At 40.6% G+C, this 57,671-nt stretch carries 55 protein-coding genes and 2 tRNA genes (1 of these 57 running past the window's edge); 43 read left to right on the top strand and 14 right to left on the bottom strand.

What is annotated here, in order from left to right; genetic code table 11:
* From rnr to rplI, 6 genes are all read left to right on the top strand, one after another.
* On the top strand, positions 1-2,433 hold the 3' portion of the coding sequence (gene rnr, locus AACU95_RS03490) for a ribonuclease R (protein WP_004246285.1). 57 nt of this gene lie to the left of the window's left edge; only the last 2,433 of its 2,490 coding nucleotides appear in the window; its start codon lies off the left edge, out of view; the stop codon is at positions 2,431-2,433.
* Between the two features lie 115 nt (positions 2,434-2,548).
* Positions 2,549-3,280 carry a 23S rRNA (guanosine(2251)-2'-O)-methyltransferase RlmB gene (gene rlmB, locus AACU95_RS03485; protein ID WP_170827695.1) on the top strand — a complete coding sequence of 244 codons (732 nt, stop codon included), beginning with the start codon at positions 2,549-2,551 and terminating at the stop codon, positions 3,278-3,280.
* A 160-nt stretch (positions 3,281-3,440) separates the two neighbouring features.
* Entirely contained in the window at positions 3,441-3,836 is a 396-nt protein-coding gene (gene rpsF / locus AACU95_RS03480; RefSeq protein ID WP_004246283.1) for a 30S ribosomal protein S6, read from the top strand.
* Between the two features lie 8 nt (positions 3,837-3,844).
* Complete coding sequence (priB, locus tag AACU95_RS03475; protein WP_004246282.1) at positions 3,845-4,162, top strand: primosomal replication protein N; 318 nt, start codon at positions 3,845-3,847, stop codon at positions 4,160-4,162.
* A 4-nt stretch (positions 4,163-4,166) separates the two neighbouring features.
* Complete coding sequence (rpsR, locus tag AACU95_RS03470) at positions 4,167-4,394, top strand: 30S ribosomal protein S18 (protein ID WP_000135199.1); 228 nt, start codon at positions 4,167-4,169, stop codon at positions 4,392-4,394.
* Positions 4,395-4,437: 43 nt separating this feature from the next.
* Positions 4,438-4,887: a 50S ribosomal protein L9 gene (rplI, locus tag AACU95_RS03465; RefSeq protein WP_004246281.1), complete on the top strand. Its 450-nt coding sequence runs from the start codon at positions 4,438-4,440 to the stop codon at positions 4,885-4,887.
* A 98-nt stretch (positions 4,888-4,985) separates the two neighbouring features.
* Here rplI and AACU95_RS03460 read toward each other — a convergent pair whose 3' ends face one another.
* Complete coding sequence (locus tag AACU95_RS03460; RefSeq protein WP_004249623.1) at positions 4,986-5,645, bottom strand: OapA family protein; 660 nt, start codon at positions 5,643-5,645, stop codon at positions 4,986-4,988.
* 370 nt (positions 5,646-6,015) lie between these two features.
* On the opposite strand from AACU95_RS03460, the gene AACU95_RS03455 reads away from it, so the two are divergent.
* From AACU95_RS03455 to zinT, 3 genes are read left to right on the top strand one after another with little or no spacing between them, the layout of a single operon-like run.
* Positions 6,016-6,264 (top strand): type B 50S ribosomal protein L31, encoded by a 249-nt coding sequence (locus AACU95_RS03455; protein ID WP_004246279.1) that lies wholly within the window; start codon positions 6,016-6,018, stop codon positions 6,262-6,264.
* A gap of 11 nt (positions 6,265-6,275) precedes the next feature.
* Positions 6,276-6,401 (top strand): type B 50S ribosomal protein L36, encoded by a 126-nt coding sequence (ykgO, locus tag AACU95_RS03450; protein WP_004246277.1) that lies wholly within the window; start codon positions 6,276-6,278, stop codon positions 6,399-6,401.
* A gap of 3 nt (positions 6,402-6,404) precedes the next feature.
* The gene (gene zinT / locus AACU95_RS03445; protein ID WP_004246276.1) at positions 6,405-7,052 is read left to right on the top strand and encodes a metal-binding protein ZinT; all 648 of its coding nucleotides are present in this window, start codon (positions 6,405-6,407) and stop codon (positions 7,050-7,052) included.
* A gap of 616 nt (positions 7,053-7,668) precedes the next feature.
* Here zinT and AACU95_RS03440 read toward each other — a convergent pair.
* Both AACU95_RS03440 and AACU95_RS03435 read right to left on the bottom strand, forming a co-directional pair.
* Positions 7,669-8,334, bottom strand: coding sequence for a hypothetical protein (locus AACU95_RS03440; protein WP_141192012.1), 666 nt, complete (start codon positions 8,332-8,334; stop codon positions 7,669-7,671).
* 743 nt (positions 8,335-9,077) lie between these two features.
* Complete coding sequence (locus AACU95_RS03435) at positions 9,078-10,526, bottom strand: NAD-dependent succinate-semialdehyde dehydrogenase (protein ID WP_004249619.1); 1,449 nt, start codon at positions 10,524-10,526, stop codon at positions 9,078-9,080.
* Positions 10,527-10,785: 259 nt separating this feature from the next.
* On the opposite strand from AACU95_RS03435, the gene AACU95_RS03430 reads away from it, so the two are divergent.
* Together AACU95_RS03430 and cysQ are read left to right on the top strand one after the other, a co-directional pair.
* Positions 10,786-11,406: a peptidylprolyl isomerase gene (locus AACU95_RS03430; RefSeq protein ID WP_004246273.1), complete on the top strand. Its 621-nt coding sequence runs from the start codon at positions 10,786-10,788 to the stop codon at positions 11,404-11,406.
* Positions 11,407-11,544: 138 nt separating this feature from the next.
* Complete coding sequence (gene cysQ / locus AACU95_RS03425; RefSeq protein ID WP_004246272.1) at positions 11,545-12,285, top strand: 3'(2'),5'-bisphosphate nucleotidase CysQ; 741 nt, start codon at positions 11,545-11,547, stop codon at positions 12,283-12,285.
* A gap of 57 nt (positions 12,286-12,342) precedes the next feature.
* Here the strand turns inward: cysQ and AACU95_RS03420 are convergent, their stop codons facing one another.
* The gene (locus AACU95_RS03420; protein ID WP_004253029.1) at positions 12,343-12,903 is read right to left on the bottom strand and encodes a YtfJ family protein; all 561 of its coding nucleotides are present in this window, start codon (positions 12,901-12,903) and stop codon (positions 12,343-12,345) included.
* Positions 12,904-13,186: 283 nt separating this feature from the next.
* On the opposite strand from AACU95_RS03420, the gene AACU95_RS03415 reads away from it, so the two are divergent.
* Positions 13,187-13,393, top strand: a complete 207-nt coding sequence (locus tag AACU95_RS03415; protein ID WP_004246270.1) for a DUF1107 domain-containing protein — start codon at positions 13,187-13,189, stop codon at positions 13,391-13,393.
* Between the two features lie 84 nt (positions 13,394-13,477).
* On the opposite strand, the gene AACU95_RS03410 is transcribed toward AACU95_RS03415, so the two are convergent.
* Positions 13,478-14,851: a hemolysin family protein gene (locus AACU95_RS03410; protein WP_004253028.1), complete on the bottom strand. Its 1,374-nt coding sequence runs from the start codon at positions 14,849-14,851 to the stop codon at positions 13,478-13,480.
* Positions 14,852-15,013: 162 nt separating this feature from the next.
* Positions 15,014-15,640 carry a peptide-methionine (S)-S-oxide reductase MsrA gene (gene msrA / locus AACU95_RS03405; protein ID WP_004249614.1) on the bottom strand — a complete coding sequence of 209 codons (627 nt, stop codon included), beginning with the start codon at positions 15,638-15,640 and terminating at the stop codon, positions 15,014-15,016.
* Between the two features lie 137 nt (positions 15,641-15,777).
* Here msrA and tamA point away from each other — a divergent pair, with 137 nt between their 5' ends.
* The 6 genes from tamA to AACU95_RS03375 all read left to right on the top strand — a co-directional run bounded on the left by tamA (position 15,778) and on the right by AACU95_RS03375 (position 24,749).
* On the top strand, positions 15,778-17,520 hold the full coding sequence (tamA, locus tag AACU95_RS03400; protein WP_004246266.1) for an autotransporter assembly complex protein TamA: 1,743 nt from the start codon (positions 15,778-15,780) through the stop codon (positions 17,518-17,520).
* Entirely contained in the window at positions 17,517-21,338 is a 3,822-nt protein-coding gene (gene tamB / locus AACU95_RS03395) for an autotransporter assembly complex protein TamB (protein ID WP_110144552.1), read from the top strand. Before tamA ends, tamB begins: the two co-directional genes overlap by 4 nt.
* Before the next feature lie 5 nt (positions 21,339-21,343).
* Complete coding sequence (locus tag AACU95_RS03390; protein ID WP_004246264.1) at positions 21,344-21,691, top strand: gamma-glutamylcyclotransferase family protein; 348 nt, start codon at positions 21,344-21,346, stop codon at positions 21,689-21,691.
* A gap of 253 nt (positions 21,692-21,944) precedes the next feature.
* Positions 21,945-22,208 (top strand): hypothetical protein, encoded by a 264-nt coding sequence (locus AACU95_RS03385; protein ID WP_004246263.1) that lies wholly within the window; start codon positions 21,945-21,947, stop codon positions 22,206-22,208.
* 46 nt (positions 22,209-22,254) lie between these two features.
* Positions 22,255-23,547, top strand: a complete 1,293-nt coding sequence (locus AACU95_RS03380) for a dTDP-4-dehydrorhamnose 3,5-epimerase family protein (protein ID WP_049199860.1) — start codon at positions 22,255-22,257, stop codon at positions 23,545-23,547.
* Positions 23,548-23,555: 8 nt separating this feature from the next.
* Positions 23,556-24,749: an MFS transporter gene (locus tag AACU95_RS03375; protein WP_161737174.1), complete on the top strand. Its 1,194-nt coding sequence runs from the start codon at positions 23,556-23,558 to the stop codon at positions 24,747-24,749.
* 77 nt (positions 24,750-24,826) lie between these two features.
* On the opposite strand, the gene ppa is transcribed toward AACU95_RS03375, so the two are convergent.
* Together ppa and fbp are read right to left on the bottom strand one after the other, a co-directional pair.
* On the bottom strand, positions 24,827-25,354 hold the full coding sequence (gene ppa, locus AACU95_RS03370) for an inorganic diphosphatase (protein WP_004246260.1): 528 nt from the start codon (positions 25,352-25,354) through the stop codon (positions 24,827-24,829).
* A 199-nt stretch (positions 25,355-25,553) separates the two neighbouring features.
* Positions 25,554-26,561 (bottom strand): class 1 fructose-bisphosphatase, encoded by a 1,008-nt coding sequence (gene fbp, locus AACU95_RS03365; RefSeq protein WP_004249610.1) that lies wholly within the window; start codon positions 26,559-26,561, stop codon positions 25,554-25,556.
* 165 nt (positions 26,562-26,726) lie between these two features.
* On the opposite strand from fbp, the gene mpl reads away from it, so the two are divergent.
* Positions 26,727-28,106 carry a UDP-N-acetylmuramate:L-alanyl-gamma-D-glutamyl-meso-diaminopimelate ligase gene (gene mpl, locus AACU95_RS03360; protein WP_004246258.1) on the top strand — a complete coding sequence of 460 codons (1,380 nt, stop codon included), beginning with the start codon at positions 26,727-26,729 and terminating at the stop codon, positions 28,104-28,106.
* Positions 28,107-28,174: 68 nt separating this feature from the next.
* On the opposite strand, the gene argR is transcribed toward mpl, so the two are convergent.
* Positions 28,175-28,645 (bottom strand): transcriptional regulator ArgR, encoded by a 471-nt coding sequence (gene argR / locus AACU95_RS03355; protein WP_004246257.1) that lies wholly within the window; start codon positions 28,643-28,645, stop codon positions 28,175-28,177.
* A 449-nt stretch (positions 28,646-29,094) separates the two neighbouring features.
* Between argR and mdh the strand changes: the two genes are divergently transcribed.
* The gene (mdh, locus tag AACU95_RS03350) at positions 29,095-30,033 is read left to right on the top strand and encodes a malate dehydrogenase (RefSeq protein WP_004246256.1); all 939 of its coding nucleotides are present in this window, start codon (positions 29,095-29,097) and stop codon (positions 30,031-30,033) included.
* Positions 30,034-30,133: 100 nt separating this feature from the next.
* Here the strand turns inward: mdh and AACU95_RS03345 are convergent, their stop codons facing one another.
* Positions 30,134-30,400: a helix-turn-helix domain-containing protein gene (locus AACU95_RS03345; RefSeq protein ID WP_004246255.1), complete on the bottom strand. Its 267-nt coding sequence runs from the start codon at positions 30,398-30,400 to the stop codon at positions 30,134-30,136.
* Positions 30,401-30,585: 185 nt separating this feature from the next.
* On the opposite strand from AACU95_RS03345, the gene AACU95_RS03340 reads away from it, so the two are divergent.
* On the top strand, positions 30,586-30,933 hold the full coding sequence (locus AACU95_RS03340) for a DNA-binding protein (protein ID WP_004246254.1): 348 nt from the start codon (positions 30,586-30,588) through the stop codon (positions 30,931-30,933).
* Positions 30,934-31,011: 78 nt separating this feature from the next.
* Entirely contained in the window at positions 31,012-31,428 is a 417-nt protein-coding gene (locus tag AACU95_RS03335; protein ID WP_004246253.1) for a DNA-binding protein, read from the top strand.
* 46 nt (positions 31,429-31,474) lie between these two features.
* On the opposite strand, the gene ispB is transcribed toward AACU95_RS03335, so the two are convergent.
* Positions 31,475-32,446 (bottom strand): octaprenyl diphosphate synthase, encoded by a 972-nt coding sequence (ispB, locus tag AACU95_RS03330; protein ID WP_004246252.1) that lies wholly within the window; start codon positions 32,444-32,446, stop codon positions 31,475-31,477.
* A 262-nt stretch (positions 32,447-32,708) separates the two neighbouring features.
* Between ispB and rplU the strand changes: the two genes are divergently transcribed.
* The 3 genes from rplU (at position 32,709) to cgtA (ending at position 34,595) form a co-directional block, all read left to right on the top strand.
* Complete coding sequence (gene rplU / locus AACU95_RS03325) at positions 32,709-33,017, top strand: 50S ribosomal protein L21 (RefSeq protein WP_004246251.1); 309 nt, start codon at positions 32,709-32,711, stop codon at positions 33,015-33,017.
* A gap of 19 nt (positions 33,018-33,036) precedes the next feature.
* On the top strand, positions 33,037-33,294 hold the full coding sequence (gene rpmA / locus AACU95_RS03320; RefSeq protein ID WP_004246250.1) for a 50S ribosomal protein L27: 258 nt from the start codon (positions 33,037-33,039) through the stop codon (positions 33,292-33,294).
* 131 nt (positions 33,295-33,425) lie between these two features.
* Positions 33,426-34,595 (top strand): Obg family GTPase CgtA, encoded by a 1,170-nt coding sequence (gene cgtA / locus AACU95_RS03315; protein WP_004253016.1) that lies wholly within the window; start codon positions 33,426-33,428, stop codon positions 34,593-34,595.
* Between the two features lie 110 nt (positions 34,596-34,705).
* On the opposite strand, the gene dacB is transcribed toward cgtA, so the two are convergent.
* Positions 34,706-36,148, bottom strand: a complete 1,443-nt coding sequence (dacB, locus tag AACU95_RS03310) for a serine-type D-Ala-D-Ala carboxypeptidase (RefSeq protein ID WP_141191938.1) — start codon at positions 36,146-36,148, stop codon at positions 34,706-34,708.
* A gap of 413 nt (positions 36,149-36,561) precedes the next feature.
* On the opposite strand from dacB, the gene greA reads away from it, so the two are divergent.
* Positions 36,562-37,038, top strand: coding sequence for a transcription elongation factor GreA (gene greA / locus AACU95_RS03305; RefSeq protein ID WP_004249606.1), 477 nt, complete (start codon positions 36,562-36,564; stop codon positions 37,036-37,038).
* Between the two features lie 122 nt (positions 37,039-37,160).
* On the opposite strand, the gene yhbY is transcribed toward greA, so the two are convergent.
* Positions 37,161-37,454, bottom strand: a complete 294-nt coding sequence (gene yhbY, locus AACU95_RS03300; RefSeq protein WP_012368729.1) for a ribosome assembly RNA-binding protein YhbY — start codon at positions 37,452-37,454, stop codon at positions 37,161-37,163.
* 145 nt (positions 37,455-37,599) lie between these two features.
* On the opposite strand from yhbY, the gene rlmE reads away from it, so the two are divergent.
* The 16 genes from rlmE (at position 37,600) to AACU95_RS03220 (ending at position 55,705) form a co-directional block, all read left to right on the top strand.
* The gene (gene rlmE / locus AACU95_RS03295; protein ID WP_004246244.1) at positions 37,600-38,229 is read left to right on the top strand and encodes a 23S rRNA (uridine(2552)-2'-O)-methyltransferase RlmE; all 630 of its coding nucleotides are present in this window, start codon (positions 37,600-37,602) and stop codon (positions 38,227-38,229) included.
* 56 nt (positions 38,230-38,285) lie between these two features.
* Positions 38,286-40,226, top strand: a complete 1,941-nt coding sequence (gene ftsH, locus AACU95_RS03290; protein WP_004246243.1) for an ATP-dependent zinc metalloprotease FtsH — start codon at positions 38,286-38,288, stop codon at positions 40,224-40,226.
* An 81-nt stretch (positions 40,227-40,307) separates the two neighbouring features.
* Positions 40,308-41,150, top strand: a complete 843-nt coding sequence (gene folP, locus AACU95_RS03285) for a dihydropteroate synthase (protein ID WP_004246242.1) — start codon at positions 40,308-40,310, stop codon at positions 41,148-41,150.
* Positions 41,147-42,484, top strand: a complete 1,338-nt coding sequence (gene glmM, locus AACU95_RS03280) for a phosphoglucosamine mutase (RefSeq protein WP_004246241.1) — start codon at positions 41,147-41,149, stop codon at positions 42,482-42,484. The genes folP and glmM overlap by 4 nt, the downstream gene beginning before the upstream one ends.
* Positions 42,485-42,650: 166 nt before the next feature.
* A complete protein-coding gene (secG, locus tag AACU95_RS03275) occupies positions 42,651-42,995 on the top strand; it encodes a preprotein translocase subunit SecG (protein ID WP_004246240.1) in 345 nt (114 codons plus the stop codon).
* Positions 42,996-43,059: 64 nt separating this feature from the next.
* Positions 43,060-43,149 (top strand) — tRNA-Leu (locus AACU95_RS03270).
* 60 nt (positions 43,150-43,209) lie between these two features.
* Positions 43,210-43,286: transfer RNA gene (locus AACU95_RS03265), tRNA-Met, on the top strand.
* A 199-nt stretch (positions 43,287-43,485) separates the two neighbouring features.
* Positions 43,486-43,938: a ribosome maturation factor RimP gene (gene rimP, locus AACU95_RS03260; RefSeq protein ID WP_004253010.1), complete on the top strand. Its 453-nt coding sequence runs from the start codon at positions 43,486-43,488 to the stop codon at positions 43,936-43,938.
* A 20-nt stretch (positions 43,939-43,958) separates the two neighbouring features.
* Complete coding sequence (gene nusA / locus AACU95_RS03255) at positions 43,959-45,467, top strand: transcription termination factor NusA (protein ID WP_004246238.1); 1,509 nt, start codon at positions 43,959-43,961, stop codon at positions 45,465-45,467.
* Positions 45,468-45,489: 22 nt separating this feature from the next.
* Positions 45,490-48,240 (top strand): translation initiation factor IF-2, encoded by a 2,751-nt coding sequence (gene infB / locus AACU95_RS03250; protein ID WP_004246237.1) that lies wholly within the window; start codon positions 45,490-45,492, stop codon positions 48,238-48,240.
* A gap of 307 nt (positions 48,241-48,547) precedes the next feature.
* Positions 48,548-48,949, top strand: a complete 402-nt coding sequence (rbfA, locus tag AACU95_RS03245) for a 30S ribosome-binding factor RbfA (protein ID WP_004246236.1) — start codon at positions 48,548-48,550, stop codon at positions 48,947-48,949.
* Positions 48,949-49,905, top strand: a complete 957-nt coding sequence (gene truB, locus AACU95_RS03240) for a tRNA pseudouridine(55) synthase TruB (RefSeq protein WP_004253007.1) — start codon at positions 48,949-48,951, stop codon at positions 49,903-49,905. The genes rbfA and truB overlap by 1 nt, the downstream gene beginning before the upstream one ends.
* Before the next feature lie 122 nt (positions 49,906-50,027).
* A complete protein-coding gene (rpsO, locus tag AACU95_RS03235) occupies positions 50,028-50,297 on the top strand; it encodes a 30S ribosomal protein S15 (RefSeq protein ID WP_004253005.1) in 270 nt (89 codons plus the stop codon).
* 269 nt (positions 50,298-50,566) lie between these two features.
* Entirely contained in the window at positions 50,567-52,696 is a 2,130-nt protein-coding gene (gene pnp / locus AACU95_RS03230) for a polyribonucleotide nucleotidyltransferase (protein WP_004246234.1), read from the top strand.
* Positions 52,697-52,810: 114 nt separating this feature from the next.
* A complete protein-coding gene (gene nlpI / locus AACU95_RS03225) occupies positions 52,811-53,698 on the top strand; it encodes a lipoprotein NlpI (RefSeq protein WP_004249600.1) in 888 nt (295 codons plus the stop codon).
* Between the two features lie 171 nt (positions 53,699-53,869).
* Entirely contained in the window at positions 53,870-55,705 is a 1,836-nt protein-coding gene (locus AACU95_RS03220) for a DEAD/DEAH family ATP-dependent RNA helicase (RefSeq protein ID WP_026090516.1), read from the top strand.
* Positions 55,706-55,887: 182 nt separating this feature from the next.
* Here AACU95_RS03220 and AACU95_RS03215 read toward each other — a convergent pair whose 3' ends face one another.
* Positions 55,888-56,538 (bottom strand): helix-turn-helix transcriptional regulator, encoded by a 651-nt coding sequence (locus tag AACU95_RS03215; protein WP_004246231.1) that lies wholly within the window; start codon positions 56,536-56,538, stop codon positions 55,888-55,890.
* A 186-nt stretch (positions 56,539-56,724) separates the two neighbouring features.
* Here AACU95_RS03215 and AACU95_RS03210 point away from each other — a divergent pair.
* A partial coding sequence (locus AACU95_RS03210) for a sugar phosphate isomerase/epimerase family protein (RefSeq protein ID WP_161737173.1) occupies positions 56,725-57,671 on the top strand: 947 nt, incomplete at its 3' end.

Genomic DNA, 57,671 nt, shown 5'->3' with positions numbered 1-57,671 from the left:
AGTCGTGAATTTATTTTAGAAGAAATGAAGAAACGCCCGGCCCCGATGAGCCGTGAAGATATCGCGCAGGCATTGAAAATTTCAGGTGAAGAAAATCTGGAAGCATTACGTCGTCGTTTACGGGCTATGGAACGAGATGGTCAGTTAGTTTTTACTCGACGTCAGTGTTATGCCTTACCTGAACGCCTCGATCTTTGGAAAGGTAAAGTTATCGGTCACCGTGACGGCTATGGTTTTTTACGTGCGGAAGGCCAAAAGGATGATCTCTATCTTTCACAAGATGAAATGAAAAAAACCATGCATGGTGATGTGATTTTAGCGCAACCCCTAGGCATGGATAGAAAAGGGCGTCGAGAAGGTCGCGTCGTTCGTGTTCTTGAACCCAGAAACAGCCAAATTGTTGGGCGCTATTTTATTGAGTCAGGTATGGGATTTGTGGTACCTGACGATAGCCGTTTAAGTTTTGATATTCTTATCCCTAAAGAAGATATCATGGGCGCACGTATGGGGAATGTGGTGGTGGTTGAAGTTACCACAAGACCAACACGGCGTACTCAAGCGGTAGGACGCATTGTTGAAATTTTAGGTGAAACTATGGGGACGGGAATTGCGGTAGAAATTGCACTACGCACCCATGAAATTCCTCATACTTGGCCACCTAAAGTAGAAAAAGAAATCGCTGATTTAAAAGAGGATGTGCCAGAGTCAGCGAAACAAGGTCGCGTTGATTTGCGTGATCTCCCTTTAATTACCATTGATGGTGAAGATGCGCGAGACTTTGATGATGCCGTTTATTGCCAGCGTAAAAAAGGCGGGGGCTGGCGTTTATGGGTGGCAATTGCAGATGTGAGCTATTATGTACGCCCTCAAACTGCATTAGACACAGAAGCGCGTAGCCGAGGCAATTCGGTCTATTTTCCTTCTCAAGTTGTCCCTATGCTGCCAGAAGTACTGTCGAATGGATTATGTTCATTAAATCCACAAGTCGACCGTTTATGTATGGTTTGTGAAATGACCGTTTCTGAGCAGGGGCGCCTTTCATCTTATAAATTCTATGAAGCCGTAATGAGCTCTCATGCGCGAATGACTTACACCAAAGTATGGAAAATCATTCAAGGTGATGAAGAGTTACGTGAGCACTACCAACCGATCGTAAAAGATATTGAGCACCTTTATGAGCTATACCAAGCCCTCGATAAGGCGCGTGAACAGCGTGGTGCCATTGGTTTTGAATCGGAAGAAGCGAAATTTATTTTCAATGCAGAACGTCGTATCGATCGTATCGAACCGGTTGTACGTAATGATGCACATAAATTAATTGAAGAGTGCATGATTTTAGCCAATATTGCGGCGGCGCGTTTTGTTGAGAAAAATGAAGAGCCTGCGTTATATCGTGTGCATGATAAACCCAAAGAAGAGAGCGTAATGAATTTACGTTCGGTATTTAATGAACTGGGTTTAACGTTACCGGGAGGATTAACACCGGAGCCAGGCGATTATGCGCGAGTCATGAAAGAAGTCGAAGAGCGTCCAGATCACGAAATGCTACAAACCATGGTATTGCGCTCCATGAAACAGGCGATTTACGATCCTGAAAATCGAGGTCACTTTGGTTTAGCATTAAAATCTTATGCTCACTTTACTTCACCCATCCGTCGTTATCCTGACTTAGCATTACATCGTGCTATTAAATACCAGATAGCGAAACAGCAAGGCCATGGCTCACAACGCTGGACCCCAACGGGGGGCTATCATAGTGATATGGATACCATGCTTCAGTTAGGGGAACACTGCTCTTTAACTGAACGTCGGGCGGATGAAGCAACCCGTGATGTGGCTGATTGGCTGAAATGTGATTTCATGCTTGATCAAATAGGTCAGCAATTTACCGGTATTATTACCAGTGTCACTGGTTTCGGTTTCTTTGTGCGCTTAAACGATCTATTTATTGATGGTCTTGTTCATGTATCCACATTAAATAATGATTACTATCAATTTGATAATGTTGGACAACGTTTAATTGGTGAGTCATCCGGTCAGGTATATCGTCTGGGTGATGAAGTTGAAGTGAAAGTTGAAGCGGTCAGTATGGATGAACGTACTATTGACTTCTCATTGATTTCAACAACACGTAAAGCACGTAACCCCGGGAAAACAGCACGTGTTCGTGCGTTAAAAGGGGGAAAAGACAAGAAAAATGCGAGCAGTAGTAAGTCTCGTCGTCGTGATGCCAGCAAAGACAAAAACTTTGAACCTGATAGTGCCTTTAGAAAAGGTAAATCAAGTAAAGAAAAACAGAGCAAAGATAAAGTCATTAAAGAGAAAATTGCGAAGGACAAGGCGAGTACTAAACGTAAAAAAGCCTCTGCACAAACCAAAAAGATAGAGGCGAAATTAAAAGCCAAACGTGCGGCGAAACGTACTAAAGCGTAGTTATACAACGAAGTCATTCACTGTTTGACTCCTATTAAAAAGGCGGATTTTCCGCCTTTTATCTGTTATTGTGCCTTTTATTTTTTAATGAGTAACAACCGCTATGAGCGAAGATATTATTTATGGTATTCACGCAGTAAAAGCACTGCTTGAGCGTGATCCGACACGTTTTAAAGAAGTTTATGTGTTAAAAGGACGCGAAGATCGTCGTTTAATGCCGGTGATCCATGCGCTGGAAGAACAAGGGATCTTAGTTCAAGTTGCTAATCGCCAATGGTTAGATAATCAAACTGAAGGTGCGGTTCACCAAGGGATAATTGCTAAAGTAAAACCTAGCCGTCAGTACCAAGAACAAGATTTACCGGACTTATTAGCTGAAGTAGGTACACCTTTTCTATTAGTGTTAGATGGTGTGACTGATCCACACAACTTAGGGGCATGCTTACGTAGTGCTGATGCGGCTGGTGTTCACGCAGTCATTGTACCAAAAGATCGCTCAGCTCAATTAAATGCCACGGCGAAAAAAGTCGCTTGTGGTGCTGCAGAAAGCGTACCTTTGATCCGTGTAACCAATCTGGCACGTACTTTACGCTTACTACAAGAAGAGAACATCTGGATTGTTGGCACCGCGGGGGAAGCGGATCATACATTATATCAAAGCAAACTCACAGGGCCTTTAGCTTTGGTTATGGGGGCTGAAGGTGAAGGAATGCGCCGTTTAACCCGCGAACATTGTGATGAGTTAATCAGTATTCCTATGGCAGGCTCAGTCTCTTCATTAAATGTCTCCGTGGCAACCGGAGTTTGTTTATTTGAAGCAATGCGTCAGCGTATTTCTGTAAAATAACACTGCGCGTATTTTATTCTCTTCCTCCCTTGAGTTTTATTGCGTGGGGGGGTATAGTTACGCGTCAATTTTTTCAGTCACACTTAAACAAGTTCCTTGCCTCCATGGGTGGTGACTGACCCTGACAGGAGGCTGATAAATCCGTAAGGAGCAATATCAAATGCGTCATTACGAAATCGTTTTTATGGTTCACCCAGACCAGAGCGAACAAGTTCCTGGTATGATCGAACGTTATAAAACCGCTATCACTAATGCTAATGGTCAGATCCACCGTCTCGAAGACTGGGGTCGTCGTCAACTGGCTTATCCAATCAACAAACTGCACAAAGCACACTACGTTCTGATGAACGTTGAAGCTCCGCAAGAAGTGATTGATGAACTGGAAACTACTTTCCGCTTCAATGATGCCGTGCTCCGCAACATGATCATGCGTACTAAACACGCAGTGACTGAAGCTTCACCAATGGTTAAAGCAAAAGACGAACGTCGTCGCGATGTTGCTGAAGATCTTGATGAAGAAGAAGTTGATGATGTAGCAGAGGATTCTGAAGAGTAATTAGTGTTGTGACGGCTAATCGATTAGTGCTAACAGGCACTGTGTGCAAAGCATTGATACGAAAAGTTAGCCCTGCTGGGATCCCGCATTGCCAATTTGTGATTGAGCATCGTTCAACACAAGAAGAAGCGGGATTAAAAAGACAATCATGGTGCAGAATGCCCATTATTGCCAGTGGGAAAGCGTTACAAACTGATACTCACAGTATAACGGTCGGTAGCAAAGTTACCGTTTCAGGATTCATTAGTAGCCATCAGGCGAGAAATGGATTGTTTAAACTGGTATTGCATGCCGAACAGATTGAATTGATAGATTCTGGAGACTAGCCATATGGCACGTTATTTCCGTCGTCGTAAGTTCTGCCGTTTCACAGCGGAAGGCGTACAAGAGATTGATTATAAAGACATCGCTACGCTGAAAAACTATATCACTGAAAGTGGTAAAATTGTACCAAGCCGTATCACCGGTACTCGTGCAAAATACCAGCGTCAGCTGGCTCGTGCTATCAAGCGCGCGCGCTACCTGTCTTTATTACCTTATACTGATCGTCATCAGTAATAGGTATTATATAGTCCATTAATGACTTGTAGAGGATAAGGTAATGCAAATTATTCTGCTTGATAAAGTAGCGAATCTGGGTAGCCTGGGTGATCAGGTTAACGTAAAATCGGGCTATGCTCGTAACTATTTAATCCCACAGGGTAAAGCTGTTTCTGCGACTAAGAAAAACATCGAGTTTTTCGAAGCGCGTCGTGCTGAGTTAGAAGCTAAATTAGCTGAAACTTTAGCAGCAGCTGAAGCTCGTGCAGCGAAAATCACTGCGCTGGGTTCTGTCACTATCAGCTCTAAAGCGGGTGACGAAGGTAAACTGTTTGGTTCAATCGGTACACGTGACATCGCTGATGCAGTAACTGCAGCTGGCGTTGAAATTTGTAAGAGCGAAGTTCGCCTGCCAAACGGCGTTCTGCGTACAACTGGTGACCACGAAGTTCACTTCCAAGTTCACAGTGACGTATTCGCTGAACTGAATGTAATCATCGTTGCTGAATAATCATTAGATTAAACAGTTATGTTGATAGAAAAACGCCAGCTTAGCTGGCGTTTTTTATATAGGTTATTTGCTCTATTTCTCCACACCGCTTGTTGACACTATGGCGTACGATAATAACTACCATCACTTAGCCGAGTGAAGGTAATAACAGTACCGGTATTGTCAGTCACTTCAAGCATACTCACTTCACCTTGTGAACCTCGTTGTAAACGAATGGTTTGTCCGGCGCGTAACTGGCTTAACGGCTTTTGTGGGCCTTCTGATTTCGCCATAGTAAACGCATCATTGACAAGCAACTGATTATCTCTAAATAGTTGTGCAAGGGTTTGCCCCTCTTTAATGGTATAAGTTTGCCAATTTTCAGTCGCGGTTGACGGTGTTTGAGGCGTTGTGTTTACTGGCGTATTGTCATTGGTATTATTGGCTTCACCTTCTTCTGGTAAGTCTTCTGTCTCTTGCTCAGCATTTAGACTATCTTGTGCTGGTGGTAGTGTATTAGGGACATTTTGTGTTTCATTTGAGACAGAAGGTGCTACAGGCACAGGAAGATCTTGTGTCGAAGATGAGGGTTGAGGTGGGGTGGTATTTTCACTTGTTGGCCAGAAAAAAACGACTAACAAAATAATGGCAATAACAACGATTGCTCGACGATGTAAGCCTGGGAATTTGCCCATATTCACCTCATGATTGAACTGTGAATCACTATCACTAATTGTAACCTCTTTTTTATTTCTTGTTGCCATACTAGCACGAACCATGATCCTTACCTGCTCCCTGAATTCTTTTCAGAATTATCTCTTTAATTTGATTACGTCCTTGAAGGTGTTACCAAAAGCACCCGATGCTTAATCGTCTATAGTTGTGCGATTAAGCGAGACAGAAGAATACTGAGTGTTATCTATTCAACGGCATTATGTGGCGAATGTTTAGCATTTATTTGTTTAATAGACTTACTCTGCTTAATCAAATGTTCTATGTTGCCTCCCCCCTTGCAACATGTAGAGATGGCACTATCACTAATAGGTATATAAAAAAAATGATCAAAAAAACTAGCCATTAAAATAAAAAGGCGCTACATTATTGCAACTCAATATTGTTATATTATAACATTACATAAAGAGGGCGAGTATGAAAGAAAATATTCATCCACAATATCGTACTGTCATTTTCCATGACACTAGCGTAGATGCTTATTTTAAAGTGGGATCAACCATTCAAACTGATAAAACTATTGAGTATGAGGGGCAACGCTATCCTTATGTCACTTTAGATGTCTCTTCTCAGTCTCATCCATTTTATACCGGTAAACAAAAAACACATTCTCAAGAAGGTAATGTGGCACGCTTTAATAAGCGTTTTGGCCGATTTGTTAATTAGGGAAGAAAAAAATGCAAGTATTAAGTTCATTAAAGAGTGCGAAGCTGCGCCACCCTGATTGTAAAGTGGTACGCCGTCGTGGACGTCTGTATGTAATTTGCAAATCAAATCCACGTTTTAAAGCCGTTCAGGGGTAACCTATGCAAAAACCAATCCTTTCTTGTCTTTTGATTATGGGTTTTTTAGGTAGTGCTATGTCTGTTTTGGCACATGGACATCATCATGAAAAAGTACGCACACAAGCACAAATAGATGCTGCGAATGGGATTTTTGAGGACAAGGACGTTCTCAATCGCTCATTAAGCGATTGGGATGGCGTATGGCAATCTGTTGAACCCTATCTGCGTAGTGGCGAATTAGATATCGTTTTGCAAAAGAAAGCGGAGACGAAGCAAGATAAAACAGTAGAACAATATCGAGCTTACTATACACAAGGCTATAAAACCGATGTTGATATGATTGGTATTGAGAATAATATCGTAGAGTTTCATCGTGGTGATAAAGTCGATAGCTGTGAATATCACTATGATGGTTATCGTATTCTACATTATCAATCGGGTAAAAAAGGTGTTCGCTATCTGTTTAGATGTGACGATGCCAACAGCCAAGCTCCACGGTTTATTCAGTTTAGCGATCATATTATTGCACCAGAAAAAGCACAGCATTTTCATCTATATATGGGAAATAGTTCACAAGATGAATTACTTAAAGAGCTAACTAATTGGCCAACCTATTACCCTTATTCAATGAAAGGGGAAGATATTGTTCATGAAATGCTTTATCACTAATTAAAGTGAACTTGGAATAAGAAAAATAAAAAAGGTATTAAACGTGGGTTCTGTGATCAGATCTTCCGGCCATGAAACAACTGTTCGCACAAAGGAACCCACGATGCATAATTTAGTTGACTTATTCTGTCATATCGATGATTTATAAAATATTTTTTACCTGAATGAAAAAATATCTAATTGAAAGTGATGAATACCCGTAATTGCGTCAAGATAAAATGAATGACAGTGTAATTATGACGATTACTATTTTGCTATATTTTTCTATCAACACATTTATATATGGGATTTTTCGTGATATATCATAAAAAATTTTTCTAACCTTATTGAGCTGTATCGGCTTACTGACGTATACCAAGCATGTTAGTCCTACTTAGTTTTTTACTTACCTAAAAGGGCAACCTACGGGTATTGAATTTATTGATCCAACTAGCCTAAAAAGGTGTCGCAACTTACACACCACTGCATCACAGTGTGCATTATTTTATCTTGGATCTGCGTGGGGAATTAATTGCTTATTGTTTAAAACTGGGAAAGCCATCACTTAAGTTAACAAGTATAGAAAAATAGAACTTAGAGAGATGGCTTAAATCAATCTCAATTTAATGAATTATTCCTATTTCTTTTTACGATTATCACGAAAAGTAAAACTACTAAGAAAATATTCATGAGATAATAATGAAATCAGGCTATCGAAATTACTTAGATTTTCCGTCAGAATAAAAAGATCTGAAATACCTGCAGTCTCTTTTCCTTTCTCTGTGTTTTCTGGGCATAAGCTTAAATATAGATAATCATTTGTCAATTCAATCAAAGTAAAAGCTTGCCAATATAATGATCCATGTTGATGAGGCTCTTTAAAGGTAATTCCTGTATCATAAAACTTAAATATTATCGGATTTTCTGGTGTTAATTTTTTTAATTTTATTGCTTTAATATTTTCTCTAAATGAAAAGAAAACGGCCATTCTTATTAGCAATAAGAGCAGGCCTCCTATGATAAAAAGGATACCCGCAATTTGTACAATTATCAGTCCTGCTGAAAAATTATCTCTTATTATAGCATTACTCCCCGTAATATTAACAAGTAAAGCATCTAGCACTAAAATAAAAAAACAAATATAAGTTATATAACGAATATAACGAAATCGCTTTTTATTTTCATTAGCTAAGATATTTTTTATTTTTGCAAGCATTTCTTTATATGATTCATTCGTATGTGGAAGAATCAATTCACTAATTAATTGATCATTATTGTCTGGTTTATAATGATAGATACCCACTATAGACTCCTTCCTATTCATTAATTATAGATAATTATTTTCCTGAAATATAGTTTGTTTAATATAACAATGCAATGAAGATTAAAAAATTATTTTCATCCCTACCTATTATATTTTTTAATTAACCTGAACTTGAGATAAAAAACAGAGGAGTAAACGTTAGGCACATGATCAAAACTTTCGACCATGAAACAACAGTTCACACAAAGGAACCTACGATGTATTATAATTTAGTGGGCTTATGACGTTGCATTTTTCTATCAATACATTTATATACCGGATTTTTCGCGATATATCATAAAAAATTTTCCTAGCCTTATTGAGCTATACCCGTTTACTGGTGTCATGCCAAGTATGTTAGTCCCACCCAATTCTTTTTTGCTTACTTAAAAGGACAACCAACGAGTATTGAATTTATTGATCCAACTAGCCTAAGAGGTGTCACAACTTACACATACCACTGCATCACAGTGTACATTATTTTATCTTGGATCTGCTTATGGGATTAATAGATTATTGTTTAAAACTGGAAAAGCACATTTAATTTAACAAATCCAGAAAAGCAAAGCTTAGAGCGATGGCTTAAACCGACGCTAGGTTAATTAAAGTGAAGAAATAACCTATTGGGCTGACATCAATACCCTTGATAATTATCGAGGGTATTGTTTATTTAATAAAAGATAATGGTTGCAAAAAGCAATCGCGTCCTTGCGATGACTTTTACTGTTAATCAGTGGCCTCGTTTACAGGCCTTGGCAGAGGTATTTCATTTCCATATAGTCCTCAATACCATGCTCAGAGCCTTCACGACCTAAGCCAGACTGCTTTATACCACCGAAAGGAGCCACTTCATTGGAAATTAGACCCGTGTTAATACCGACCATGCCATATTCTAGATTTTCAGCCACACGCCAAATACGTTGTGGATCTTCACTGTAGAAATAAGCGGCTAAGCCATAGATGGTATTATTGGCTAGATGTACTACTTCTTCTTCATTGTCAAAAATGACTAAAGGTGCCACGGGGCCAAAGATCTCTTCTTCAAGAATATGACTATCAGCAGGCACATTACCGACCACGGTAGGCTGAAAGAAATTTTCACCTGCTTTATCTCTTTCACCACCACATAGCAGTGTCGCACCGCGTTGTAAGGTATCAGCAAGGAGTGATTGTGATTTTTCTACCGCCTTATGATTAATAAGAGGCCCAATAGTCACGCCTTCGGTAAAGCCATTACCGACTTTTAGTTTTTTAACCTCAGCAACAAAGCGTTCACTAAATTGTTGATATACATCTTTATGGATATAAAAACGATTTGCACACACGCAAGTCTGTCCGGCGTTACGGAATTTCGCCCCCATAGCACCTGCAACCGCTTTCTCAATATCGGCGTCATTAAAGACAATAAATGGCGCATTTCCCCCTAGCTCCAGTGAGACTTTTTTCACACTGTCAGCACATTGGCGCATTAATAAACGGCCAACCCCTGTAGAGCCAGTAAAACTCAATTTACGCACGCGGTTGTCTGATGTGAACACTTCACCGATTTTAACTGCATCACCGGTGACAATATTAATAACACCGGCAGGTATTCCTGCTTGCGCGGCTAATTCAGCTAACGCAAGGGCTGTATAGGGGGTTTCGTTGGCAGGTTTTATCACCATAGTACACCCAGCTGCTAATGCTGGGGCTGCTTTACGGGTGATCATGGCAGCAGGGAAGTTCCAAGGTGTGATAGCCGCACAAACACCAATCCCTTGTTTGATCACCATAAGCCGCTTATCTGATGAAGGGGAGGGGATAATTTCACCGTTGGTTCTTTTACCTTGCTCAGCAAACCACTCAATAAATGAGGCTGCGTAGGTGATTTCGCCTTCAGCTTCGGCCACGGGTTTACCTTGTTCAAACGTCATCAGTTCTGCAAGTTGACGCTTGTTATCCTGTATCAGTTGGAACCAGCGTTGCAGTAAAGTGCTTCTTTGATGTGCGGTTAACGCACGCCATGTCGGTAATGCTTTGGCGGCTGCATCAACAGCCGCTTTGGCTTCTTCTGTTGCCATATTTGGCACAGTACCAATGGGCTGATTTGTTGCAGGATCAATCACTTCAACCGTGTCTTTGCTTTTTGCATCACACCAAATACCGTCAATATATCCTTGTTCACGGAAATAGGGATTGTCAGTTATTTTCACTTCGTACCTCTCTGAACATATATATTGATATTGAGCGCTGGGTTAACAGAGCTACCTTGTCTTTAATTATATGCTTGTGTGAGGGGCTTGTGAAAAAAAGTCTGAAAAATATCGTCAAGAAAGGTCAAAATCCATGACAAATAGCGCAAATTTATCGCGTTTTCGACGAATAATCGCGATTAGCCAAGACGGGAGGTTTACGCTCTAGCTTACCACTGTTATTCTTGGCACTAACTTTCATAAAAACAGGTATTTTTTCATGTCAAAACCATCATTTGATTCTATTGAATCGCAGGCAAGTTACGGTATTGGTCTGCAAGTCGGTCAACAACTGACTGAATCAGGTCTCCAAGGATTAGAGCCAGCAGCACTGCTTGCCGGCTTGACTGACGCGTTAGAAGGCAATACTCCTTCTGTACCTGTTGAAACGTTACACAATGCTTTACGTACTATGCATGAGCGTGCTGAAGCAGTTCGTCAAGAGCGTCAAGCAGCACTGGCAGAAGCAGGTAAAGTATTCTTAGCAGAAAATGTAAAAAAAGAAGGCGTGCAGGTTACTGAATCTGGTTTACAGTACAAAGTACTGAAAGCAGGAGATGGCGCTATTCCAGCTCGTACTGATCATGTTCGTGTGCATTATACTGGTCGTTTAATCGATGGTACGGTATTTGATAGCTCAGTACAGCGTGGTCAGCCAGCAGAATTCCCTGTTAATGGGGTGATTGCAGGATGGATTGAAGCATTAACTTTGATGCCAGTAGGTTCTAAATGGGAATTATATATTCCTTACCAATTAGCTTATGGTGAACGTGGTGCGGGGGCGGCTATTCCTCCTTTTGCAACATTAGTTTTCGAAGTAGAACTATTAGAAATTTTATAATTTCTTCTTCTGCAAAAAATAACACTATAGCCGGTTTTTTCCGGCTATTTTTGTCTCTATACTAGAGTAAAGAGAGTGCAAGATAATTGATTTTTATAAGAGTGAGTACCATTCTGATAAAAATAAGTGAGGTGCATTATGTTAGAACAAGTCAGCGAATTAGCCCGCCAAGCGGGTCAGGCGATAATGCAAATTTATCAACAATCAGCGCCAATTGAAGTACAGGAAAAGAGTGACCATTCACCGGTTACTGCAGCAGATTTAGCCGCCCATCAAATTATTAAGCAAGGACTTGCCAGTATTGCGCCAGATATTCCTCAATTATCTGAAGAAGATCCTCCTGCGTGGGAAGAACGTCGCCATTGGCAACGTTATTGGCTGATTGATCCCCTCGATGGTACTAAAGAGTTTATCAATAAAAATGGTGAGTTTACGGTTAATATTGCGTTGATTGAACAGGGTGTGCCAGTATTAGGCGTTGTGTATGCACCAGTACAAAATATTCTCTACTCAGCAGCCAATAAACAGGCATGGAAAGAAACCTGTGGTCAGCGTTTACCAATAAAAGTCAGCCGTGCTGAACCCCCCGTGATTGTTATTAGTCGTTCTCATCAAGATGATGAATTAAAAGAATATTTATCGCAATTGGGTGAGCACCAAACGGTGGCAGTTGGATCTTCATTAAAATTTTGTCTAGTGGCAGAAGGAAAAGCTCAGCTTTATCCGCGTTTTGGACCTACTCATACATGGGATACTGCAGCAGGACACGCTATTGCGATAGCCGCAGGGGCACATGTTACCGATTGGAAAGGGGTGACACTTGATTATTCACCGAGAGAATCACTGATAAATCCTGGTTTTAGAGTTTCTATTTTCTAATGTTAACGAGAGCAGAGCCCTTAAGTTTAAAGGGCTCCGATACAGATGATTTAAATACTATTCTTTAATTAAGTCATTGATAAGGTTAATGGCGGAAGTTATTTCTGCACCACTTAATACACCTTCTTTGACAAAACGAACTTTTCCTTGTTTATCCAGCACAATAATTGCTGAACTCTCTTTTTCTAGTCCCCAACCTTTTTGCGCTACACCATCAGCATCAACAATAAATTGTGACCAAGGAAACTCTTTTTTACTGTCTTCAACACTGCCGCGAACAAAAGGCCCAGTACCAAAGATAGCATCATCAGTATTGATGATAGTGGTTGTCTGATAACTATTTTGTGGAAATTTGGCTTGTTTGATGGCTTCAATCAGTGGCGCATTCATCTCTTTAGCCTTACTACGCCCAGCGATATGTTGAATTGTGCGTACTTTGCCACTAAGTAGTCCGCTATTCCAATTTTGATAGCTAAATTTATCTTTGGCACCATCATAAAGAAGCTCCCCTTTGTCACTCACAGAGATCGCCGGTAGTAGGGCATCTTCAGTAATATTATGGGCAAATACCCATGTAGATGTGCTAAGCAAAAGTGCAGCCAAGGTTATTTTGTGCATCGTTATTGTCCTATTATTAAATTCGACTTTATCGGCTATTTAAGCATAGAGGCTAAAAAAGAATAATACCTCATTGTTGATACATTTTTTTAACATATAGGGTGTAAGATAAAGTATTCACAGTCTCGACTTATCTTCTTTACTGTCAATAAGTGTAAAAATAGATAAGAAATTTAAATAAATGGAACCTAGTACTTATAATTAGGTCTTTAAATTTGGTATATAAAGATCGGTCTTTATGACTGATTAAATTCACAACTGAGCATGGGAGACTAACTGAAAGATGAAGATCTTCAATCGCTATAACCCAGAAAAAATTGCTCTCTACGTTAAGACGTTATTTCGTGGACGGTTTTATATCAAAGGAATGGGCGCATTTGAGTTCGATTACGGTAAAATTTTATTGCCGAAAATAAAAGATAAGCTGCATTTTAATGTGATGAGTGAAGTTAACCAGCAGGTGGTTTTACTCAAAGCTGAAATGGGCTAACTTTTATCTGATAGATAACTGAGTCTATATCTTGTGCTTTTACGATAAGACTCAGTTATTAATTTCAGTTTGTTACCAGTTGATTTAGGCTTTATGCTCTTCGTGCTCCAATGGCACTTCTGTCGTTGTTTGAGGAGCAGGTATTGCTTCTTGCAAAACCGGTTTTACTGGCGGAATATCATCAATTTTAGTGACAAGCAGTTGATCAATTTTATAGTTATCAATATCCACCACTTCAAATTTATAACCTGCAAACTTCACATAGTCAGTACGTTTGGGGATCTTACGCAAACGGAACATCATAAACCCTGCAATGGTTTCGTAATTGCTAGAATCCGGGAAATCATCAATATCTAATGCACGCATAACATCATCAATAGGTGTTCCACCTTCAACCAACCATGAATGCTCATCACGACTGACGATTTGCTCTTCTTGACCCGGGCCAATCAGATCGCCCATTAAAGTGGTCATCACGTCATTTAAGGTGATAACGCCCATCACCATCGCATATTCATTGAGAATAATGGCAAAATCTTCCCCTGAGGTTTTAAAGCTTTCTAGCATGTCAGATAAAGTTAAGGTATCCGGAATAATAAGGGCTTTACGGATATGCACACCTTCTTTGAGGTTAAGACTTTGCCCATTGATCACACGGTTGAGTAGCTCTTTTGAATCTACATAACCAATAATATGGTCTATATCCCCTTCACAAACTAAGAATTTAGAGTGGGGCTGAGTGGCAATTTTATGCTTAATATCTTCTTCTGTCTCTTCGCGATCAAAGTAGACAACATCTTCACGTGGTGTCATGGCTGATGGTACGGTACGTGATTCTAATTCAAACACATTTTCAATTAATTCGTGCTCTTGTTTACGTAATACTCCCGCTACTGCACCGGCTTCGACAATCGCAAAGATATCATCAGATGTAATATCTTCATTTCTTACCATTGGGATTTTAAATAGTTTAAAGATAAGATCTGCCATGCCATTAAACAACCAAACTAAAGGGCGGAATAAGGCGAGACAAAAACGCATAGGATTAACAATTTTCAGTGCAATGACTTCTGGCTTGATCATGCCGATACGTTTAGGAGTTAAATCGGCAAGCAGAATAAACATCGATGTGACGATAATAAATGAACAGACCGATCCTAATTGTTGCGCGAGAGGTGCTTCTAAAAAGCGGGAAAAGAGATCTTTTAATGCGGGAGAAAAAGCAGATTCACCGACAATACCCGCCAAAATGGCAACGGCGTTAAGACCAATTTGTACCACGGTAAAAAACATACCGGGGGTTTCTTGCATTTTTAATACACGAGCAGCGTTGATATTTCCTTCGTCAACCAACTGTTTGAGTTTAATACGACGGGAGGCCGCCAGTGATATTTCAGACAGCGAAAAAAAGGCGCTAATGGCACACAGCAAAAGCACAATGAGTAAACTATTAAGCATATAAGGCTCACATCACCCAGAGTATTAAATCCAGAGGGTAATACTTGAGTGTTAATAATCGAAGATAAATCAATATATTGTGATAGACTATTTTATAAAAATAGACACAAAGATAGATAAGAGGGCGTAATTATATCATCGCCCTGCTATTTTCTGCTAGTGTTAGTTTGCCGGTGGAAAACAGATACCAATGCCACCAAGTCCACAATAACCTTGAGGGTTTTTAAATAGGTATTGCTGATGATAATCTTCAGCAAAATAGAAAGGTCCGGCAGGTTGTATTTCAGTGGTGATCTCTTTATGTGCCCCTTCACTATTGATAGCTTGTTGATAACGTTGTTTTGACTCAATAGCTTGTGCATATTGCTCTGGGGTTAGGGTATAAATGGCCGAGCGATATTGGCTACCAATATCATTACCTTGGCGCATACCTTGGGAAGGGTCATGATTCTCCCAAAAAATAGCCAATAATTGTTGATAGCTGATAAGGGTCGGATCAAATACCACACGAACGACCTCTGCATGACCGGTACGGCCTTGGCAAACTTGCTCATAGGTGGGATTTTCTGTTACACCACCGCTATAACCGGCACTTGTGCTATAAACACCGGGTTGTTGCCAAAATAGGCGTTCAACGCCCCAAAAGCAGCCCATGGCAAAATAAGCAATTTGCATATTTTCTGGGATCTCACGGATAGAATGCCCATTGACGGCATGATTAGCAGAAATTTCTAATGGCGTTGTGCTGCCGATTACGGCATGCTCAGGATGATAAGCTTTATGTTGCAAGGTAAACTCCAAATTTTATATTTGTAAACGCTTTACTATGGTAAAGGTTTAATATTGTTATAAACTAAATCTACAATAAAGCTTAAAACTATTTGTCGTCAATTACCGAATGATATAAATAATATTGAGGAGAAAACGTGCCGAGATACTCCGTTATCTACGTTCTCTGTCTGTCTTCTATAACGTCTTTTGCTTATGGGGCAAATTTACGTTTAAAAGTAGAAGGTTTAGAAGGGCAACTCGAAAAGAATGTACGAGTCCAGCTATCAAACATAACAACAGAAGAAGTTGCACCAGACGGGCGTTTTCGTGCGCGTGTTGAAAAGGCAATTAAAGAGGGCCTACGGCCTTTAGGTTATTATCAGCCAACGGTCACTTTCTCTTATCAAGAAAATACCCCTCCGACACGCCCTGTATTAACAGCAAAGGTTGAGCTTGGTATTCCCGTACTGTTAAAAGGGGTCAATATTGTACTGGAAGGGGGAGCTAAAACAGATGAACAATATGCCAAAGTGATTAAAGAAAACACTCCCCCTCTTGATAGTGTGTTAAATCATGCCGAATATGAAAAATTAAAAGGCTCGTTAACAGGGCTTGCTATTCGTCGTGGTTACTTTGATGCAGATATGGAAAAAAGCCAGCTCGGTGTCTCTTTAGATAATCACGCCTCTTATTGGGATTTTGTCTTTAATAGTGGTGAACGTTACCGTTTTGGTAAAGTGAATTATACTGGCTCACAAATTCGTGAAGACTACCTACAAAATATTGTGCCTTTTAAAGAAGGGGAATATTACTCTTCTGAAGATTTGGCAGAGTTTAATCGACGCTTAGCTGCCACAGGATGGTTTAATTCGGCGGTTGTCACACCTAATATCGCTAAAGCACGTAGTGAAGGCAATTATTTGCTACCAATGGATGCCGTTGTTACCCCTCGTTCACGTAACTATATGGAGCTAGGGGGCGGTTTTGCCACAGATGTCGGACCTCGATTAAATATGCAGTGGGATAAACCTTGGATAAATTCTAGGGGCCATAGTTTAACATCGAATATGAGTATTTCTAAGCCTGAGCAATCTATTGGTGCTAATTATAAAATTCCATTAAAAGTTAACCCATTAGAACAATATTATGGCATTCAAGGCGGCTATAAACGTACAGATTTAAATGATACTCGTTCGGATACCACCACACTGAACGTTTCTCGTAACTGGGATATGTCAACGGGATGGCAATACAGTATTAATACCCGCTGGAGTCTGAGCCACTTTACCCAAGGTGATGTGACCAATACAACCATGTTGCTTTATCCTGGTGCGAATGCAAGTCGCGTACGCCAACGGGGTGGCATGATGCCTTATTGGGGGGATAGCCAACGTTATTCAGTCGATTATTCCAATAAAATATGGGGATCTGATGTTGAATTTCTCGCCCTACAAGCTCAGCAAGTGTGGATACGCACACCTTGGGAAGGCCACCGTTTTGTGGTCAGAGGGACGTTTGGCTGGATTGAAACGAATCAATTTGAGAAAGTACCACCCGAATTACGTTTCTTTGCTGGTGGCGATAGAAGTATTAGGGGTTATAAATACCAAAGTATTTCACCGGAAGATAGCAAAGGTAAATTAACAGGGGCATCAAGAATGCTAACGGGATCTGCTGAATACCAATATAACGTAACTGGAAATTGGTGGGGAGCTGTATTTGTTGATAGTGGTGAAGCCGTTAACGATTTTACGAAAAGTGATTTTAAAACAGGTGCTGGTGCGGGGGTTCGTTGGGCATCTCCAGTAGGGCCTGTAAAGTTTGATTTAGCCGTTCCAGTCAATAGTGGTGAAGAGCGTAAGTTACAGTTTTATATTGGGTTAGGAGCTGAGTTATGATGAAGTGGTTGAAAAGGATAACACTAACGCTACTTATCATCATTTTACTGGTTTTAGGTGCTCTTGCATGGATTTTAGGGACGCAATCAGGGCTACATTTTGCCATTAATAGTGCAGCTCGTTGGGTGCCAGGTTTAACCATTAACAGTGTTAATGGCGGTTGGCAAGATTTACGTTTAACGGGTGTTGAGTATCAAATGCCGGGTGTAGATGTCAATGTGGGGGAGTTATCACTAGGCTTAAATTTAAGCTGCTTGAAGGATAAACAACTGTGTGTTGAGGCCTTAGGCACACGTGATGTTATCGTCAATGTAGATACCAGTGCACTCCCTCCAGCACAAGAAACACCCCCTTCTGAGCCTTTAACTGAGCTTAATGCCCCTTTACCTATCTATTTAAACTCTCTCTCATTAGCCAATACGCGTGTACAAATTGATGATATGGCCCTATCACTCAATGAGTTTACTACGGCAGCACAATGGGAAGGGCGTCAAATTACCTTAAAACCGACGGTCATTAATGATTTGTTGGTGGCGTTACCGAAAACACCCGAAGACGGTAGTGTTGCCGCCATGGCGCAAGATGTAAAAGAAGTTGCAGCAACGACGCCTCAAGCGGAGCCTAAAACACCGCAAGAGCAAGAGCAGGCACTAGCTGACACTATTAAGACAATTTTCGCCAAGCCTTTATTAGCGCAGTTACCCGAAATTATTATTCCTGTTGATATCAATGTGGAGGGGATAGAAGGTAAACAGTTACAAGTTAGTGGTGATACGCCTGTGACTATTAATCAACTCTCTTTTCAAGCCAATACGCAAGGTCAACAGGTTAATCTCACTAGGCTCAGTATTGATGCGCCAGAAGGCAAAGTCAGTTTAAACGGTCAAATTACACTGGATAAACAGTGGCCGGTTAATCTAGATATGCAAGCGATGCTTCGTGAGATGGCAGGACTGGAAGAGTTTAAAGATCAGCAAGCGACACTGTCCTTACAAGGTGCGATACTTGATGAATTAAAACTCGCACTCTCTTTAACAGGAACTGTTACCGCAAGCCTTGATGCACAAGCTGAGCTCGCTAAAGCACATCTTCCACTAAAATTAACCTTAGAGAGCCAAAAAGTGCGTTGGCCTTTAACGGGAGATGTGCAGTATCAACTTAATGATACTCGACTACGTCTTAATGGGCAGACGGATAATTATGATCTTTCATTACGTTCTAATATTGAAGGACAAGAGATCCCTCCAGCCAAATTGACCCTAGACGCTAAAGGGAATGAAGAGAAAATAACACTCACTCGTTTGCGTTTAGCTGCATTACAAGGTCATGCGGATATTACCGGTGTGGCAGATTGGAGTAAGGCGATTAGCTGGAATGCATTATTGACTATCTCTGGTATTAATACAGCTAAACAATATCCCGATATGCCAGCGAAATTAGATGGACGTATTGCTACAACGGGTAGCCTGTATGGAGGAAGTTGGCAACTGCGAGTGCCTGAAATTACCTTAGATGGTAATTTAAAAAATAATCTTATTAAGGCGCGAGGAAACGCCTATGGTAATGATTCGGGGCAATGGAATATTCCTCAATTAACCTTAATTCTAGGTAAAAATAATCTCGATATTGCGGGGCACTTAGGTGAGCAGTGGGCGCTTGATGCGAACATCAATGCTCCGGGGTTAAATGGTTTAGTGCCGGGGTTAGCGGGCGTTATTAAAGGGAAAGTGAATGTTCGCGGTGATATTAATAAGCCGAAAATTATTGCTGATATCAATGCACAAGGGATCAAATGGCAAGATCAGCTCAGTGTTGGGTCAGTTGTCGTTAAAGGTGACATTCAGTCAGATGACGTGATCAGTGGCAAACTGGCAATTACGGCACGTCAGTTAAAACAGGCTGATTTGATTATTCGTCAATTAACGCTAGATGCGGCCGGGACAGAAAAACAGCATAAGCTTACCTTGAAAATGGATGGGGAACCCGTATCGGGTGGCCTGACATTAGCCGGCTCGTTTGATAAAGAAAAACAGCAGTGGCAAGGCACACTTAACAATACCGCATTTGATACGCCTGTAGGCGAATGGCGTTTAAATAAAGCGATGGCGCTAAATTTATTAGCGGAAAAACAGCAAGTGACGATTGGTTCACATTGCTGGGTAAATCCTAATGCACAACTGTGTGTACCTAAAGAGATCACTGTAGGTGAGAGTGGTAGTGCGGCAATCACGTTAACACGCTTTGATTTAGCCATGATAAAACCATTCTTACCTCCTGAAACCGCGCTACGCGGTGTCTTTACGGGAGATGCTACGGCAACTTGGAATGCGAAAGGCGGATTACCTAAAGCGTCAGTTAACCTTAAAGGTCAGGGCGTTGGTGTAAAACAAAATGTCGATGGTACGGTATTACCTATTGATTTTGATGCAGTTACGTTAAATGCGGGTATCAATAATGGTAAAGCGACCTTGCAATGGTTAATTAGTATTGCCGGTAATGGTGACTTTAAAGGCCATGTCAATGTTGCTGATCTAGAAAAAACACGTCAATTATCAGGTACGGTTGATATTGATAATCTGACATTAGATCTGATTAAGCCTTTCTTGGGTAAAGGTGAAATAGCGCAAGGTAGTGTAGGGGCACAGCTACGTTTAGGAGGGAATGCACAATCACCATTGCTATTTGGGCAGTTTGGTATTAACCAGTTAAAAGTAGTTGGTCACTGGATCCCATTTGACATCACCAAAGGGAATGTCGATATTCGCTTTAATGGTGCGACTTCTGATTTAAGCGGTAGAATCGAAACACCGGAAGGTTATTTAAATCTGACGGGGAATGCGGACTGGCGCAAACTAGATGAGTGGCGAGCCGTGGTGGCTGCGAATGGCAACAAATTGCGTGTGTCATTACCACCAATGGTTCGTATTGATGTTAACCCAGACTTAGTTTTTGAAGCTAATCCACATTTGCTTAAATTAGATGGTCGTATTGATATCCCTTGGGCTCGTATCGTGGTGCAGGAATTACCCGAGTCTGCGGTGTCGGCCTCTTCTGATGAAGTGATGTTGGATAAAGAATTACAACCTATAGCACCAAAGCAGACTTCTATACCTATTCAAAGTAATTTGGCGATTAATATTGGCGATGATGTCACATTAGATGCCTTTGGATTGAAAGCCAGATTAACAGGGGCATTAAAAGTTGCTCAAAGTAAGCAAGGGTTGGGATTAAATGGTCAAGTGGATATTCCTCGCGGGGAATTCAAAGCTTATGGACAAGATTTACAAGTACGTAAAGGGCAAATCTTGTTCTCAGGGCCGGTTGATCAGCCATACTTGAATATTGAAGCGATACGTAACCCTGATAATACGGCAGATAATGTCATTGCTGGGGTTAAAGTCACCGGGCTTGCGGATAAGCCGAAAGTGGAAATATTCTCTGAGCCGGCCAAAACACAACAAGAAGCATTATCCTACTTGTTAAGAGGTGAAGGATTAGCAAGTGGTGATTCTGATTCAGCACAAATGACAGCCATGCTAATAGGATTAGGTGTTGGACAAAGTGGACAACTCGTAGGACGTATTGGCGAAACCTTTGGTATTTCAGATTTAGCGTTAGATACACAAGGTGTAGGGGATAGTTCACAAGTTGTCGTCAGTGGTAAGATAACTGATGATTTACAAGTGAAGTATGGGATGGGTATATTTGATTCGCTAGCGACGTTAACATTACGTTATCGCTTGATGCCCAGGTTGTATTTACAAGCAGTGTCTGGTATGAATCAGGCAATAGATCTGCTTTATCAATTTGAGTTTTAATTTATATGCGAATTATTGTTTATGGAAGTTTACGGCGAAATCAGGGTAACCATCACTGGATGACCTACGCACAGCTATTAGGTGAGTATAAATTAGCGGGGTATAAACTCTATGATTTAGGGTTTTATCCTGCTGTGGTTGAAGGTGATGGTGAAATAGAATGTGAAGTTTATCGGATCACGCCTTCCATTTTGACGGAGCTTGATGAACTGAAAAAAAATGATCAAGATTACAAGCGCCAGTTGATATCAACACCTTATGGTAGTGCTTGGATCTATCTTTATCAAAAGCCAGTTGATGGGTTGCGAGAAATCAAAAGTGGAGATTGGCTAAAACGCCACGAAGAAGAGTAATAGGCTTACGAAAGCTGACTCAATAATGATTAAAAAAGCTCGATATATATCGAGCTTTTTTATTTTTACTAAAAGTAGTATTTATATTTTAAAATTTAAATAAATAATTATTACTTCGTTTTTTATCTAAATTGATATGAAAATAATTAATGGTAGAGCTGATTGACAGAAAAATAACTTCAGTGTTAAAACAGTTTTGCTTAAGAAGGAAAGAGATAACGACTTATTATTAAATAGCGAAATAAGGTAATTTATGGACAAATTAAACGATATTACTCAACTTTATAATAATCCACCAAAAGATGTAAAACATAATATAGTCAATCATCGTTTTACGGATATGATGCTACAAACTAAAACTGTTGCAACAGAAGCATTAGATAAATTAGCTTATCTTGCAGGTATTAAAAATGCACCTGCTGATGATAAGTATTTAAAATTAAACACCACTAGCTTAGATGCGTTACTAAAAAGTGCGAAGTCACTTGGTTATGATATCGAAGTCGTCAGTCTTTAATCAATAAGCAGCCATAAGGCTGCTTTTTAAATGAAAGGAGGCAATAGTGAATAAGGATATTAATGAACTTAATAAAGATATTAATATTGTCGGATTACATTGGATTGAACGCTGGCGAGTGAATAATGGAAAACATCAGTCTTATGTTATTCCTTTCGCAACAACCTATCCTATTAATATTGTTTATCACGGTAAAAGCGAATTTAAATATGGGCAGTATGGCATTCATCTTGGCCAGCAAGATACACTCACCTTTTTAGGTGATAAAAAACAAAAGATACTGGCTAAATTTATTGATTGTCGTAAAAACTCACCGACATTTAAATCAGAATTAAGTTTGGAGATAACCCCATCATCCGCAAGAACACTTATTATTCCCCCAGGAGTTGCTCATACTTTTTCCCATCTAGAAAATGTTTTTACCTTAAATAGCTACTCTCTTTTTTTACCTACTATTGAGCAATTAGCAAATGAAACATTAAATTGGTCACCTAATAATGATGTGATAAATCTGCCGGAAGATATCGATATTAATGAGATTGAAGGCTATGAGCCGATGACAGAAGAAGCTTCGGCGCTGGTCTACTATCGAGTTGCTGAGATACAACAGCAGTGGTTAAGCCAACATCGATTTTTACACTCTGAAACTCGTAAAATTCGCTTAGATAATGGCGATGAAATTAATGTAAGGTTGCGAGAGAAAATAGCCGATGTTCAAAAACAGTCATTACCTACATCCACTATTTTAGGTGTTGAATTTCGTGAAATGGCGACCCTGCATACGGGCAAAGAGAGTGGCATTGTCCCATTAACGCGACAATCCCCTATGTATCTAGTCGAACATGGTCAGGAGGCTTATGATTTCGACTCTTATGGATTACATTTAGGGCAAGAAGATCATTTAACTTTTTTAGGAAATACCTCGGGTAAAATCACTATTAAGCTGGTGGATATGCGTGAAGATTCGCCTACGCTATTTTATGAAGATGAAATGGTTTTTGATCCGGCACCCAATATTGAATTAGTGATCCCCTGTGGTGTTGCCCATGCCTTATTTAATATGGCGAATATCATTACTGTGAATCGACCTGTTATCTATTTGGACGAAGAAAAAGAATATATTCCGGGTCATGACGTGATTGATTGGAAAATCGCTAATAAAAATTATCAAGCTTATCGTGTTAATAAAATAGCAGCAGATTTAACCTATTATCAATTTCTTGTTTCTAAACAACAAGCGTTAATGAAACATAAGCCCACCCATCATACCCCAAAATCAATTATTGTTTATGATGAAAATAATCAGCCTATTAAAGTATTAATTAAAGAAAAGGTGTAACCTCTATTATGCGTATTGTCTTTTTCTATATGCTTTTTTTGGTATTAAGTGCAGATGGTCTAATGGTTTTTTTGACACCTGTTATTGTTTATCAATTAACAACAAGCATTGAATATGCAGGATTGACATACTCTTTATGGTGGTTACCACGTATTTTTTTAATACCGCTTATTGGTCAATATATTGATGGTCTAGGTGTCCGTCCTGTTTCTGTTATTTCCGATAGCTGTAAAATTATCGGTTGTTTATTTTTATTAATAGTAGATTTTTCCTCTGATTTAGTTATTGCAATTAGTTTTGGATTAGTGGGTAGCTTAATTTCTATTGGTAATTCACAGACACTGATTTCATATGAAAAAATTATTGCCTTGATGAGTCGCCATAAAGAACATCATATTAATATAATGTCTCGAATGGATTTTTTGGGCATGATCATTGGCCCATTAATCGGTATGTTATTTATTGATTATGGTTACCATTATTTACTGATTATTCCCTGTCTATTTTATTTCATTAACGCCGTGTTCTTTTTGTTCTTTTACTTAGTGCCAAAACAGCGCCAATCTGCCACTCAGTTACATAGCCTAACAGAGACATTACAGGTGACGAAAAGGATAGTGGTGATTTTTACGTCTCCTATTTTGGTTTTTTCTATTTTAATTGCTATCGGCAATAATATGTTTGATGGATTAATTGAGTCGAGTGGGGCGGCGTTGATCGACCAATCGATGAATTTACCCATTAAATATTATGGCTTTATTGATATTTCTGCGGGGATCTGTGGCGTGATAGGAACTTATTTATATGGTTATCTAACCCATTATTTAAATCGAAAATTATTAATGTCTCTATCAATTTGTATCATCACAATAAGTTCTTTTCTATTGGTTATTTTTCAACATGATATCACGGCTTTTATTCTCTTTTATGCCCTATCCATTATTGGTAAGGTTTTTTCAGGGAATATTTTACGGATGTTAAGAATAGAAATTATTCCTGTGACACAATTAGCTAGCATTTCCTCACTGATTATTTTGTTTAATCAACTGATTTTGCCCATTGTTGGGGGATTGCTCTTTTTCTCTACAGGGAATATTTCGACAGTATATATATTGATGATAATCGCTATGGCGATCACCTTGGTGAGTGGCGTAATGCTTATTATGCGGTTAAACCATAAAAAAGAGATAATCATAAAATAAGCCCACATTTGAAGTGGGCTTATTTTTGCTAAGCAACCAATGGATTACTTAGCAACGCTAATTCTAATGACACAGAATTATTTTTTTGCGCGTTCAAAAGAAGACAGAATTTCAGCTTTAGCCGCTTCTACGCCTTCCCAACCATCAACTTTTACCCATTTACCAGATTCTAAATCTTTGTAATGTTCGAAGAAGTGTTTGATTTGAGCTTTTAATAATTCAGGTAGATCGTTCACATCTTTAATGTGATCGTATTCTTTACTTAGTTTGGTGTGTGGTACTGCAACCAGTTTTGCATCTTCACCTGATTCATCAGTCATTTTCAGTACGCCAACAGGACGGCAACGAATGACTGAACCTGGTTGCAATGGGTATGGAGTTGGAACCAGAACGTCTACTGGATCACCATCTAAAGATAATGTGTTGTTGATGTAACCGTAGTTGCATGGGTAGAACATCGCTGTTGACATAAAACGGTCAACGAACAGTGCACCACTTTCTTTATCAACTTCGTATTTGATTGGATCAGCATTGGCTGGAATTTCAATAACAACATAGATATCTTCTGGTAGTTCTTTACCAGCAGGAACATGATTCAGGCTCATAAAAAATTTCCTATGAAAAATTAATTTGACGTGGCTCGTAGTATAGCGAAAAGTTTTTAACAATACCCGTTTTTTGCCGTACAGGTTGCCTTTTGAGGTAAAAATAAGCAACAAATACACGAATTAGCTATTTTGGGAGATGAAAAAACCGGACGCGTTAATTAAGCCCGGTTTAACTATATCCTGACAAAAAGAAAATTTATTCTTCGTCTGGATATTGAGCCATAAATGCTTCTGCTTGTTCGACCATCGCTTTAGTACCCACAAAGAATGGCATGCGTTGGTGCAACTCTGTTGGTTTGATATCTAAAATACGATCTTTACCATTACTGGCTTTACCACCCGCTTGTTCCGCGAGGAATGCCATTGGGTTGCATTCATAAAGTAAGCGTAATTTACCATTTGGATGACTTGCCGTACTTGGGTAAATATAAATCCCCCCTTTGAGCAAGTTACGATGGAAATCCGCAACCAAAGAGCCAATATAGCGAGTTGTATAAGGACGGTTAGTTGCTGCATCCTGCTCTTGGCAATACTTGATGTATTTTTTTACCCCTAATGGGAATTTAATGTAGTTACCTTCATTGATTGAATACATATTTCCGGTAGGCGGAAAATGAACACTTTCGTGAGATAAACAGAAAACTCCTAAAGAAGGATCGTAAGTAAAGGCATGTACACCACAACCGGTAGTGTAAACCAACATAGTAGATGAGCCATAAACGACATAACCCGCAGCAACTTGGCGATTACCGGGTTGCAGGAAATCATCTAGTGTCACTGGTTGGCCAATAGGCGTAATACGGTGGTAAATAGAGAAAATAGTACCAACGGAAACGTTTACATCGATATTAGAAGAACCATCCAATGGATCCATTAATACCACATACTTGGCATTTTCCGCACGATCACCTTCAAAGATAACGATATCGTCTTCTTCTTCCGAACCGATCCCCGCAACTTCACCACGAGCTTTAAGTGCTGCTTTTAGTTTCTCATTCGCGTAAAGATCCAGTTTCATCTGGGCTTCACCTTGAACATTAGAAACACCGTTAGTGCCAAGAATATCGACTAACCCAGCTTTATTAATATCACGGTGAATAATTTTAGCCCCAAGCTTAATGGCTGACAGCAATGCCGTTAATTCGCCAGTTGCATGGGGAAAATCTTGTTGTTTCTCGACGATAAATTCGCCTAATGTTTTCATGACGTGGGTCCTGAATGTGAATGGATAAAATATAAAAAGGAAAAAAGTTTCCTTATTAGTGGCAAGTTTATCCAAAGAATCGCATGATTCAAAGGTTAATCCGTTTCTAATCTGCTTTTTGATGGTTAGAATAGTGACCAACTTCATGCTATTGGAAAGAAATTCATGCACATTCATATTCTTGGTATTTGTGGCACCTTTATGGGAAGTCTTGCCATCTTAGCTCGAGCGAAAGGGCATAAAGTAACTGGCTCTGATGCAAATGTTTATCCTCCAATGAGCACATTATTGGAAAATCAAGGCATTGAGCTAATCGAAGGTTATGATCCACAACAATTAGAACCTGCTCCTGACATGGTGATTATTGGCAATGCGATGACTCGAGGGAATCCTTGTGTTGAAGCGGTACTTGAAAAAGGATTGCCTTACACATCAGGGCCACAATGGTTACATGACTATATTTTACCTGAGCGTTGGGTTTTGGCCGTTGCGGGTACCCATGGTAAAACGACTACGGCAGGTATGCTGGCTTGGATTTTAGAAGATTGTGGTTATCAACCTGGTTTTTTAATTGGTGGTGTGCCGGGTAACTTTCAAGTTTCAGCCCAATTAGGGGAAAGCCCGTTTTTTGTTATTGAAGCTGATGAGTATGACAGTGCTTTCTTTGATAAACGTTCTAAATTTGTTCATTACTCGCCACGTACGCTTATCTTAAATAATCTGGAATTCGATCACGCGGATATTTTTGATGATTTAACGGCGATTCAAAAACAGTTTCATCATTTAGTCCGTATTGTGCCGGGCAGTGGCAAAATTATCATGCCTGATAACGATCTGAACTTAAAACAGACCATTGGTATGGGATGTTGGAGTGAGGAAGAGTACACCGGTGAGACGGGTGATTGGCAGGCGAAAAAGATCAGTAATGACAGTAGCCACTTTGCAGTGTTCCATAAAGGTGAGCAAGTCGGTGAGGTTTGTTGGGGACTTTCGGGTGAACACAATATGCAAAATGGCTTAATGGCCATTGTGGCAGCTCACCACGTTGGTGTATTACCGGTAGATGCATGCGCAGCACTCAATAAATTTATTAACGCCCGTCGTCGTTTAGAGTTACGGGGTGAAGTAAATCAAGTGAGTGTTTATGATGACTTTGCCCATCATCCTACGGCGATTTTAGCAACCCTTGAAGCGCTACGTAGTAAAGTTGGCGGTACAGCACGTATTATTGCGGTATTAGAACCTCGCTCTAATACGATGAAGATGGGGATCAGTAAAGATGATATCGCCCCAGCATTGGGACGTGCTGATGAAGTTTTCTTATTTCAGCCACCTAACATTCAATGGTTAGTCAGTGATATTGCCGAGAAGTGTGTACAGCCTGCTCGTTGGAGCACGGATATTGACACATTAGTGGAGATGGTTGCTAAAGAAGCTAAACCGGGTGATCATATTTTGATCATGAGCAATGGTGGCTTTGGTGGTATACATGAAAAACTCCTGGCGAAATTAGCCACACCAAAATCATCTGTGGATCAATATTAATTTAAATAAGTAAGCCACTGAAATTTCAGTGGCTTACTGTTTATGACCTATTTTCCTGAAGTCGCTATTTATAATTCCTGATCAAATAGGTTTAAAATCGCATCTCGTAGTTCTTCTGTTGAGAATCCTGGCGCGGGTGTAGAAAAAATAGTGTCATCACCAGCGATACTTCCGAGGATCCCTTCTGCTTTACCTAAAGAATCTAATAAACGTGCAATAAGCTGTGCGGCACCGGGGCTGGTTCTAATAACCACTACTGAGTGGTTATGGTCAATATCAAGTACCAAATTTTTCAATGGGCTACTTGCTGTAGGTACACCAAGTTCTGTTGGCAGGCAGTAAACCATCTCCATTTTGGCATTACGCGTTCTTACTGCGCCAAATTTTGTTAGCATACGAGAGATTTTAGACTGGTTAATATTATCAAAACCAGCTTCTTGTAATGCAGTTACAATCTCGCCTTGTGAACTGAATTTTTCTTCTTTCAGCAGGGCTTTAAATGCTTTAACCAAGTCTTCTTGCTTAGAAGGAGTGCGCATAGTTCACCTTTAGTGAGTTATCAATAACTCGCACATTATGCAGAGAAGTGAATTTTTATGCAACATTAGCTCCGTTAATCTTGTTTCTCTTCTTGGTTGATGTGTGTTTTTGTGTGTTAACTCAAAAAGTTTTATTTCTCGATATTGAATGCGATAATCTTGATTAGGTAAATAATTTGTTAACTAAATGATAATCTTAAATGATTATGCAATATGAGATAGCGCGTTTAGCACTTAGCGATATTTATTGGAATTATTTCTCAAAAGAGTGCCCGCTATCTCATTAACAGATAAGCAATTTGTTTAGAATAACCGAAGTATTATTTTTTACTACAAATGCCTTATTATGCAATATAGCTGTTAAATAATTGTTTTCTTTACTAGGTGTGTTGCGTAATAGTGAGTATATCAAAGGCGTTCCACTATCTCGTAAACTAAGGAGTATCAGAATGAAAGTAGCAGTTCTCGGTGCAGCGGGTGGTATTGGTCAGGCACTGGCACTTCTTCTTAAAAATCAGCTTCCAGCTGGTAGTGAACTCTCTTTATATGATATCGCTCCGGTTACACCGGGTGTTGCAGCGGACTTAAGTCATATACCTACTCAAGTAAGGGTAAAAGGTTTTGCTGGCGAAGATCCTTCTCCTGCATTAAAAGATGCAGATGTTGTTTTAATTTCTGCCGGTGTTGCCCGTAAACCGGGTATGGATCGCTCTGATCTTTTCAATGTAAATGCAGGGATCGTGCGTAATCTTATTGAAAAAGTTGCACAAAACTGCCCTAAGGCGCTTATTGGTATCATTACTAATCCAGTCAATACTACGGTTGCTATCGCTGCTGAAGTACTGAAAAAAGCCGGTGTTTATGATAAAAAACGCCTATTTGGTGTGACAACACTAGATATTATCCGTGCGAATACTTTTGTTGCTGAATTAAAAGGCAAAGATCCACAAACAACGAATGTTCCGGTCATTGGTGGACACTCAGGTGTCACTATTCTTCCTTTGCTATCTCAAGTAGCCGGTGTGTCATTTACTGATGAAGAAGTTGCTGCATTAACAAAACGTATTCAAAATGCGGGGACTGAGGTTGTTGAAGCTAAAGCAGGTGGCGGATCAGCCACATTATCAATGGGACAAGCAGCTGCGCGCTTTGGTCTTTCATTGATCCGTGCTTTAAATGGCGAAAAAGATGTTATTGAATGCACCTATACCGAAGGCGATGGTGAACATGCCCGTTTCTTTGCACAACCTGTTCGTTTAGGTAAGAATGGTGTTGAAGAATATCTACCAATCGGTCAATTAAGTGATTTTGAAAAACAATCTCTTAATGGCATGTTGGATGTATTGAAAAAAGATATAATTCTTGGCGAAGAATTTATTAATAAATAAAAAATAACTTTTTTGCTTTAAAATAATGTAAATTTAAATAAAAACCGCTGATAGTGTATCAGCGGTTTTTTTTATTAATTATAATATATGTAATTATTAGTTAATTATTGGTTTTGTCGCGTATCTTCCGTTCAAGTAATTCTCCTGTTTCAGGATGAAAATAACGACTGGGCCAAATTTCCGAAGGCGCTACACCTAGAAAGTCAGCAATGATTTTCTCACCTTTTGGCCAAGGGCGTGACAGTGCATTAGCCAGTGTTGAAGAGCTTAAACCAGCTTGGCGAGAGATGGCTGCCAGTGTTGTGCCTCGTTTTCTGAGTGCGGCAATAATATCGGCAGGATGCCAATCAGATTTCCTTGAAATCATTTTTAATCCTTTTTCTATAAAATTAAATGCTGTGTTAGTGGTATAAATAACAGTTTATTAGAAATGCTTAAAAGCATTAAACTGATTATTTAGAAAATAAAATAACATTATTTTTCTAAAAATATTTCTGATTTTTTTCTTAATAATTTCTTTTTTGAAGTTGATAACAATTTTAGAGAAACGTAATGAAAAAAGAGTGGTATACGGCAATGGAATTGACGGGTATAGGTGGATTACCTAAATCACCACAAGGTGTAAATGCAAAAGCTAAACGTGAATCTTGGTTAAAACAAAAGAGAACTAATAAACAAGGAAATGGCGTTGAATATCATTACTCTTGTTTACCAGAAGAAACTTTAATTGCTCTGGAGCTTTATGAACCATTAGCACATTACAAACTAAATAAAGAGGAGCCACTCGTTATCTGGGTGAAAGCATTCCAACAACTTAATGATGGTGAACAAAAAACAGTAACAGAGCTGATCTTGCGGGATGGTATTAGAAGTTTTTTAGAAAAGATCGTCAAAGATTAAGCGACTTTAAAGAACGCGCTATTGCGTTATCCGCAACCGATATCTGACTAACCTCTTAGTTGAATGTGAGATGAGATCATGAAAAAAGAATGGTATACAGCAAAAGAATTAGTAGGGCTTGCAGGGTTACCTAATTCTCCACAAGGGGTCAATTTAATGGCACGCCGTGAAGGATGGGAAAATCGCCGTAAGCGTGGAGTACAAGGTAAAGCCGTTGAGTACTCGGTTAAAAGCCTCCCTGAAGAGGTGGTGAGTGTGTTAGCGGCGCATGAGCCTCCTGCAGAATATTTATCTAAGCGTCAGGATGCCTTTCTTATCTGGGTGGAAGCTTATTATCAGCTAACAAAATCAGAGCGTGAAAAAATCGTAAAATTTGTTTTACGAGAAGGTCTCGCTAAGTTAATTAGCTATATTGATGCTGACAATCAAGAAGAGATCGAACGAGAAAATGAAGAAGTGGTTCAAAAATTAAAAAGCCCCCCAGAGTCGACATAGTCGCTCTGACGGGCTTCTCATACTTTATGGGGTTTAGGTATGAAAATTACGATTGTCGTTGCACAGCAACGTGCGCAAGGCCAATTAATGCATCTTTGTAAGATGAATCAGGAATAATCGCTAACGCCTCAATGGCTTTATCGGCTTCTTCTTCCGCTTTTTGGCGGGTATATTCCAGTGAGCCACACTGTTTCATCGTTTTTAACACAGTGTCGAGTAAATGACGGCCGTTACCTTTTTCAATGGCTTGACGAATGAGTTGTGATTCTGTTTCGTTACCATGGTGCATGGCATGAAGTAAAGGCAAAGTAGGTTTACCTTCATCCAGATCGTCACCGGTATTTTTACCTAATTGGGTATTATCTGCATCATAATCCAGTAAATCGTCAATCAGCTGGAATGCAGTACCAAGATAACGACCATAATCTTGGAAAGCTTTCTCTTGCTCTGGAGTGGCTCCGCAGAGGATGGCTGACGCATGAGAGGCAGCTTCAAATAAACGGGCGGTTTTACTGTAGATAACTTGCATATAGTCATCTTCAGTAATGTCAGGATCGTTACAATTCATTAATTGTAATACTTCACCTTCAGCGATCACATTGGTTGCGCTAGACATCAGCTTTAGCACGCGCATGGAATCAAGATCCGTCATCATCTGAAAAGATCGTGTATAAATAAAGTCACCTACCAGCACGCTTGCAGCATTACCAAACACAGCATTAGCTGTTTGTTTGCCTCTACGCATATCGGATTCATCAACAACATCGTCGTGCAATAATGTTGCGGTATGAATAAATTCAATTAAAGCGGCGACAGAGATATGTTTGTCCCCTTGATAATCCAAAGCTCGGCCGGTCAGAACAGCGATCATTGGGCGGATCCTTTTACCACCACCGCTAATGATGTAGTAACCAAGCTGGTTTATCAAAGAAACATCTGAATTAAGCTGGTAAAGAATTGCGTCATTTACCGCAGCCATATCAGCGGATGTGAGTTTTATAATAGATTCTAAATTCATGTTTTTCGACTTTGGCTCGCCAATGAGCGCGTTATAATTAATAAAAAATGATCATGCCATAGATTTTACTCTCTTATAATTTAGATTGTACTTTAAAAATGGCTGAAATAAATATTGTGTAAAAAACTCTTTTTTTTGCTGGTTGTTTGCGATCTATACTTGTCATCGCGACTAAATTTGCGTAGAATTCGCGCCCTATGTGAATATTTTAATTGTGCACTCAAATTATACATATTGGGAGTGTGCGGAAAGCGGAGTTTATATGTACGCGGTTTTCCAAAGTGGTGGTAAACAACACCGAGTCAGCGAAGGTCAAACAATTCGCTTAGAAAAGCTTGAAGTAGCAACTGGCGAAACTATTGAGTTTGACACCGTCATGATGGTCGCTGATGGCGACAACATTCAAATTGGCGCTCCAATCCTTGAGGGCGTTAAAGTTAAAGCGGAAGTGGTTGCTCACGGTCGCGGCGAGAAAGTTAAAATTGTTAAGTTCCGTCGTCGTAAACACAGCCGTAAACAACAGGGCCACCGTCAGTGGTTTACTGATGTTAAAATCACTGGTATCGCTTAAGGTTTAGGAGAGCAGATTAATGGCACACAAAAAGGCTGGCGGCTCGACTCGTAACGGTCGCGATTCCGAAGCAAAACGTCTAGGTGTAAAACGTTTCGGTGGTGAAGCTGTATTAGCAGGTAGCATCATCGTTCGTCAACGTGGTACTAAGTTCCATGCAGGTACTAACGTTGGTTGTGGTCGTGACCACACCCTGTTTGCGTTAGCTGACGGAAAAGTTAAATTCGAAGTTAAAGGTCCAAACAATCGTAAATTTATCAGCATCGAAGCTGAATAATTACCGGTCCTTTAAACACCGAGTTAAAAGCCCTGCACAGTCTGTTGCGGGGCTTTTTATATTTAAAAAAGGCCATCTCTGGGTAATTTCGGCCATCCAGCACGTTAATGGCTATCATACGGAGTAAAATCATGAAATTTGTTGATGAGGCCAAGATCCTAATCGTCGCTGGCGACGGTGGTAACGGCTGTGTAAGCTTTCGTCGAGAAAAATATATCCCGAAAGGGGGACCAGACGGTGGTGATGGCGGTGATGGTGGTGATGTCTACATGGTTGCAGACGAAAACCTCAACACCCTTATCGATTACCGTTTTACTAAATCTTACCGCGCTGAGCGTGGTGAAAATGGCCAAAGCCGTGATTGTACGGGAAAACGTGGTCAAGATATTACTATTAATGTCCCTGTGGGGACGCGTGCCCGTGATCTTGCTACAGGTGAGATCATTGCTGACTTAACGGTACATGGTCAAAAACAAATGGTCGCTAAAGGTGGCTTCCATGGTTTAGGGAATACGCGTTTTAAATCATCAGTCAATCGTGCACCACGTCAACGCACAATGGGTACACCAGGTGAATCACGTGAAGTACTGTTAGAGCTGATGCTACTTGCGGATGTAGGTATGTTAGGTATGCCGAATGCCGGTAAATCTACCTTTATTCGAGCCGTCTCGGCAGCCAAACCAAAAGTGGCAGATTATCCATTTACTACACTAGTACCTAGCTTAGGTGTTGTGCGTATGGACAGCCATCAAAGCTTTGTCGTTGCGGATATACCGGGGCTGATCGAAGGGGCTGCTGATGGCGCGGGTCTTGGGATCCAGTTCCTGAAACATTTAGAACGTTGCCGTGTATTATTGCATTTGATCGACATCGATCCTATTGATGGTTCTGATCCCGTTGAAAATGCCAAAATCATTATTTCTGAATTAGAAAAATACAGCGATAAACTGGCACAAAAACCACGTTGGTTAGTTTTCAATAAAGTGGATCTGCTTGATGCCGATGAAGCAAAACAGAAAGCACAAGCGATAGTTGAAGCGTTGGGTTGGGAAGGTGATTATTATATGATTGCTGCTATCAACCAAGAAGGGGTGAAAAAACTTTGTTGGGATATTATGGAATTCCTGAAAGTGACCCCACGTGAGCAAGATATTGCTACCGCTTTAGCCGCTGAAGAAAAAGTTGATTTTATGTGGGATGACTACCATAAAGAACAACTTGAAAATCCTGACCTTGAAGACGATGACGAAGATTGGGATGAAGAAGATGATGATGGTGTAGAGTTTATCTACCAACGCTAATCTCTCTTTTTATCGGTATTGTTGTCTCGGTATCGTATAGACATACAGATAGCGAGACATAAAAAACGCCTGAATTTTCAGGCGTTTTTACTTTCTAACAAATAATAGTGCTATTTATTGTTATAGATATCTTTATATAAATTCGTTTCAAAACGAACCAAATAGGCGCGTCCAGCATTGCGATTTTGTGTAGGGGGAGAGTAGGCAGAAATAAATTGTACAAATGCCACTTTCTGTCCATTGGCTGTGGTCATAAAGCCAGCTAGATTATACACTCCCTTGAGTGAACCTGTTTTAGCGGAAACTTTACCGTTGACGCCCGCTTCAGTAAAACCACCACGATATTGCAATGTACCATCATGACCGGCAAGAGGAAGCATACTGATAAAATTTAATTCACTATCATGTTGTCCGACATATTGTAATACTTGCATCATGGTTGCGGGGGCTATCAGGTTATGGCGGGAAAGCCCAGATCCATCCACCATAATTGTATTAGCTAAATCAATGCCCGCTTTTTGTTTTAAAATAGCACGAGTGGCATCCGCCCCTGAACGCCAAGTGCCAGCAACACCATAATATTCACGACCAATAGTTCTAAATACGGCATCTGCAATCATATTGTCAGACTCTTTTAACATCGTCGTCAATAAAGTGTATAACGGTTTAGATTGTGTTTGAGCTAAAACAGTAACAGGGGCTTTAGGTTGGGAGCGGCGTTTGACATAACCGTCCAGCTCAATATCTGCACGTTGTAACTCTTCTTTTAGCAATATACCTGCCCAGTGCGCACCATCTTGAATGGAAAACATCAGCGGCATGGCTTCTTCACGTTTAGGAATGCAGCCTGTTATCACATAAGTATTTAAATCTCTCACCGTGACGTCTAATTCGCAAAAGCGGGTTCGTGTTGAGCCTTTTTCATAGGTTTCAACTTCGCTTAAAACCGTGACAGGATAAAAAGACGCTTTACGTATGGTGGCGATATCACCTTCTTTTTGACCACTTTGCAGTAAGACGGAAAAACAATTTTTATCTACAATAGCGGCACTTGGTGGGGCACTAAAGCATTGGGTCATATCATTCCAAACCCATCCCGGCGCTTTGTCATGGCTGGAGAAAGCAGAGGTATCAATTAATAAATTTCCCGTTATTTTTGTGACGCCGGATTGTTTTAATACGGCAACCATTGCTCGTAATTGCTGGCGAGTTAGCGTAGGATCACCACTAAAACGGAAAATTAAATCACCCTCTAGTTGATTGTTTTTTATCTTACCTTCCGTTTCCATTGTGGTGGTAAATTGATAATCGCCCCCTAATTGCAATAGGGCGGCTAAAGCTGTGACCACTTTTTGTGTGCTGGCTGGCAAAGATAATTGATTATCATTATAAGTTAGGTTAGGGGAGGATGCGCCAACAGTTTGGGTGATTAAACCGACTTGAGTGCCATCAGGCAAAAGTTCTATATATTTTTCAACAGGAATGGCGAGGGTTGAAAAGCTTAACAGACTCAAGGTATAAAATATTCCGCGGAATATAGGTAATAAGCGCATAATTTCTCTATCCGTAACTATAAGCTTAACGCTATAGTGTTGATTGCCAGAGGCTAATACTAAAGGGCAATGAGGGCAAAAGTAAACGGTAACACGTGTGATTATCTGATTATCAGAAAATATTACTTATCCTGTTTTTAAAACGAGAATAAGACGTGAAGCCATTGGCCTCTTGTGTTAGATTTAGTTTAGCTTTAGATAAGGGAGGTTTTTACTACTTCCCAACCAAAAGGGTAGAAAGTTACAATTATTTTCTATTCATCGAATATATAAAGGGACAGGCCCTCATTAAGGCTGCCTGTGTCTTTTTTTGTCTTGAGAAGAGTAAAGTAGAACCTTTTCTCTGTGTTGTTAGTATAAAAAATCAGGATGATACCTATTTTTTATTAGGAATAGTATTGAGGTATTAACACATGAATCAGATCCCTATGACAGTTCTCGGAGCAGAAAAATTACGCGAAGAACTGGAATATCTAAAAACTGTTCGTCGCCCAGAAATTACCGCGGCCATTGCTGAGGCACGGGAACATGGCGACTTAAAAGAAAACGCGGAATATCACGCAGCTCGTGAACAACAGGGTTTCTGTGAAGGCCGCATTCAAGAAATTGAAGCAAAATTATCAAATGCGCAAGTCATTGATATCACTAAAATGACAAATAATGGACGTATTATTTTTGGTGCCACGGTGACTTTACTCAATGTGGATACTGAAGAAGAGCAAAAATACCGCATTGTTGGTGATGATGAAGCAAACATTAAAGAAAACTTAATTTCAGTCAACTCACCGATTGCCCGTGGATTGATTGGTAAAGAGTTAGATGATGTGGTGGTCATTAACACCCCAGGCGGCCAAGTAGAGTATGAAGTTTTAAACGTAGAATATATTTAATTTGTAATTTTACGTTTCTATAGAAAACTAGAATGCTATCCTGTGGTAATATTAAAAAAGGCCTGAAAAGGCCTTTTTTGCCATAGAGTTAGTTATGGCATTTTTATATAAAGGTATAAGTTTTATTTCGGTAAAATAATTTTACGCGCTTCAGAAGGGCGATAAAGAACAACCATTTTTCCGATAACTTGTACATTCTGTGCACCGCTTTCACGCACAATCGCTGCCACGATCAAGTTTTTAACATCTCGATCTTCGCCTGCGATTTTGACTTTGATAAGCTCATGATGTGCCAGAGCGATTTCAATTTCTGCAAGAACGCCTTCAGTCAACCCGTTGTTACCGATCATAACGACAGGATTGAGATGATGAGCGAGCCCTTTCAGGTGTTGAATTTGTTTTTTGTTAAGAGTCATCATTAATTTTTGCTTAGTTGGGATTGAAAACGGTCTATTCTAACGCCATCTCTCATTTATCACCATAAAATGTCGTCAAGATGCGGTAAAATGAGTGAAGAAGTAAAATTTTTGATTGCTAAGTGTATGATAGTTGGAAAACGCAATGGCCAATAAAAAACGTTCGGCAAGCTCTAGCCGCTGGTTACAAGAACATTTTAGTGATAAATATGTTCAACAAGCAAAGAAAAAAGGGTTTCGCTCTCGAGCTTGGTTTAAATTGGAAGAAATTCAGCAAAGTGATAACATTTTCAAACCAGGTATGACCGTTGTCGATTTAGGTGCTGCTCCGGGTGGGTGGTCTCAATATGTCGTACAGCAGTTAGGAAATAAAGGTAGGATCATCGCATGTGACCTTTTACCTATGGATCCTATCGTTGGTGTCGATTTCCTTCAAGGCGATTTTCGTGATGAACTTGTATTGAAGGCATTGCTTGATAGAGTAGGTGATAATAAAGTCCAGGTTGTCATGTCTGACATGGCTCCAAACATGAGCGGAACACCCGCGGTCGATATTCCTCGATCCATGTATTTAGTAGAGTTAGCGCTTGATATGTGTCGTGATGTGCTGGCTCCCGGGGGAAGTTTTATTGTCAAAGTGTTTCAGGGAGAAGGCTTTGATGAGTACCTGGGGCAAATACGCTCCCTGTTTACGAAAGTGAAAGTTCGTAAACCAGACGCTTCGCGGTCTCGTTCTCGTGAGGTATATATTGTAGCCACAGGGCGTAAACTTTAGTACCCTAAAGCTATTTGTTAACACAGTTGTAATATGAGGTTAATCCCTTGAGTGACATGGCGAAAAACCTGATCCTCTGGTTAGTCATTGCAGTCGTATTGATGTCATTATTCCAGAGCTTCGGACCCAGCGATTCGAATAGTCGTAAGGTGGATTACTCTACCTTTATCAATGAGTTAACTAATAACCAGTTACGCGAGGTCAGCATAAGTGGTTATGATATTAATGTAACTAAAACAGATAACTCAAAGTACAGCACGTATATGCCTATGCGTGATGATAACCTGCTGACCACTTTAATGAACCGTAATGTAAAAGTGACCGGTGAACCCATTGAAGGTCAAAGCCTTCTAACACAAATTTTTGTGTCTTGGTTCCCAATGCTTTTACTGATTGGTCTTTGGATCTTCTTTATGCGCCAAATGCAAGGTGGTGGCGGTAAAGGTGCGATGTCTTTTGGTAAGAGTAAGGCTCGCATGTTGACAGAAGACCAAATCAAAACAACCTTTGCTGATGTTGCAGGTTGTGATGAGGCAAAAGAAGAAGTCAGCGAGCTAGTTGAGTATTTACGTGATCCGGGTCGTTTCCAGAAATTAGGTGGTAAAATTCCGAAAGGTATCCTAATGGTTGGTCCTCCTGGTACGGGTAAAACATTATTAGCAAAAGCGATTGCTGGTGAAGCAAAAGTACCTTTCTTTACTATTTCTGGTTCTGACTTCGTTGAAATGTTTGTCGGGGTCGGTGCTTCTCGTGTTCGTGATATGTTTGAACAGGCTAAAAAAGCAGCACCTTGTATCATCTTTATCGATGAAATCGATGCGGTTGGTCGTCAACGTGGTGCCGGTCTTGGCGGTGGTCATGATGAACGTGAACAAACGCTGAACCAGATGCTGGTCGAAATGGATGGTTTTGAAGGCAACGAAGGTATCATCGTGATTGCCGCAACTAACCGCCCTGACGTATTAGACCCTGCATTATTACGTCCAGGTCGTTTTGACCGTCAAGTCGTCGTAGGTTTACCAGATGTTCGTGGTCGTGAGCAAATTCTGAAAGTGCATATGCGCCGAGTGCCATTATCACCAGACGTTGATCCTGCGATCCTTGCTCGTGGTACTCCGGGTTTCTCCGGTGCTGACTTGGCAAACTTGGTTAATGAAGCTGCACTATTTGCTGCACGCGGTAACAAACGTGTTGTTTCAATGGTCGAGTTCGAAAAAGCAAAAGATAAGATCATGATGGGTGCTGAACGCCGTTCAATGGTTATGACCGAAGAACAAAAAGCATCAACGGCTTATCATGAAGCGGGACACGCTATTATTGGTCGTTTAGTGCCTGAACATGATCCGGTACATAAAGTGACGATTATCCCTCGTGGACGTGCATTAGGTGTGACTTTCTTCTTACCTGAAGGTGACCAAATCAGTGCCAGCCGTCAAAAACTGGAAAGCCAAATTTCAACACTTTATGGTGGTCGTTTAGCGGAAGAGATCATTTATGGGCCTGAACATGTTTCGACAGGGGCTTCTAATGATATCAAAGTGGCAACCAATATTGCGCGTAACATGGTGACACAGTGGGGCTTCTCTGAAAAATTAGGGCCATTACTGTATGCTGATGAAGACGGTGAGGTGTTCTTAGGTCGTTCAGTTGCTAAAGCGCAACATATGTCAGATGAAACGGCACGTACTATCGACGAAGAAATTAAAGCTATCATCGATCGTAACTATACCCGTGCTCGTCAAATCCTGATGGACAACCTAGATATTCTGCACTCAATGAAAGATGCATTAATGACTTATGAAACCATTGATGCACCTCAAATTGATGACTTAATGAATCGTCGTGAAGTTCGTCCACCGGCAGGTTGGGAAGGCAATAATGGCAATAGTGGTGCAAATACCGCTACAGCACAGCCGACACAAACACATGTGACGAATGAGCCAAATAATAAGTCAGGATCAGAGAGTGACACACCTTCTGATAACAATACTCATTAATCCTTATCGGGTTCTATATTGAGTAAGCTATAAATACAAACCCCAGGCTTTCTGGGGTTTTTTTATATAGGTATCAACGAAATGAAATTAATTGCCAGAGGAAGAGAGCTTAATTTATCTTCACCCCAAGTGATGGGCATTTTAAATGTGACGCCAGATTCATTTTCTGATGGCGGAACGCATAACTCTCTTAATGATGCTATTAACCACGCCGCTAAACTTATTGCTGAAGGGGCTTCTATCATCGATATCGGTGGTGAATCAACAAGGCCGGGTGCCAGTGATGTTTCTGTCGATGAAGAGTTACATCGTGTTATTCCTGTGGTCGAAGCTATCCAGCAACGTTTTGATGTGTGGATTTCTGTTGATACATCCAAAGCACAAGTGATCACGGAGTCCGCTCAAGCGGGTGCCTCTATTATCAATGATATACGTTCACTTACCGAACCTGGAGCACTGCAGGCGGCTGCAAAAACGGGGTTACCTGTTTGTATTATGCATATGCAAGGTTTACCTAAAACAATGCAACATTCGCCGCAGTATAAGAATGTGATGATAGAAGTTGATGCTTTTCTGGCAGAGAATATTCAACGTTGTATTGATGCTGGTATCGAGAAAAATCAAATTATTCTTGATCCAGGCTTCGGCTTTGGTAAAAATTTAGCGCATAATTATCAATTATTAGCACATCTAAGTGATTTTCATCACTTTGGTTTACCGATACTCGCCGGAATGTCACGTAAATCAATGGTAGGACAGTTACTCAATGTTCCGCCACAAGAACGTGTTGCTGGTAGTGTTGCTTGCGCAGTTATTGCTGCAATGCAAGGGGCACAAATTATTCGTGTACACGATGTTAAAGAGACTGTAGATGCGATGAAAGTCGTGCAGGCGACTCTTTCTGCAAAGGAAAATAATGAATGAGCGAACGTAAATACTTTGGAACAGACGGTATCCGTGGAAAAGTAGGTGACAGCCCTATTACACCTGATTTTGTATTAAAGCTAGGCTGGGCTGCAGGTAAAGTACTTGCACGTCACGGCTCACGTAAAATCATTATCGGTAAAGATACTCGTATTTCTGGTTATATGTTGGAATCGGCTCTAGAAGCAGGCCTTGCTGCTGCGGGATTATCCGCTTCATTTACAGGCCCGATGCCAACCCCCGCGGTCGCTTATTTAACCCGTACTTTCAGAGCAGAAGCTGGCATAGTGATTTCTGCTTCTCATAATCCCTATTATGATAATGGCATCAAATTCTTCTCCATTGATGGTACAAAACTACCTGATGAAGTAGAAGAAGCCATTGAAGCGGAAATGGAAAAACCGATCACTTGTGTAGAGTCCGCAGAATTAGGGCGTGCGAATCGCATTGTTGATGCCGCAGGCCGTTATATTGAATTTTGTAAAGGTACGTTCCCTAACGAAAATAATTTAAATGGGTTAAAAGTTGTTGTGGATTGTGCTCATGGTGCAACTTACCATATTGCGCCTAATGTTTTTCGTGAACTCGGGGCTGAGGTTATCACTATTGGTTGTGAGCCTACGGGCATCAATATCAATGACGAATGTGGTGCAACAGATGTACGTATGTTGCAAAAACGCGTGTTAGAAGAGGGTGCCGACGTTGGTTTAGCCTTTGATGGTGATGGTGACCGTATTATTATGGTTGATCATAAAGGCCTAAAAGTAGATGGTGACCAAATTCTCTATATCATTGCGCGAGAAGCATTGCGTCAAGGTCAACTACGTGGTGGTGCCGTCGGTACACTAATGAGTAATATGGGGTTAGAGATTGCCTTAAAACAGCTTGGTATTCCTTTTGTGAGAGCGAAAGTGGGTGACCGCTATGTGCTTGAGAAATTGCAAGAAAAAGGCTGGCGTTTAGGGGCGGAAAACTCGGGTCATATTATTTTACTTGATAAGACAACAACGGGTGATGGTATTGTTGCTGGTCTGCAAGTATTAAGCGCAATGGTTCGTAACCATATGAGCTTGCATGATCTATGCAGTGGCATGAAATTATTACCACAAATTTTGGTGAATGTTCGTTTTACGGGAAATCACGATCCTCTACAATCCACAGAAGTTCAGCAAGTCGCAAAAGAAGTCGAGGCGGAGCTTGGTGGTAAGGGACGCGTTTTATTACGTAAATCAGGAACAGAACCATTAATTCGAGTGATGGTTGAAGGCGAAAATGAAGAGCAAGTCACAGCGATGGCGAATCGTATTGCTGATGCAGTAAAACATGTTGGCTAATTGCTGTTTTTTTCTTCAATTAATCACTTTATAGTAAAATAACCTTGCTTGTCAGTTCAGGTTTGGTTAGTATTCACACCCGCTTAGTAAGGTCGTTGAACTAAAGCGGGTGAAGCAATCGAAGGTTATCGCATAGGCGATAAGTTCCATAGAATAGGTAACGCAAATGTATACAGCACTCATTGTTATTCTTATCATTGCAGCAACAGGGCTGGTTGGTCTGATCCTGTTACAGCAGGGTAAAGGTGCTGATATGGGCGCTTCTTTTGGTGCAGGTGCTTCCGGTACAGTATTTGGTTCAAGCGGTTCAGCAAATTTCATGACCCGTATGACCGCTGTTTTAGCAACAGTGTTTATTGTACTTTGCCTTATTTTAGGTAATTTAAGTGCCAATAAAACTGTTCGTGAAGACAGTAAGTGGATGTCTATCGAGCAGACTGCAGAAGAAGCGAAAAAAGCTGAGCAATTAGCAGCGCCTGTAGCACCAGCAAACACAGATATTCCGCAGTAAACTAAGTAATAGTTAAAAATGAGATTGTTTGGGGTTTTGGTTAAATAAACAGTCTCATTAAAGTGCCGAGGTGGTGAAATTGGTATACACGCTACCTTGAGGTGGTAGTGCCTACAAAACGGGCGTACGGGTTCAAGTCCCGTTCTCGGCACCATTATTCCAGATAGCTTGCGTTTTGCTTGTTATCAGCGTAAAATTTGCCACGTTTTTCGAACGCGGGGTGGAGCAGCTTGGTAGCTCGTCGGGCTCATAACCCGAAGGTCGTTGGTTCAAATCCAGCCCCCGCAACCACTTCTAACAATACAGCACTTTTCTCATTAATCATCTTGTAAACCGATTATGATCCTGAGTGGAATGTGCCGTAGAAGAGGTTATCTCGATTGGCAAGTTACAGGGTCCAGTTGCATAAAGCCCCGAATTTCGGGGTTTTTTGTTATCAGAGAATAGAATACTGGGCTATAAGCCCTTTTTTTATGCCTTGGGGGTGGGTTTGTCCACATTAGAGCAAAAATTAACAGCGATGGTTTCAGCACCAGTAGAAGCATTAGGCTTTGAATTTGTTGGTCTTGAGTTTATTCGTGGTCGAGTATCAACATTGCGTATCTATATTGATAGTGAAGAAGGTATCACTGTTGATGATTGTGCTGATGTTAGCCACCAGGTCAGTGCTGTGCTGGATGTTGAAGATCCAATTCAAACATTTTATAACCTTGAGATCTCATCTCCTGGTTTAGAAAGACCTTTATTCACTACAACGCATTATGAGCAATTTATCGGCGAAGAAGTCGCCGTTGTATTACGAATTGCGATGCAAAACCGCCGTAAATGGCAGGGCATTATTAAGTCTGTCGCTGGCGAAATGATCACGGTTACTGTGGATGGTAAAGACGAAGTGTTCGCACTGAGCAACATCCAGAAAGCTAACCTGGTACCCCACTTTTAAGTTTTGAAGAGGCAACTAGGATGAACAAAGAGATTCTGGCTGTTGTGGAAGCGGTCTCTAACGAAAAATCTCTTCCTCGTGAGAAGATTTTCGAAGCACTGGAAACTGCATTAGCGACAGCGACTAAGAAAAAATATGAGCAAGAGATTGATGTACGAGTTTGCATTGATCGTAAAACGGGGGATTTTGATACTTTCCGTCGTTGGCTTGTGGTTGAAGAAGTTACTCAGCCTACTCGTGAAATCACACTTGAAGCGGCTAAATACGAAGAGCCTGAAATTGAACTAGGCGGCTTCATTGAAGACCAAATTGAGTCTGTTACTTTCGACCGTATTACCACCCAGACCGCAAAACAAGTGATCGTACAAAAAGTACGTGAAGCTGAAAGAGCGATGGTTGTTGATCAATTCCGCGAACAATTAGGCGAAATTATCACGGGCGTTGTGAAAAAAGTAAACCGCGATAACATCACCCTAGATTTAGGAAATAACGCAGAAGCCGTTATCTTACGTGAAGATATGCTACCGCGTGAAAATTTCCGCCCAGGTGACCGTGTACGTGGTGTCTTATACGATGTTCGTACAGAAACTCGTGGTGCACAACTTTTCGTAACACGTTCTCGTCCTGAAATGCTGATCGAATTATTCCGCATTGAAGTACCTGAAATTGGCGAAGAGATCATTGAGATTAAAGCTGCAGCACGTGATCCAGGTTCTCGTGCCAAAATCGCTGTAAAAACCAACGATAAACGCATCGACCCTGTGGGTGCTTGTGTTGGTATGCGTGGTGCACGTGTACAAGCCGTTTCCAGTGAACTGGGCGGTGAACGAATTGATATTGTTCTGTGGGATGATAATCCTGCACAATTCGTGATTAATGCAATGGCTCCGGCAGATGTTGCTTCTATTGTTGTCGATGAAGACAAATGTACAATGGACGTCGCTGTTGAAAGCAGTAATCTTGCCCAAGCGATTGGCCGTAATGGTCAAAATGTTCGCTTAGCAGCACAATTACTGAAAAAACATCGTGGTGATGACAAATGGGAACTGAATGTCATGACTGCAGATGAACTGAATGCTAAGCATCAGGCAGAAGCAAACGCAGCCATTGAAATATTTACTAAGCATCTCGACATTGATGAAGACTTCGCAACTGTTTTAGTTGAAGAAGGTTTCTCTACCCTTGAAGAGTTAGTTTATGTGCCGATTGACGAACTGTTAGCTATCGACGGTCTTGATGAAGAAACAGTTGAAGCATTACGTGAAAGAGCAAAAGCGGCATTAACAACGATTGAACTAGCTCAAAAAGAAAGCCTAGGCGATAACCAGCCAGCTGAGGACTTATTAGCTCTCGAAGGCATGGAACGTTCTTTAGCATTTGATCTAGCTGCCCGTGGTATCTGCACACTGGAAGATCTTGCCGAACAGGGTATCGACGACCTAACTGATATTGACGGTTTAAATAGTGAGCGCGCAGGCGAACTCATTATGGCTGCTCGTAATATCTGCTGGTTTGGGAATGATGCGTAACAACTGAGCAGGAAGGAACAGAATGACAGATGAAACAGTAAAATCACTTGCAGAAGAGATTCAGACACCGGTTGAACGTTTGGTACAGCAGTTTGCTGATGCCGGTATTAAGAAAACCGTCTCTGATTCTGTCTCCCAAAAAGAGAAAGAAACCTTGCTGGCTTGGTTGAACCGTGATAAAGAGTCAACCAGCCAACCAGAAAAATTAACGTTACAGCGCAAAGTGCGTAGTACGTTAAGTGTTCCTGGTACAGGTGGCAAAAATAAATCAGTAGCCATCGAAGTCCGCAAAAAACGCACTTATGTGAACCGTGATGCAGTTGAAAAAGCACAAGCGGCAGAGCAAGCTCAGCGTGAAGCGGAAGAAAAGGCGCGTCGCGAAGCAGAAGAAAAAGCACAGCGCGAAGCACAAGAGAAAGCACAGCGCGAAGCTGAAGAAAAAGCAAAACGTGAAGCTGAAGAAGCCAAGAAAAAGGCTGAAGAAAAGGCAAAACGTGAAGCTGAAGAAGCAAAACGTGAAGCAGCGGAATTAGCTAAGCGCGAAGCAGCGGAAAAAGACAAAGTGAAACAAAACGAGAAACCAAAAGCTGATAAGGCTGATCAGGAAAAAGCACGTCGCATAGCCGAACAGGCTGAACTGAAACGTAAAACAGAAGAAGCTCAGCGTCGTAAAGCTGAAGAAGAAGCTCGCATTGCAGCAGAAAAAGCGCGTCGCTTAGCGGAAGAAAATGCTGAAAAATGGACTTCAGATACGTCATCTGAAACAGAAGGTACTGACTATCATGTGACGACATCTCGCTATGCGCGTGATGCAGAAGATGAAAGTGATGCTGAGGTTGAAGGTGGCCGTGGCCGTGGTCGTGCAGCAAAAGCCCCTCGTCCAAAGAAAAATAACCGTCACTCTGAAAAAGCAGATCGTGAAGAAGCTCGCGCTGCTGGCCGTTCTAACAAGAAAGGCAAAGGACGTAAAAACAGCACATTACAGCAAGGCTTCAATAAGCCAGCCGCTGCTGTAAACCGCGATGTTGTCATTGGTGAGACTATTTCAGTTGCTGATTTAGCAAACAAAATGGCAGTGAAAGGTTCTGAAGTCATTAAAACAATGATGAAAATGGGTGCAATGGCAACCATCAATCAAGTTTTAGACCAAGAAACGGCACAACTGGTTGCGGAAGAAATGGGTCACAAAGTTATCTTACGTCGTGAAAACGAGTTAGAAGAACAAGTGATGAACGACCGTGATACTAGCGATGAAATGGCTGTATCTCGTGCGCCTGTGGTGACTATTATGGGTCACGTTGACCATGGTAAAACCTCTTTACTCGACTACATTCGTTCAACGAAAGTGGCTTCAGGCGAAGCAGGTGGTATTACTCAGCATATCGGTGCTTATCACGTTAAAACCGACAAAGGTGAAATTACCTTCCTAGATACTCCAGGTCACGCCGCATTTACTTCAATGCGTGCCCGTGGTGCTCAGGTAACGGATATCGTTGTTCTGGTTGTTGCTGCTGATGATGGTGTGATGCCACAAACTATCGAAGCTATCCAACACGCCAAAGCAGCAAATGTGCCTGTTGTTGTTGCCGTGAACAAAATTGATAAACCAGAAGCTGATCCTGATCGTGTTAAAACTGAGCTGTCTCAATATGGCATTCTGCCAGAAGATTGGGGTGGTGAGACTCAGTTTATCCATGTGTCAGCAAAACAAGGTTTAGGTATTGACGAGTTGCTGGATGCTATCTTATTACAAGCTGAAGTACTTGAACTGAAAGCAGTAAAAGAAGGTATGGCAAGCGGTGTTGTTATCGAATCTTACCTCGATAAAGGCCGTGGTCCTGTTGCGACTATCCTTGTTCGTGAAGGTACTTTGAATAAAGGTGATATCGTTCTGTGTGGCTTTGAATACGGTCGTATTCGTGCAATGCGTAACGAATTAGGTAAAGAAGTACAATCTGCCGGCCCATCAATGCCTGTTGAGATTTTAGGTCTGTCTAATGTACCTTCTGCGGGTGATGAAGCAACCGTTGTTCGTGATGAGAAAAAAGCGCGTGAAGTTGCCTTATATCGTCAAGGTAAATTCCGTGAAGTGAAACTGGCTCGTCAACAGAAATCTAAACTGGAAAACATGTTTGCTAACATGGAAGAAGGTAAAGTTTCTGAACTGAACATCGTACTGAAAACGGATGTTCAAGGAACTTGTGAAGCCATCACTGATGCATTAGTTAAACTTTCTACAGATGAAGTTAAACTGAAAATTATCGGTTCTGGCGTGGGTGGTATCACTGAAACAGATGCGACTTTAGCGGCTGCTTCTGATGCTATCATTCTTGGTTTCAACGTTCGTGCTGATGCTTCTGCTCGTCGTATTATCGAACAAGAAAGTGTTGATTTACGTTACTACTCCGTTATCTATAGCTTGATTGATGAAATTAAATCAGCAATGAGCGGTATGTTAGAGCCTGAATACAAACAAGAAATCATGGGTCTTGCTGAGGTTCGTGATGTGTTTAAATCACCTAAATTCGGCGCTATCGCGGGTTGTATGGTGGTTGAAGGTAATATCAAACGTAACAATCCTATTCGCGTATTACGTGATAACGTGGTTATTTACGAAGGTGAGCTTGAATCACTGCGTCGCTTTAAAGATGACGTCAACGAAGTCCGTAATGGTATGGAATGTGGTATCGGTGTGAAAAACTACAACGATGTCCGTGTTGGCGATATGATTGAAGTGTTCCAAGTTATCGAAATTAAACGTTCTATCGATTAATCGAGTACGTCTGATTTAAAAAGGAAGGGAGCTTAATGGCTCCCTTCTTATTCCTCTCTTTATGCTATTCCCCCTTTATTCTTTTCTGTATTTTTCAATATAAGCGAAATAGATTGGCTTTCAGTAATTTATGTCATTAAAAGAACAGGGTAAGATAACGCTAAAGAGCAGATTTATTGCTAAAGAGAAAAAAAGCGTAAAGCGGTTGTGAAACGTGACTTTATGTATACTCTTTAGATATCATCGATTTTAAAATTGGATCAATAATGACAATAGAGTGATAACGACATTGTCAGGGAGAGATAAAATGGCAAGAGATTTTAGCCGTGCTCAGCGTGTTTCTCAGGAAATGCAAAAAGAAATCGCCATCATTTTACAGCGCGAAGTAAAAGATCCACGTATTGGAATGGCCACCGTATCCGGTGTTGAAATTTCACGTGATCTGGCTTACGCCAAAGTATTTGTTACCTTTTTAAACCTATCAGCAGGTGAAGAAAGCGATGAAGAAATGGTAGAAAATGGCTTAAAAGCCCTTAATGAAGCAGCAGGCTTTATTCGCTCTTTATTAGGTAAAGCGATGCGCTTACGTGTTGTTCCTGAGCTAACATTTGCTTATGACAATTCATTAGTTGAAGGTATGCGTATGTCTAACCTTGTGTCAAATGTTGTCAAAGATGATGAAAAACGCCGTCATAAAGAGGAAGAGTAATGGGGCGTCGTCGTAAAGGGCGTGAGATTAACGGCGTATTATTGCTTGATAAGCCTCAAGATATTTCATCGAATGACGCTTTGCAAAAAGTACGCCGCATGTTTAATGCAAGCAAAGCGGGGCATACCGGCGCTTTAGATCCTTTAGCGACAGGTATGCTTCCTATCTGTTTAGGTGAAGCGACAAAGTTTTCACAGTTTTTATTGGATTCAGATAAACGCTATCGAGTGATTGCCAAATTAGGTGAAAGAACAGATACTTCTGATGCTCATGGACAAGTGATCCAGCAACGACCTGTACAGTTTAACCAGCAAGCGCTCGATGCTGCGTTAGAGAGTTTTCGTGGTGAAACATTGCAAATTCCTTCAATGTATTCAGCCCTTAAGCATCAAGGTAAACCACTTTATGAATATGCAAGACAAGGTATTGAAGTTGAGCGAGAAGCAAGACCCATTACCGTGTATGAATTGCAATTTATTCGCTGGGAAGACGATGAATTAGAACTAGAAATTCATTGTTCTAAAGGTACCTATATTCGCACTATCATTGATGATCTGGGTGAGAAATTAAACTGTGGTGCCCATGTGATTTTCTTACGTCGTTTAGAAGTCGCAGATTATCCGAAAGAGCGTATGGTGACGCTTGAGCAATTGCGTGCAATCATTGATGATGCTCAGCAACAAGATGAGTCACCATTTCCTGCGTTAGATGCCTTATTATTGCCTATGGATACTGCGGTTGCACATTTCCCTGTGGTGCATTTAACCGCCATTATGGCGGGTTACTTAAAACTGGGGCAACCGGTTCGGGTAAATCACACCTTGGATGAAGGGGAATGGGTCAGAGTCACCGAAGGCGATGAGAAAAAATTTATTGGCCTTGCGATCATCAAAGATGGTCTAGTTGCACCGAAAAGATTAGTCGTGGATTATCACGCACTCAATAACCCTGAATAGCAATTCTTGCGCTAAGTGTGTTTGAAGCGTAGAATAATGCGGCTATCTGTTTAGGTGGCTGAGTTGGATAGCTGAATTAGAGATTGGCTATCTGAAAATTTTACTTTTATTGGAGTTTTATTATGTCTCTAAGTACTGAAGCGAAAGCAAAGATCGTTGCTGAATTCGGTCGTGATGCTAACGATACTGGCTCAAGCGAAGTTCAGATCGCACTGCTGACTGCAGAAATCAACCACCTGCAAGGTCACTTTTCAGAGCACAAAAAAGATCACCACAGCCGTCGTGGTCTGCTGCGTAAAGTTTCCAGCCGTCGTAATCTGCTGGACTACCTGAAACGTAAAGATGTAGCTCGTTATACTGCACTGATTGAACGTTTAGGTCTGCGTCGCTAATCAAGTGAGTTTCAGTGAAAAGGGGCCCGTAGGCCCCTTTTCTACTAGAAAGTGCTATTTTTAAGAAAGTGCTATTTCAAAAATGAGTCGTTATGTTTTAATGTGGTGATGGTTATTTAGTCTCTCTAGTTGCGACAATTCGCGCGGCTAATGAAAGTGTTTAAACGTGGTTAAGTTAAATATTTCCATTAGTCGCGAGGGGACGTAGCGGAGAAAAGATTATTCATCGTCGCTAAATATCATGCGACAATAAGATAAAGGATATTATTTTGCTGAATCCTACAGTTCGTAAATTTCAATACGGTCAACATACCGTTACGTTAGAAACGGGCATGATGGCTCGCCAAGCAACGGCTGCTGTAATGGTTGACATGGACGGCACTGCTGTTTTTGTTACCGTTGTTGCTAAGAAAAAAGTGAAAGAAGGACAAGACTTCTTCCCACTCACCGTTAACTATCAAGAGCGTTCATACGCAGCTGGCCGTATTCCAGGAAGTTTCTTCCGTCGTGAAGGTCGTCCTGGCGAAGGTGAAACTTTAATCGCGCGTCTTATTGACCGCCCTTTACGCCCACTATTCCCAGAAGGGTTCTTAAACGAAATCCAAGTAGTTGCGACTGTGGTTTCTGTTAATCCACAAGTTAACCCAGATATCGTTGCTATGATTGGTGCTTCTGCAGCACTGTCATTATCAGGTGTACCTTTCAATGGTCCTATCGGTGGTGCTCGTGTTGGCTTTATTGATGGTCAATATGTACTGAACCCAACCGTTGATGAACTGAAAATTAGTAAATTAGACTTAGTGGTTGCAGGTACTGCGGGTGCGGTACTGATGGTTGAATCAGAAGCTGATTTATTATCAGAAGAACAAATGTTAGGTGCAGTGGTATTTGGTCATGAACAACAACAAGTTGTGATTGAAAATATCAATGCATTAGTTGCCGAAGTCGGTAAAGAAAAATGGGATTGGGCACCAGAGCCTATTAACCAATCTTTACATGATCGTATTGCTCAATTAGCACAAACTCGTATTGGTGATGCGTATCGTATTACTGAAAAACAAGAGCGTTATGAGCAAATCGATGCTATTCGTGATGAAGTGATCAGCACATTATTAGCAGAAGATGAGTCTTTAGACGAAGGCGAAATCATTGAAATTTTCTCTGGTTTAGAGAAGAAAATTGTTCGTGCTCGTGTATTAGCGGGTGAACCTCGTATCGATGGTCGTGAAAAAGACATGGTACGTGCTTTAGATATTCGTACAGGTTTATTACCACGTACACATGGCTCTGCGCTATTTACTCGTGGCGAAACGCAAGCATTAGTAACAGCTACTTTAGGTACTGCACGTGATGCACAAACCATTGATGACATCATGGGTGAGCATACCGATACCTTCTTACTGCACTACAACTTCCCTCCATATTCTGTCGGTGAAACAGGTATGATGGGTTCGCCAAAACGTCGTGAGATTGGTCATGGTCGTTTAGCAAAACGTGGTGTATTAGCCGTTATGCCAACGATTGAAGAATTCCCATACACAGTACGTGTAGTGTCTGAAATTACAGAATCCAATGGTTCATCTTCAATGGCATCTGTTTGTGGTGCTTCTTTAGCACTGATGGATGCGGGTGTACCAATTAAAGAATCTGTTGCTGGTATTGCAATGGGTCTGGTAAAAGAAGGTGAAAACTTCGTTGTTCTTTCTGATATTTTAGGTGATGAAGACCATTTAGGTGATATGGACTTTAAAGTTGCGGGTAGCCGTAACGGAGTCAGTGCATTACAAATGGATATCAAAATCGAAGGTATCACTCGTGAAATTATGCAAGTCGCGTTAAATCAAGCGAAAAGCGCACGTCTGCATATTTTAGGGGTAATGGAAAGTGCAATTAGCCAACCGCGTGCAGAAATTTCTGAGTTTGCACCACGTATTCACACTATCAAAATCAATGCTGATAAGATCAAAGATGTTATCGGTAAGGGTGGTTCAGTTATCCGTGCATTAACGGAAGAAACGGGTACCACTATCGAAATCGAAGATGATGGTACAGTGAAAATTGCAGCTACTAGTGGCGAACAAGCAAAACAAGCTATCGCTCGTATCGAAGAGATCACGGCAGAAGTCGAAGTTGGCCGTATCTATAACGGTAAAGTAACACGTATCGTTGATTTCGGTGCATTTGTTGCTATCGGCGGTGGTAAAGAAGGTCTGGTGCATATTTCTCAAATCGCAGACAAACGCGTTGAGAAAGTAAGTGATTACCTGACTATGGGTCAAGAAGTTCCAGTGAAAGTACTGGAAATTGACCGCCAAGGCCGTATCCGCTTAAGCATGAAAGAGGCTCAAGCAACCCAGCAGGAAGCAGCTGAAACTTCTTCTGAAGATCCTGCAAATTAATGATATTCTATTACCGATATCTAGACATAGGTATCGGTAGAGACTTATTATGATTGACAAGTAGGACGTCATAAAACGCTTTTTGTTGAAAGAGTCTGACTTTGGGAGTGAGAAATGAAAACATTTCTGCGCGGTTGTTCTATTGCTGTTTTCATCTTTATTTCCGGGTGCAGCACTAGTCCAGAATGGCGTAAGAATGCTATTTTTGCTACTCCACTACAGCCTTCTTTACAACAAGAAGTGATATTGGCTCGTATAGAACAAATTCTGGCGAGCCGTTCATTAACCGAAGATGAATATGCACAGCTTTTATATGAGCGTGGTGTGCTGTATGATAGTCTCGGTTTAAGAGCATTGGCGCGCAATGATTTTTCAATGGCGTTGTCAATGAGACCAGATATGCTAGAAATTTTTAATTTTCTAGGTATCTATTTTACGCAAGCAGCGAATTATGATGCTGCTTATGAAGCGTTTGATTCTGTTTTAGAGCTTGATCCAACTTACAATAATGCGCGTTTTAATCGTGGTATCGCTTTATACTATGGTGGCCGATTGAAATTGGCGCAGGATGATCTGCAGGCGTTTTATCAGGTCGATCCAAATGATCCCATTCGTTCGCTTTGGTTATATCTTGTTGAAAAAGAGATAGACTCTGATTCTGCTAAAAAACAGCTGAAACAGCGATACCTACAGGCGAATAAAACGGGACAATGGGGATGGAATATAGTTGAGTTTTATTTAGGTGACATTAGTGAAAAAACATTAATGGAAAGGCTAAATGAAACGTCAACCGATAACACTTCGCTCGCTGAGCATCTTAGTGAAACTAACTTCTATTTAGGTAAATATTACCTAAGTCTGGGGGACATGGATAGCGCTGAAGCGTTATTCAAGCTGACGGTTGCCAACAACGCACATAACTTTGTTGAGCACCGCTACGCATTGTTGGAATTAGCACTGTTAGGCCAACAAGAAGACCTAGCGGAATCGGACCAGCAATAGCTGACGAACATTTCTTTGATCAGTTTGAAAGCCATCATCTGCATAGGATGAGGGCTTGTTTGTTCGTTTAATAATATAATTTGAGCCAGTTCACATTTTAGATGATAAAGACCGACAAACCATGCGGTATGTTATGTCAACTGGCCGCCATAATGAATGAGGCACAGTGACATGACTACTGAAACCGATATGACTTTTGCTGATCTAGGTTTATCAGCACCTATTTTGACTGCACTGAATGATTTAGGCTACGAGAAGCCTTCTCCAATTCAGCAACAATGTATTCCTTTCCTTTTAGATGGCAATGATGTTCTAGGTATGGCACAAACCGGTAGTGGTAAAACCGCTGCGTTTAGCTTACCGTTATTACACAATCTAGATGAATCATTAAAAGCACCACAAATTTTAGTGTTAGCACCAACCCGTGAACTTGCGGTTCAGGTTGCCGAAGCCATTGAAGATTTTTCTAAACATTTACCAAAAGTGAATGTCGTTGCTCTGTATGGCGGCCAACGCTATGACGTTCAACTACGTGCATTACGCCAAGGGCCACAAGTTGTTGTGGGTACACCGGGTCGTTTATTAGATCACTTAAACCGTGGCACCTTAGATTTATCTAAACTAAAAGGTTTAGTATTAGATGAAGCTGATGAAATGTTACGTATGGGCTTTATTGAAGATGTTGAGAATATCTTAAGTAAGATCCCAGCAGAGCACCAGACCGCATTATTCTCTGCGACGATGCCAGAAGCTATCCGTCGTATTACACGTCGCTTTATGAATGATCCAAAAGAAGTACGTATTCAAAGCAGTGTAACTACACGCCCAGATATTAGCCAAAGCTATTGGATGACTTATGGTGCACGTAAAAATGAAGCATTAATCCGTTTCTTAGAAGCAGAAGATTTCGATGCAGCTATTATTTTCGTTCGTACAAAAAATGCGACCTTAGAAGTAGCAGAAACCTTAGAGCGTAATGGCTATAACAGTGCGGCATTGAATGGTGACATGAATCAGTCTCTGCGTGAGCAAACATTAGAGCGTCTGAAAAACGGCCGTTTAGATATCCTTATCGCAACGGATGTTGCTGCGCGTGGTCTGGATGTTGACCGTATCAGCTTGGTTGTCAACTATGATATCCCTATGGATTCAGAGTCTTATGTACACCGTATTGGACGTACTGGCCGTGCTGGTCGTGCGGGTCGTGCAATTCTATTTGTTGATAATCGTGAGCGCCGTTTACTGCGCAATATCGAGCGCACGATGAAGATGTCTATTCCTGAAGTTGAATTACCAAACGCAGAGCTGATTAGTCAGCGTCGTCAGGAAAAATTTGCTCAGCAAATCGCTCAACAGTTAGAAACAAGTAACCTTGACCAATATCGTGCATTGTTACCAAAATTAGCGCCACAAGGTGAAGAAGCGTTAGATATGGAAACATTGGCGGCGGTATTACTGAAAATGGCTCAAGGTGAGCGTGCACTTATTCTGCCACCTGATCCAGTACGTCGTCCTCGTCGTGAATTTAACGATCGTGACGATCGCCGTAACGATCGCGAACGTTCTCCACGTCGTGAGCGCCGTGATGCGGGTGAAATGGATCTTTATCGTATTGAAGTGGGTCGTGATGATGGGGTTGAGGTTCGTCATATTGTTGGTGCTATTGCCAACGAAGGCGATATCAGTAGCCGTTATATTGGTAATATCAAATTATATGGCTCTCACTCAACCATTGAGTTACCAAAAGGGATGCCAGGCGATTTATTAAGCCACTTCACTCGTACTCGCATTATGAATAAACCATTGAATATGCAGTTAGTGGGTGATGCACAACCTTACCGTGAGCGCCGTAATAGCAGCCGTCGTGATGGTCAGCCACAAGGTGGTCGTCGCTTTAGTAAAGGCGATCAACCACCACGCCGTGGTAATGGCGAGCGTGGTAACTTCCGTGGTCGCGGTAATAACGAAAACGCACCACGTCGCCGTAGTAGCTCTCATAATCAATAAGAAACTTAAAGTTTATTCAATTTTAAGCTGAATTGATAAAAACCAGTCCATACAATGGACTGGTTTTTTTATAGTATGCTGAGCGTGGTGTTTGGCGCCTTATATGCAGCCGTAAGTAGGGTGCTGTTAGAGGACGACAGGAGTGATCCCATCTCCTACTAGACAATAAGTAAATCTTATTATTATTTCTTACTTAAATTTCTTAAATGCTTATAAATTGTTGCTGAGCTTATGCCTAATTCGGCGGATACTATTTTATGTGTTGCTGAAAATTCAAAAAGTCCACTTTCATTTAATTCTTTAATTATCTCTAAGTTCTTGTATTTACTTGGAATATTTTTATTTCCATAAACTCTCTTTTTAATTGGTTCTAGATGATTCTGTACAAGATTATTCACATCTTGTGAAAAATTTTCATGTTTTAAATTATTTGTATCAGTAAAACTATCTATTAATGCATTTAATGGCATATCGAGAGCAAAGTTCATACAAATCATACCAATAGGTGTACCTGCATTATTTACAATTAAAGTAGATGATGATTTAAATGGCCGAACACTTTTTGTATTGAAATAAACCTCCCACATTTGATCTGTTCGATTAAATTTTGAGAGTTTTTCTAAAGCAATATTTGTTACGGGGGCACCTAATCCACGACCAGTAACATGTCCATTAACTATGTGGATAACGGAATGGCGTAAATCCTCAAAACTATGTAGCACTATTTCACAATAATCACCGAGAAATTGCCCCAAATTATCGAGAAAAGGAATATAAGAGCGGAGTAGATGCCGATCTTCTTCAGTAATCTTTTGGTTTGTAGGAAGGTCCATAAGAAATTTTACCCATAATTACAGTTAAATAATTCTAACGTTAAAAGTTGTCGAAATCCATATTTAGTATACTCGGATAATACTGAGTAAAATATTTTTATACTAAGTTAAGTTTTATGATCCTAAGCACATACTTTATTTTCTTAATATGGCTAAATACGGGTATAGGAATTCGAGGAAGAAATTATGAAACTAGGTATTGAAACAGAGTCCTATCACCTATTTTTTCAGCAGGGTGTAATGGATGTTTTTGATTTTATAAATAAAGCAACTGAATTAGGGCTGGATGGGGTCGAATTAAATATCATTCCTGATGAAGGATTACACCCAGAATTTGGTGTGTTAACAAGTGATAGCCCTGAATATTTAGCAAAAGTACGTCAGGCAATTGAAGATAAAAATCTTTATTGTGAATTAGATACACGTTTTACAACACCAAAGGCATTAACAAAAGCAATTGATATCGCTCGAGGAATTGGTGCTGATGTGATACGTACTTATATGTTTCGTCGAGGACAATACAATCCGAAACAATACCCTAAAATTATTCAAGATATTAAGTCTATTGTTCCATTATTAAAAAAATATCGTATACGTCTTGCAATAGAAAATCATGAAGATGAAACGGCTGATGAAATCTTAAATATTGTAAAAGATATTGATTCTATTTGGGTTGGTGCACATTGTGATATTGGTAATGGCATGATGGCGTGGGAAGATCCTATAGTAACAGTGAGCAAATTAGCACCTTATACATATAGCACTCATTTTAAAGATCATATTGTTACACATGATGATGAAACACTGGTAATTACAGGAATGCCTCTTGGTGAAGGGAGTATTGATATCGATGAATGTTTTCGTTTATTAGTTGAACATTCGCCTGTAACACGTATTAACTTAGAAAACTGTTTTCCCTATACATCTCATTTTGCTAGAGATAAAGGAACGGGGGGAGTATTTGAATTAAGTGGAAGCTTTGAAGTTAAATCACCACCTTTTGATACGCAATTAATTAACCCCTTGGAATATTATTATCCAGCTAAAATTTCTCCTGTTGCATTAAAAACATTAATGGACGCACAAGAGCGTTGTGTACAAGTTTCTGTTAATAAATTAAAAGAACTAAGAAA

The organism is Proteus sp. G4415 (genome assembly GCF_963896075.1).
Lineage (GTDB): Bacteria > Pseudomonadota > Gammaproteobacteria > Enterobacterales > Enterobacteriaceae > Proteus > Proteus mirabilis.
The sequence above is the reverse complement of the archived record's forward strand: the minus strand, read 5'-3'. Positions and strand labels throughout refer to the sequence as shown.

Coding starts and splice junctions, on each gene's coding strand:
- rpsF (WP_004246283.1), top strand. CDS start 3,441: ATGCGTCATTACGAAATCGTTTTTATGGTTCACCCAGACCAGAGCGAA.
- rpsR (WP_000135199.1), top strand. CDS start 4,167: ATGGCACGTTATTTCCGTCGTCGTAAGTTCTGCCGTTTCACAGCGGAA.
- rplI (WP_004246281.1), top strand. CDS start 4,438: ATGCAAATTATTCTGCTTGATAAAGTAGCGAATCTGGGTAGCCTGGGT.
- AACU95_RS03460 (WP_004249623.1), bottom strand. CDS start 5,645: ATGGTTCGTGCTAGTATGGCAACAAGAAATAAAAAAGAGGTTACAATT.
- AACU95_RS03455 (WP_004246279.1), top strand. CDS start 6,016: ATGAAAGAAAATATTCATCCACAATATCGTACTGTCATTTTCCATGAC.
- ykgO (WP_004246277.1), top strand. CDS start 6,276: ATGCAAGTATTAAGTTCATTAAAGAGTGCGAAGCTGCGCCACCCTGAT.
- zinT (WP_004246276.1), top strand. CDS start 6,405: ATGCAAAAACCAATCCTTTCTTGTCTTTTGATTATGGGTTTTTTAGGT.
- AACU95_RS03430 (WP_004246273.1), top strand. CDS start 10,786: ATGTCAAAACCATCATTTGATTCTATTGAATCGCAGGCAAGTTACGGT.
- cysQ (WP_004246272.1), top strand. CDS start 11,545: ATGTTAGAACAAGTCAGCGAATTAGCCCGCCAAGCGGGTCAGGCGATA.
- AACU95_RS03420 (WP_004253029.1), bottom strand. CDS start 12,903: ATGCACAAAATAACCTTGGCTGCACTTTTGCTTAGCACATCTACATGG.
- AACU95_RS03415 (WP_004246270.1), top strand. CDS start 13,187: ATGAAGATCTTCAATCGCTATAACCCAGAAAAAATTGCTCTCTACGTT.
- AACU95_RS03410 (WP_004253028.1), bottom strand. CDS start 14,851: ATGCTTAATAGTTTACTCATTGTGCTTTTGCTGTGTGCCATTAGCGCC.
- tamB (WP_110144552.1), top strand. CDS start 17,517: ATGATGAAGTGGTTGAAAAGGATAACACTAACGCTACTTATCATCATT.
- AACU95_RS03390 (WP_004246264.1), top strand. CDS start 21,344: ATGCGAATTATTGTTTATGGAAGTTTACGGCGAAATCAGGGTAACCAT.
- AACU95_RS03385 (WP_004246263.1), top strand. CDS start 21,945: ATGGACAAATTAAACGATATTACTCAACTTTATAATAATCCACCAAAA.
- AACU95_RS03375 (WP_161737174.1), top strand. CDS start 23,556: ATGCGTATTGTCTTTTTCTATATGCTTTTTTTGGTATTAAGTGCAGAT.
- ppa (WP_004246260.1), bottom strand. CDS start 25,354: ATGAGCCTGAATCATGTTCCTGCTGGTAAAGAACTACCAGAAGATATC.
- fbp (WP_004249610.1), bottom strand. CDS start 26,561: ATGAAAACATTAGGCGAATTTATCGTCGAGAAACAACAAGATTTTCCC.
- mpl (WP_004246258.1), top strand. CDS start 26,727: ATGCACATTCATATTCTTGGTATTTGTGGCACCTTTATGGGAAGTCTT.
- argR (WP_004246257.1), bottom strand. CDS start 28,645: ATGCGCACTCCTTCTAAGCAAGAAGACTTGGTTAAAGCATTTAAAGCC.
- mdh (WP_004246256.1), top strand. CDS start 29,095: ATGAAAGTAGCAGTTCTCGGTGCAGCGGGTGGTATTGGTCAGGCACTG.
- AACU95_RS03345 (WP_004246255.1), bottom strand. CDS start 30,400: ATGATTTCAAGGAAATCTGATTGGCATCCTGCCGATATTATTGCCGCA.
- AACU95_RS03340 (WP_004246254.1), top strand. CDS start 30,586: ATGAAAAAAGAGTGGTATACGGCAATGGAATTGACGGGTATAGGTGGA.
- AACU95_RS03335 (WP_004246253.1), top strand. CDS start 31,012: ATGAAAAAAGAATGGTATACAGCAAAAGAATTAGTAGGGCTTGCAGGG.
- ispB (WP_004246252.1), bottom strand. CDS start 32,446: ATGAATTTAGAATCTATTATAAAACTCACATCCGCTGATATGGCTGCG.
- rplU (WP_004246251.1), top strand. CDS start 32,709: ATGTACGCGGTTTTCCAAAGTGGTGGTAAACAACACCGAGTCAGCGAA.
- rpmA (WP_004246250.1), top strand. CDS start 33,037: ATGGCACACAAAAAGGCTGGCGGCTCGACTCGTAACGGTCGCGATTCC.
- cgtA (WP_004253016.1), top strand. CDS start 33,426: ATGAAATTTGTTGATGAGGCCAAGATCCTAATCGTCGCTGGCGACGGT.
- dacB (WP_141191938.1), bottom strand. CDS start 36,148: ATGCGCTTATTACCTATATTCCGCGGAATATTTTATACCTTGAGTCTG.
- greA (WP_004249606.1), top strand. CDS start 36,562: ATGAATCAGATCCCTATGACAGTTCTCGGAGCAGAAAAATTACGCGAA.
- yhbY (WP_012368729.1), bottom strand. CDS start 37,454: ATGACTCTTAACAAAAAACAAATTCAACACCTGAAAGGGCTCGCTCAT.
- rlmE (WP_004246244.1), top strand. CDS start 37,600: ATGGCCAATAAAAAACGTTCGGCAAGCTCTAGCCGCTGGTTACAAGAA.
- ftsH (WP_004246243.1), top strand. CDS start 38,286: ATGGCGAAAAACCTGATCCTCTGGTTAGTCATTGCAGTCGTATTGATG.
- folP (WP_004246242.1), top strand. CDS start 40,308: ATGAAATTAATTGCCAGAGGAAGAGAGCTTAATTTATCTTCACCCCAA.
- glmM (WP_004246241.1), top strand. CDS start 41,147: ATGAGCGAACGTAAATACTTTGGAACAGACGGTATCCGTGGAAAAGTA.
- secG (WP_004246240.1), top strand. CDS start 42,651: ATGTATACAGCACTCATTGTTATTCTTATCATTGCAGCAACAGGGCTG.
- nusA (WP_004246238.1), top strand. CDS start 43,959: ATGAACAAAGAGATTCTGGCTGTTGTGGAAGCGGTCTCTAACGAAAAA.
- infB (WP_004246237.1), top strand. CDS start 45,490: ATGACAGATGAAACAGTAAAATCACTTGCAGAAGAGATTCAGACACCG.
- rbfA (WP_004246236.1), top strand. CDS start 48,548: ATGGCAAGAGATTTTAGCCGTGCTCAGCGTGTTTCTCAGGAAATGCAA.
- truB (WP_004253007.1), top strand. CDS start 48,949: ATGGGGCGTCGTCGTAAAGGGCGTGAGATTAACGGCGTATTATTGCTT.
- rpsO (WP_004253005.1), top strand. CDS start 50,028: ATGTCTCTAAGTACTGAAGCGAAAGCAAAGATCGTTGCTGAATTCGGT.
- nlpI (WP_004249600.1), top strand. CDS start 52,811: ATGAAAACATTTCTGCGCGGTTGTTCTATTGCTGTTTTCATCTTTATT.
- AACU95_RS03220 (WP_026090516.1), top strand. CDS start 53,870: ATGACTACTGAAACCGATATGACTTTTGCTGATCTAGGTTTATCAGCA.
- AACU95_RS03215 (WP_004246231.1), bottom strand. CDS start 56,538: ATGGACCTTCCTACAAACCAAAAGATTACTGAAGAAGATCGGCATCTA.